This is a genomic window from Paraburkholderia phymatum (assembly GCF_038900715.1).
Taxonomy (GTDB): Bacteria; Pseudomonadota; Gammaproteobacteria; order Burkholderiales; family Burkholderiaceae; genus Paraburkholderia; species Paraburkholderia phymatum_A.
The window spans coordinates 230,687-288,357 of record NZ_JAYMRZ010000008.1 but is presented as its reverse complement, the minus strand read 5'-3'; the positions used below and the strand labels follow the sequence as shown (position 1 = coordinate 288,357).

52 protein-coding genes (2 of these 52 running past the window's edge) are annotated in these 57,671 nt (G+C 64.3%); 42 read left to right on the top strand and 10 right to left on the bottom strand.

Going from position 1 to position 57,671, the window contains the following annotated elements:
• The 3 genes from hscA to iscX all read left to right on the top strand — a co-directional run.
• Positions 1-1,475 carry the 3' portion of a Fe-S protein assembly chaperone HscA gene (gene hscA / locus VSR68_RS17540; protein WP_342941042.1) on the top strand. It extends 397 nt beyond the left edge of the window, so 1,475 of the gene's 1,872 nt are visible here — the last part of the coding sequence; its start codon lies off the left edge, out of view; the stop codon is at positions 1,473-1,475.
• 189 nt (positions 1,476-1,664) lie between these two features.
• Positions 1,665-2,006, top strand: a complete 342-nt coding sequence (gene fdx, locus VSR68_RS17535; protein ID WP_342941041.1) for an ISC system 2Fe-2S type ferredoxin — start codon at positions 1,665-1,667, stop codon at positions 2,004-2,006.
• A 15-nt stretch (positions 2,007-2,021) separates the two neighbouring features.
• Entirely contained in the window at positions 2,022-2,219 is a 198-nt protein-coding gene (gene iscX / locus VSR68_RS17530) for a Fe-S cluster assembly protein IscX (protein ID WP_342941040.1), read from the top strand.
• 152 nt (positions 2,220-2,371) lie between these two features.
• Here the strand turns inward: iscX and VSR68_RS17525 are convergent, their stop codons facing one another.
• The 3 genes from VSR68_RS17525 to prfB all read right to left on the bottom strand — a co-directional run bounded on the left by VSR68_RS17525 (position 2,372) and on the right by prfB (position 6,286).
• Positions 2,372-3,157, bottom strand: a complete 786-nt coding sequence (locus VSR68_RS17525; RefSeq protein ID WP_342941039.1) for a glycine zipper 2TM domain-containing protein — start codon at positions 3,155-3,157, stop codon at positions 2,372-2,374.
• Positions 3,158-3,537: 380 nt separating this feature from the next.
• Positions 3,538-5,079 (bottom strand): lysine--tRNA ligase, encoded by a 1,542-nt coding sequence (gene lysS / locus VSR68_RS17520; RefSeq protein WP_342941038.1) that lies wholly within the window; start codon positions 5,077-5,079, stop codon positions 3,538-3,540.
• A gap of 102 nt (positions 5,080-5,181) precedes the next feature.
• A protein-coding gene (prfB, locus tag VSR68_RS17515) for a peptide chain release factor 2 (protein ID WP_342941037.1) occupies positions 5,182-6,286 on the bottom strand; the annotation gives its coding sequence in 2 pieces (ribosomal slippage) (positions 5,182-6,204 and positions 6,206-6,286; 1,104 coding nt in all).
• 15 nt (positions 6,287-6,301) lie between these two features.
• On the opposite strand from prfB, the gene VSR68_RS17510 reads away from it, so the two are divergent.
• Complete coding sequence (locus VSR68_RS17510; RefSeq protein ID WP_342941036.1) at positions 6,302-6,478, top strand: hypothetical protein; 177 nt, start codon at positions 6,302-6,304, stop codon at positions 6,476-6,478.
• 681 nt (positions 6,479-7,159) lie between these two features.
• Here VSR68_RS17510 and recJ read toward each other — a convergent pair.
• Both recJ and VSR68_RS17500 read right to left on the bottom strand, forming a co-directional pair.
• Positions 7,160-8,866: a single-stranded-DNA-specific exonuclease RecJ gene (gene recJ / locus VSR68_RS17505; RefSeq protein WP_342941035.1), complete on the bottom strand. Its 1,707-nt coding sequence runs from the start codon at positions 8,864-8,866 to the stop codon at positions 7,160-7,162.
• Between the two features lie 46 nt (positions 8,867-8,912).
• Positions 8,913-10,013, bottom strand: coding sequence for a regulator (locus VSR68_RS17500; RefSeq protein WP_342941083.1), 1,101 nt, complete (start codon positions 10,011-10,013; stop codon positions 8,913-8,915).
• Positions 10,014-10,323: 310 nt separating this feature from the next.
• Here VSR68_RS17500 and VSR68_RS17495 point away from each other — a divergent pair, with 310 nt between their 5' ends.
• The 9 genes from VSR68_RS17495 (at position 10,324) to ftsB (ending at position 21,397) form a co-directional block, all read left to right on the top strand.
• Positions 10,324-11,577, top strand: a complete 1,254-nt coding sequence (locus VSR68_RS17495) for a lipoprotein-releasing ABC transporter permease subunit (protein WP_342941034.1) — start codon at positions 10,324-10,326, stop codon at positions 11,575-11,577.
• On the top strand, positions 11,570-12,313 hold the full coding sequence (gene lolD, locus VSR68_RS17490; RefSeq protein WP_342941033.1) for a lipoprotein-releasing ABC transporter ATP-binding protein LolD: 744 nt from the start codon (positions 11,570-11,572) through the stop codon (positions 12,311-12,313). The genes VSR68_RS17495 and lolD overlap by 8 nt, the downstream gene beginning before the upstream one ends.
• 56 nt (positions 12,314-12,369) lie before the next feature.
• Positions 12,370-13,158 (top strand): TatD family hydrolase, encoded by a 789-nt coding sequence (locus VSR68_RS17485; protein ID WP_342941032.1) that lies wholly within the window; start codon positions 12,370-12,372, stop codon positions 13,156-13,158.
• 89 nt (positions 13,159-13,247) lie between these two features.
• Entirely contained in the window at positions 13,248-15,782 is a 2,535-nt protein-coding gene (locus VSR68_RS17480) for a DNA internalization-related competence protein ComEC/Rec2 (protein ID WP_342941031.1), read from the top strand.
• A gap of 50 nt (positions 15,783-15,832) precedes the next feature.
• Positions 15,833-16,627, top strand: coding sequence for an alpha/beta hydrolase (locus VSR68_RS17475; protein WP_342941030.1), 795 nt, complete (start codon positions 15,833-15,835; stop codon positions 16,625-16,627).
• Positions 16,628-16,862: 235 nt separating this feature from the next.
• A complete protein-coding gene (locus VSR68_RS17470) occupies positions 16,863-18,524 on the top strand; it encodes a CTP synthase (RefSeq protein ID WP_342941029.1) in 1,662 nt (553 codons plus the stop codon).
• The gene (gene kdsA / locus VSR68_RS17465) at positions 18,521-19,375 is read left to right on the top strand and encodes a 3-deoxy-8-phosphooctulonate synthase (RefSeq protein WP_342941028.1); all 855 of its coding nucleotides are present in this window, start codon (positions 18,521-18,523) and stop codon (positions 19,373-19,375) included. Before VSR68_RS17470 ends, kdsA begins: the two co-directional genes overlap by 4 nt.
• 141 nt (positions 19,376-19,516) lie before the next feature.
• The gene (eno, locus tag VSR68_RS17460; protein WP_342936580.1) at positions 19,517-20,800 is read left to right on the top strand and encodes a phosphopyruvate hydratase; all 1,284 of its coding nucleotides are present in this window, start codon (positions 19,517-19,519) and stop codon (positions 20,798-20,800) included.
• Between the two features lie 168 nt (positions 20,801-20,968).
• The gene (gene ftsB, locus VSR68_RS17455) at positions 20,969-21,397 is read left to right on the top strand and encodes a cell division protein FtsB (RefSeq protein WP_342941027.1); all 429 of its coding nucleotides are present in this window, start codon (positions 20,969-20,971) and stop codon (positions 21,395-21,397) included.
• 148 nt (positions 21,398-21,545) lie between these two features.
• Here ftsB and VSR68_RS17450 read toward each other — a convergent pair whose 3' ends face one another.
• The 3 genes from VSR68_RS17450 to VSR68_RS17440 form a co-directional block, all read right to left on the bottom strand.
• Positions 21,546-21,935, bottom strand: a complete 390-nt coding sequence (locus tag VSR68_RS17450; protein ID WP_342941026.1) for a hypothetical protein — start codon at positions 21,933-21,935, stop codon at positions 21,546-21,548.
• A 133-nt stretch (positions 21,936-22,068) separates the two neighbouring features.
• A complete protein-coding gene (hslO, locus tag VSR68_RS17445) occupies positions 22,069-23,019 on the bottom strand; it encodes an Hsp33 family molecular chaperone HslO (RefSeq protein WP_342941025.1) in 951 nt (316 codons plus the stop codon).
• Between the two features lie 62 nt (positions 23,020-23,081).
• A complete protein-coding gene (locus tag VSR68_RS17440; protein ID WP_321574278.1) occupies positions 23,082-23,606 on the bottom strand; it encodes a gamma carbonic anhydrase family protein in 525 nt (174 codons plus the stop codon).
• A gap of 202 nt (positions 23,607-23,808) precedes the next feature.
• Between VSR68_RS17440 and VSR68_RS17435 the strand changes: the two genes are divergently transcribed.
• The 10 genes from VSR68_RS17435 to VSR68_RS17390 all read left to right on the top strand — a co-directional run bounded on the left by VSR68_RS17435 (position 23,809) and on the right by VSR68_RS17390 (position 32,831).
• Positions 23,809-24,663 (top strand): ferritin-like domain-containing protein, encoded by an 855-nt coding sequence (locus VSR68_RS17435; protein WP_342941024.1) that lies wholly within the window; start codon positions 23,809-23,811, stop codon positions 24,661-24,663.
• Between the two features lie 86 nt (positions 24,664-24,749).
• Positions 24,750-25,646 carry an alpha/beta fold hydrolase gene (locus VSR68_RS17430; RefSeq protein ID WP_342941023.1) on the top strand — a complete coding sequence of 299 codons (897 nt, stop codon included), beginning with the start codon at positions 24,750-24,752 and terminating at the stop codon, positions 25,644-25,646.
• Between the two features lie 86 nt (positions 25,647-25,732).
• Entirely contained in the window at positions 25,733-26,563 is an 831-nt protein-coding gene (locus tag VSR68_RS17425) for a 3',5'-nucleoside bisphosphate phosphatase (protein ID WP_342941022.1), read from the top strand.
• A gap of 79 nt (positions 26,564-26,642) precedes the next feature.
• A complete protein-coding gene (locus VSR68_RS17420; RefSeq protein ID WP_342941082.1) occupies positions 26,643-27,278 on the top strand; it encodes an L-threonylcarbamoyladenylate synthase in 636 nt (211 codons plus the stop codon).
• 58 nt (positions 27,279-27,336) lie between these two features.
• Positions 27,337-27,999, top strand: a complete 663-nt coding sequence (locus tag VSR68_RS17415; protein WP_090864892.1) for a site-2 protease family protein — start codon at positions 27,337-27,339, stop codon at positions 27,997-27,999.
• Positions 28,000-28,008: 9 nt separating this feature from the next.
• Complete coding sequence (locus VSR68_RS17410; protein WP_342936587.1) at positions 28,009-29,211, top strand: tryptophan--tRNA ligase; 1,203 nt, start codon at positions 28,009-28,011, stop codon at positions 29,209-29,211.
• Between the two features lie 19 nt (positions 29,212-29,230).
• A complete protein-coding gene (locus VSR68_RS17405) occupies positions 29,231-29,845 on the top strand; it encodes a class I SAM-dependent methyltransferase (RefSeq protein WP_342941021.1) in 615 nt (204 codons plus the stop codon).
• A gap of 42 nt (positions 29,846-29,887) precedes the next feature.
• Positions 29,888-30,796, top strand: a complete 909-nt coding sequence (gene dapA, locus VSR68_RS17400; protein ID WP_342941020.1) for a 4-hydroxy-tetrahydrodipicolinate synthase — start codon at positions 29,888-29,890, stop codon at positions 30,794-30,796.
• 104 nt (positions 30,797-30,900) lie between these two features.
• On the top strand, positions 30,901-32,049 hold the full coding sequence (bamC, locus tag VSR68_RS17395) for an outer membrane protein assembly factor BamC (protein ID WP_342941019.1): 1,149 nt from the start codon (positions 30,901-30,903) through the stop codon (positions 32,047-32,049).
• Between the two features lie 8 nt (positions 32,050-32,057).
• Positions 32,058-32,831, top strand: coding sequence for an MBL fold metallo-hydrolase (locus VSR68_RS17390; RefSeq protein ID WP_342941018.1), 774 nt, complete (start codon positions 32,058-32,060; stop codon positions 32,829-32,831).
• A 122-nt stretch (positions 32,832-32,953) separates the two neighbouring features.
• Here VSR68_RS17390 and VSR68_RS17385 read toward each other — a convergent pair whose 3' ends face one another.
• Entirely contained in the window at positions 32,954-33,652 is a 699-nt protein-coding gene (locus tag VSR68_RS17385; RefSeq protein WP_090864886.1) for a Bax inhibitor-1/YccA family protein, read from the bottom strand.
• 300 nt (positions 33,653-33,952) lie between these two features.
• On the opposite strand from VSR68_RS17385, the gene ndk reads away from it, so the two are divergent.
• The 17 genes from ndk to VSR68_RS17300 all read left to right on the top strand — a co-directional run bounded on the left by ndk (position 33,953) and on the right by VSR68_RS17300 (position 53,709).
• Complete coding sequence (ndk, locus tag VSR68_RS17380; protein ID WP_342941017.1) at positions 33,953-34,378, top strand: nucleoside-diphosphate kinase; 426 nt, start codon at positions 33,953-33,955, stop codon at positions 34,376-34,378.
• 115 nt (positions 34,379-34,493) lie between these two features.
• Positions 34,494-35,642, top strand: coding sequence for a 23S rRNA (adenine(2503)-C(2))-methyltransferase RlmN (rlmN, locus tag VSR68_RS17375; RefSeq protein ID WP_342941016.1), 1,149 nt, complete (start codon positions 34,494-34,496; stop codon positions 35,640-35,642).
• 209 nt (positions 35,643-35,851) lie between these two features.
• Positions 35,852-36,985 carry a helix-turn-helix domain-containing protein gene (locus VSR68_RS17370; RefSeq protein ID WP_342941015.1) on the top strand — a complete coding sequence of 378 codons (1,134 nt, stop codon included), beginning with the start codon at positions 35,852-35,854 and terminating at the stop codon, positions 36,983-36,985.
• Between the two features lie 124 nt (positions 36,986-37,109).
• Positions 37,110-38,423, top strand: a complete 1,314-nt coding sequence (gene ispG, locus VSR68_RS17365) for a flavodoxin-dependent (E)-4-hydroxy-3-methylbut-2-enyl-diphosphate synthase (protein ID WP_342941014.1) — start codon at positions 37,110-37,112, stop codon at positions 38,421-38,423.
• 32 nt (positions 38,424-38,455) lie between these two features.
• A complete protein-coding gene (gene hisS / locus VSR68_RS17360; RefSeq protein ID WP_342941013.1) occupies positions 38,456-39,796 on the top strand; it encodes a histidine--tRNA ligase in 1,341 nt (446 codons plus the stop codon).
• 88 nt (positions 39,797-39,884) lie between these two features.
• Positions 39,885-40,514 carry a tetratricopeptide repeat protein gene (locus VSR68_RS17355; RefSeq protein ID WP_342941012.1) on the top strand — a complete coding sequence of 210 codons (630 nt, stop codon included), beginning with the start codon at positions 39,885-39,887 and terminating at the stop codon, positions 40,512-40,514.
• Between the two features lie 68 nt (positions 40,515-40,582).
• Positions 40,583-41,728 (top strand): outer membrane protein assembly factor BamB, encoded by a 1,146-nt coding sequence (bamB, locus tag VSR68_RS17350; protein WP_152757563.1) that lies wholly within the window; start codon positions 40,583-40,585, stop codon positions 41,726-41,728.
• Positions 41,729-42,238: 510 nt separating this feature from the next.
• A complete protein-coding gene (gene der / locus VSR68_RS17345) occupies positions 42,239-43,576 on the top strand; it encodes a ribosome biogenesis GTPase Der (protein ID WP_342941011.1) in 1,338 nt (445 codons plus the stop codon).
• Between the two features lie 165 nt (positions 43,577-43,741).
• Positions 43,742-43,978, top strand: coding sequence for an RNA chaperone Hfq (hfq, locus tag VSR68_RS17340; RefSeq protein ID WP_007580427.1), 237 nt, complete (start codon positions 43,742-43,744; stop codon positions 43,976-43,978).
• A 73-nt stretch (positions 43,979-44,051) separates the two neighbouring features.
• Positions 44,052-45,281 carry a GTPase HflX gene (gene hflX, locus VSR68_RS17335; protein WP_428983528.1) on the top strand — a complete coding sequence of 410 codons (1,230 nt, stop codon included), beginning with the start codon at positions 44,052-44,054 and terminating at the stop codon, positions 45,279-45,281.
• Between the two features lie 30 nt (positions 45,282-45,311).
• A complete protein-coding gene (hflK, locus tag VSR68_RS17330; RefSeq protein WP_342941010.1) occupies positions 45,312-46,718 on the top strand; it encodes an FtsH protease activity modulator HflK in 1,407 nt (468 codons plus the stop codon).
• 11 nt (positions 46,719-46,729) lie between these two features.
• Positions 46,730-47,650, top strand: a complete 921-nt coding sequence (locus VSR68_RS17325; protein ID WP_342941009.1) for a protease modulator HflC — start codon at positions 46,730-46,732, stop codon at positions 47,648-47,650.
• A gap of 43 nt (positions 47,651-47,693) precedes the next feature.
• Positions 47,694-47,885 carry a DUF2065 domain-containing protein gene (locus VSR68_RS17320; protein WP_087735440.1) on the top strand — a complete coding sequence of 64 codons (192 nt, stop codon included), beginning with the start codon at positions 47,694-47,696 and terminating at the stop codon, positions 47,883-47,885.
• A gap of 280 nt (positions 47,886-48,165) precedes the next feature.
• The gene (locus VSR68_RS17315; RefSeq protein WP_342941008.1) at positions 48,166-49,317 is read left to right on the top strand and encodes an ATP phosphoribosyltransferase regulatory subunit; all 1,152 of its coding nucleotides are present in this window, start codon (positions 48,166-48,168) and stop codon (positions 49,315-49,317) included.
• A gap of 273 nt (positions 49,318-49,590) precedes the next feature.
• On the top strand, positions 49,591-50,937 hold the full coding sequence (locus VSR68_RS17310) for an adenylosuccinate synthase (protein WP_342941007.1): 1,347 nt from the start codon (positions 49,591-49,593) through the stop codon (positions 50,935-50,937).
• 3 nt (positions 50,938-50,940) lie between these two features.
• Positions 50,941-51,525, top strand: coding sequence for a phosphoribosyltransferase (locus VSR68_RS17305; protein ID WP_342941006.1), 585 nt, complete (start codon positions 50,941-50,943; stop codon positions 51,523-51,525).
• 297 nt (positions 51,526-51,822) lie between these two features.
• Positions 51,823-53,709 (top strand): potassium transporter Kup, encoded by a 1,887-nt coding sequence (locus VSR68_RS17300; protein WP_342941005.1) that lies wholly within the window; start codon positions 51,823-51,825, stop codon positions 53,707-53,709.
• 180 nt (positions 53,710-53,889) lie between these two features.
• Here the strand turns inward: VSR68_RS17300 and VSR68_RS17295 are convergent, their stop codons facing one another.
• Positions 53,890-56,229: a Tex family protein gene (locus tag VSR68_RS17295; RefSeq protein WP_342941004.1), complete on the bottom strand. Its 2,340-nt coding sequence runs from the start codon at positions 56,227-56,229 to the stop codon at positions 53,890-53,892.
• Positions 56,230-56,604: 375 nt separating this feature from the next.
• Here VSR68_RS17295 and VSR68_RS17290 point away from each other — a divergent pair, with 375 nt between their 5' ends.
• Positions 56,605-57,423, top strand: a complete 819-nt coding sequence (locus VSR68_RS17290; RefSeq protein WP_428983523.1) for a colicin transporter — start codon at positions 56,605-56,607, stop codon at positions 57,421-57,423.
• A 126-nt stretch (positions 57,424-57,549) separates the two neighbouring features.
• Positions 57,550-57,671 carry the 5' portion of a DUF465 domain-containing protein gene (locus VSR68_RS17285; protein WP_087735434.1) on the top strand. It continues 97 nt past the right edge of the window, so only the first 122 of its 219 coding nucleotides appear in the window; it begins with the start codon at positions 57,550-57,552; its stop codon lies beyond the right edge, outside the window.

Genomic DNA, 57,671 nt, shown 5'->3' with positions numbered 1-57,671 from the left:
TCGCGACGCTGCGCTATCGCGCGGAAGACACGCTCGGCGATGAACTCGTCGGTGCGGTGATCACGGTGCCTGCCTATTTCGACGAAGCGCAGCGCCAGGCGACCAAGGACGCCGCGCGTCTCGCCGGTCTCAACGTGCTGCGTCTGTTGAACGAGCCGACGGCGGCCGCGATCGCATACGGTCTGGATAACGGCGCCGAAGGGCTTTACGCGGTGTACGACCTCGGCGGCGGCACGTTCGATCTGTCGATCCTGAAGCTGACGAAGGGCGTCTTCGAAGTGCTCGCGGCGGGCGGCGATTCGGCGCTCGGCGGCGACGACTTCGATCACGCGCTGTATCGCCACGTGCTGGAAAAAGCGAATGTCGCGGCGCAGTCGCTGACGCCCGAAGACGTGCGTCAGTTGCTCGATACGGTGCGCGAGGCGAAAGAGGCGCTGTCGTCGGTGCCCAGCACGGCTGTCCAGGTCACGCTCACGAGCGGCGCGAAGATCGACGTCACCGTCGACGAGGCGACGTTCGAGACGATCACGCAGGCGCTCGTGCAGCGCACGCTCGGGCCCACGAAAAAGGCGCTGCGCGATGCGAAAGTGACGCCCGCCGATATCAACGGCATTGTGCTGGTCGGCGGCGCGACGCGCATGCCCGTCATTCGCCGCGCCGTCGAAAACCATTTCGGCCAGCCGCCGCTGACGAATCTCGACCCCGACAAGGTGGTCGCGCTCGGCGCCGCGATTCAGGCCGACCTGCTCGCGGGCAATCGTGGCGCCGACGGTGACGACTGGCTGCTGCTCGACGTGATTCCGCTGTCGCTGGGCGTCGAAACGATGGGCGGGCTCGCGGAGAAAATCATTCCGCGCAACTCGACGATTCCGACCGCGCGCGCGCAGGAATTCACGACCTTCAAGGACGGCCAGACGGCGATGGCGATTCACGTCGTCCAGGGCGAACGGGAACTCGTGTCCGACTGCCGTTCGCTCGCGCGCTTCGAGCTGCGCGGCATTCCGCCGATGGCGGCGGGCGCGGCGCGCATCCGGGTCACTTATCAGGTGGATGCCGACGGACTGCTGTCCGTGTTCGCGCGCGAGCAGCATTCGGGCGTGGAGGCATCGGTGGTCGTGAAGCCGTCGTACGGTCTTGCCGACGACGACGTCGCGCGCATGCTCGAAGACAGCTTCCAGACGGCCGAAGTCGATATGCGCGCCCGCGCGTTGCGCGAGGCGCAAGTCGAAGCGCAGCGTCTGATCGAAGCGACGGAAGCGGCGCTCGCCGCCGATGGCGAACTGCTCGACGCCGACGAGCGCGCGACGCTCATCGGCCTCATCGAGGCGCTGCGAGTGGTCGCGCCGGGCGAGGACGTCGACGTTATCGAAACGGCAACGAAGACGCTCGCCGAGGGCACCGACGAATTCGCCGCGCGTCGGATGGACAAGAGCATCCGGCGGGCGCTCGCGGGCCGCAAGCTGGACGAGATCTGACGCGGCCATTTGACGGCAAGGCGGGGCATCAGGACGCGCCTGGCGCAATGACGGCGATGCAGTGTGAAAACGCGATTCATGCGTCGCCGGAGAATCACGCAGCGCGTGCCAAAAACGGCCGCGCGATCAGTAAAATGGTACGGTGCCTGAAGGGCGGCGTCCGTGCCCCACAGACCAAACGGAATTTGTATGCCTCAAATCGTTGTGCTGCCTCACGTCGAACTGTGTCCGGACGGCGCGGTCATCGACGCCGTGCCGGGCAAGAGCGTCTGCGACAACCTGCTCGATAATGGCATCGAGATCGAGCATGCGTGCGAGAAGTCCTGCGCATGCACGACGTGTCACGTGATCGTGCGTGAGGGCTTCAACGCGCTGGAACCGTCGGAAGAAGACGAGGACGATCTGCTCGACAAGGCATGGGGTCTCGAGCGCGAATCGCGGTTGTCGTGCCAGGCGCTCATGCCCGAGGACGACGATCTCGTCGTCGAGATCCCGCGTTATTCGATCAACCACGCGAAGGAAAATCACTAACAGGAGCATGCAGCCATGAAGTGGACCGATACGCAAGACATCGCGATGGCCTTGACGGACAAGCATCCGGAAATCGACCCGCAACAGGTGCGCTTCACCGACCTTCACCGCTGGGTGATGGCGCTGGACGGCTTCGACGACGATCCGAACCGCTCGAGCGAAAAGATCCTCGAAGCGATTCAGGCGGCATGGATCGAGGACGCGGATTACTGAAAGCGTTCCGACTGTTGCTTGCCGTATCAGGCGCGGCGAAAGAAAAGGCGACTCACGTGTGAGTCGCCTTTTTCGTATGCGGCGCGCGAATGGTGCGAGCGAAGCGGGCGCGAGAATCGGGCGAGCGAATACAGCGCGCCGGATCGTCTCGCCTAGCCGGCGACCAGCGTGCCGTTCTGCACGCGCACGCGCTGGCCTTGCTGGAACGGCGGTGCCTCGTGATAGGTGAAGTAGCGCGTCTTGCCGTTCTCCATGCGCACGCGCACTGAATAACTGGTTGTGCTGCGCAGATGTTTTTCGACCGAATTGCCGGCAAGTCCGCCGCCGAGCGCGCCGAGCAGCGTCATCGCGGTACGGCCGCCGCCGCTGCCGAACTGGTTGCCGACGACACCGCCCGCCACCGCACCGCCGACAGCGCCAATGCCCGTGCCATGCCCTTCCTGACGCACGGCCGAGATCGCCTCAACGGTCCCGCAAGTCGAGCAGTGGGCCGGTTGCGCGGGCTGTTGCGGCGCATATTGCTGCTGCGGTTGCTGCGCGTATTGAGGCTGCTGCGCGTATTGAGGGCTCGTCGGCGCTGGCGCGCGGGGGACCTGCTCGGCCTGTTGCGCCTGCTGGGCTTGTTGCTGTGCGGCTTGTTGCGCAGCCTGCTGTTGCGCGGCTTGCTGCTCAGCCGCCTGCTGCTGAGCGGCGGCTTGTGGCTGTTGCTGCGCGGGCAGACGGGCCGGTTGCGCGGTATCGACGAGCGGTTGCTGCTGCTGCGTGACGGCAGCCGATTGCGTCTGATCGTTGACCGCGCCGTTGCTCGACGCCTTCGGGAACAGGCCCGTTATAGCGGCTGTGGCCGCGAGACTGGCGACGATGACGGCGCCCGCTGCCACCGCAATCAGCGGGTGAAGCCGGCGCGGCGAATTTTGCGGGTTGTTCGGATTGTTCATGGTGATCGGCCTCCGTCTGGACAGAGTTGCCCTTCGCGACTGGGTGAGGCATCAGGGTGTGCGATAAAGCTCAACCCTAAGTGTCGGACACGCCGTTCGCGCCGGGGTTTCAATTTGTAACGACAGGCGCGCGCAATATTTACGCGCACGAAACGCAAGAAGCGCGCCGTGCGGCTAGATTGGCATCGTCCGGGTGTTTCGGCGGGTTTGAAGAATCAGGCGTGCGCTGGCACTGCGCAGCTTTTACCGGTGGTTACAAAAACGACCCGTAACGTGGCAAGAAGTGGAAGGACAGTGAGGCGAAGGAAGCGCGCACGGTCCGAAAAAACGAGCCGTGCGCGAATGCCGCCATGCGGGCAGCAGATGAAGCAACGTCGCGGTCAGTCTTCGCGGCGCAGATGCGGGAACAGAATGACGTCGCGGATGCTCGGGCTGTCGGTGAGCAGCATCACCAGACGGTCGATGCCGATGCCGCAGCCACCCGCGGGCGGCATGCCGTATTCGAGCGCGCGGATATAGTCGGCGTCGTAGTACATCGCTTCCTCGTCGCCGGCGTCCTTCTGGTCGACCTGTTTCTTGAAGCGCGCAGCCTGGTCTTCCGGATCGTTCAGTTCCGAGAAGCCATTGGCGATTTCGCGGCCCGTGACGAACAGCTCGAACCGCTCGGTGATGCCTTCGACGCTATCCGATGCGCGCGCGAGCGGCGACACCTCGATGGGGTAATCGATGATGAACGTCGGCTCCCACAGCTGCGATTCCGCCGTTTCCTCGAAGAGCGCCAGTTGCAGCGAGCCCGTGCCGGCATTGAGGAATTGCGGCTGCGTCGTGTCGACGCCAAACTTCTTCAGTTCAGTGCGCAGGAACGCGCCGTCCGTCAGTTGCGCATCCGTGTACTGCGGCGCGTACTTCTGGATCGCCTGCGTGATCGTCAGCCGATGGAACGGCTTCGACAGGTCCAGCTCGCGGCCCTGATACGCGATCGTCGCGGTGCCGAGCGCATCGACGGCGGCCTGGCGGATCAGCTGCTCGGTGAAGTCCATCAGCCACTTGTAGTCCGTATAAGCGGCGTAGAACTCCATCATCGTGAATTCCGGATTGTGACGCGGCGACACGCCCTCGTTACGGAAATTCCGGTTGATCTCGAACACGCGCTCGAAGCCGCCGACCACCAGCCGCTTCAGATACAGCTCGGGCGCGATGCGCAGGAACATCTGCATGTCGAGCGCGTTGTGATGCGTGACGAACGGCTTCGCCGCCGCGCCGCCCGGAATCGGGTGCAGCATCGGCGTTTCGACTTCCATGAAGTTCGCGTCGGCCATGAACTTGCGGATCGACGACACCGCCTTCGTGCGGGCGACGAACGTCTTGCGCGCTTCCGGCGTGACGATCAGATCGACATAGCGCTGGCGATAGCGCATTTCCTGGTCGGCGAGACCGTGGAACTTGTCGGGCAGCGGACGCAGCGCCTTCGACAGCAGACGCAGTTCCGTGCAGCGCACGGACAGCTCGCCCTTGTTCGTGCGGAACAGCACGCCCTTCGCCGCGACGATGTCGCCCAGGTCCCACTTCTTGAACGCCTCGTATGTCGCCTCGCCGACGTCGGCGGGCGTGATGAAGAACTGGATCTGGCCCGAACCGTCCCGCACCGTCGCGAAGCTCGCCTTGCCCATCACGCGCTTGAGCATCATGCGGCCGGCCAGCGCGACTTGCAGCGCCTGCGCTTCGAGCGCGTCCTTGTCGGTGTCCGCGAATCTGGATTGCAGATCGGCGGCATGGTGGGTCGGACGGAAGTCGTTCGGATAGGCGACGCCTTGCTCGCGCAGCGCGCGCAGCTTTTCGCGGCGCTCGGCGATGATCTGGTTGTCGTCCAACTCGGCGACAGCGTTCAGCGGGGCCGCATTCGGCTGGGTCGGTTCGGTCATGGTGATGATGGTCGGTGTTCGGTGCCTCGCGCGCGCCTTCACGGCGTGGGCGCACAGGCGGTCAAAAATACGGCGCGGCGGAATGCGCCGCGCCCGTTGCGCTCAGATGCCCTGTTTCAGGCTCGCGCTGATGAACGCGTCGAGATCGCCGTCGAGCACGCTCTTCGTGTTGCTGATTTCGACGTTGGTGCGCAGATCCTTGATGCGGCTGTTGTCGAGCACGTACGAACGGATCTGGTGGCCCCAGCCCACGTCCGACTTGCCCGCTTCGAGCTTGTCCTGCTCCGACTGACGCTTGCGCATTTCGGCTTCGTACAGGCGCGACTTCAGCATCGCCATCGCTTCGGCGCGGTTGCGGTGCTGCGAGCGGTCGTTCTGGCACTGCACGACGATGCCCGACGGGATGTGCGTGATACGCACGGCGGAGTCGGTCTTGTTGATGTGCTGACCGCCTGCGCCCGAAGCGCGGTACGTGTCGATGCGCAGATCGGCCGGATTGACTTCGATCTCAAACGACTCGTCGATTTCCGGATACACGAACACCGACGAGAACGACGTGTGACGGCCGCCCGACGAGTCGAACGGCGATTTGCGCACGAGGCGGTGAATGCCTGTTTCGGTGCGCAGGAAGCCGTATGCGTATTCGCCTTCGACCTTGATCGTCGCGCTCTTGATGCCCGCGACGTCGCCTTCCGATTCTTCGAGCACTTCGGCCTTGAAGCCCTTGCGTTCGCAGTAGCGCAGATACTGGCGCAGCAGCATCGACGCCCAGTCGCACGCTTCCGTGCCGCCGGCGCCTGCCTGGATGTCGATGAACGCGTTGTTCGGGTCGGCCGGATTCGAGAACATCCGGCGGAACTCCATGTCTTCGATGCGCGCCGTCAGTTTCGTGGCGTCTTCTGCGCACGCGACGAGCGTGTCCTCGTCGTTTTCCTCGCGCGCCATGTCGAAGAGATCCTTCGTGTCGCGCAGGTCGTTATCGAGCGCGCCCAGCACCTCGACGACGCCTTCGAGCAGCTTCTTTTCCTTGCCGAGCGCCTGCGCGTGCTGCGAGTCGTTCCAGACGTTCGGGTCTTCGAGTTCCTTGTTGACTTCGATCAGCCGCACTGCCTTGGCATCGTAGTCAAAGATACCCCCGTAGCTCGCCTGCGCGCGTGCGCAGGTCGGCCAGAGAGGCTTCGATCGCGTTGAGACGTTCCGCTTCCATGTCGATCCACTAGTAATGAATAAGGGTTTTTTGTCTGCGACGCTGTTTGGTTTTTTTGCCTTTTCGCTGGCATCCGCGATGCGGTTGGCCTTGCTTTGCCCTTCGCCGGCATCCGCGATGCGCCTCGCGGCGCGGGCGTTGCCCCTGTGCGGGGCGGCACCTGCTTTTCTTTGCAGCGGCAAAGAAAAGTAGGCAAAAGAAAGCCGCTCACACCGCCAGCGCTTGACCACTACCCACGGGCTCTCAACGTCCCCACAATTCGCGCGGCAACTTGCTGGTTCGCCTTCGTTGCCAGCGAACTATCAAATGCCTCACCCCCATCACACACCCGCGTTGCGGCCCGCGACATCGAATGTTCCAGCGCCCCCTTGCGGCAAACTGTGTAGGCATTCGCGCCACACAGGAAACCTTCGCTATGCGATGCAGCTGCAGGCGAGAACGTTCCCCCGTACACCACAACAACGCATGTTCACTACCGACATGCGCCGCTGAAACATTCGATGCCCCTAGCCGTGTCACGCGTGTATGAAGCGGGTGAGGCGTTTAGCCGGCACGTTGGCAACTACATAAGCCAGCACACTGGTGTGCGAAGCGTGGGGACGTTGAGAGCCCGTGGGTAATCGTCAAGCGCGGGCGGTGTTAGCCCGCTTTCTTTTGCCTACTTTTCTTTGCGGCGGCAAAGAAAAGTAGGTGCCGCCCCGCACAGGGGCAACGCCTGCGCCGCGAGGCGCATCGCGGATGCCAGCGAAGGGCGAAGCAAACCAGTGCATCGCGGATGCCGGCCGCAGGCTAAAAAAACAGCACCAAACAGCGCCGCAACCAAAAACCAAAATTATAACGGATCAAGGCGCCGGGCGGCCGGGCGCCCCCGGCCTACAACACCGCGTGCTCGACGATCAACTGCACCCGCGATACCCGATTCCACGTATCCGCCGATAGCCGATAGGCGACCGTCGTCCTCGCAGGCAGCGGCTGCGTATGGTTGAACCAGATCGCGCTAAAGCGCTGGCGGCCGCGCATCAGTTGCAGCTTCAGGTGCTTGTCCTTCACCAGCGCCTGCGACATCACATCGAACTCGCCCGAGAAAACGGGCGCCGGAAAGCCCTGTCCCCAGACGGCTGCATCGAGCATCTCGACGAATTGCGGCGTGAAATACGCATCTTCGAGATCGCCGTCCGTCTCGACCGTGCGCGCGAGCACTTCTTCCGTCAGCCATTCGCGGCCGACCTGCTCGAAGGCCGCCGTGAAGCGCGGGACGTCCATTGCCGCGATCGTCAGGCCCGCCGCCATCGCGTGGCCGCCGAACTTGAGGATCAGCCCCGGCTCGCGCTTCGAGACGAGATCGAGCGCGTCGCGCAGATGGAAGCCCGGAATCGAGCGGCCCGAGCCTTTGACGGTCGCGCCACTGTCGTCGGCGGGCGCGAACGTGAACGACGGCCGGTGGAATCTTTCCTTCAGCCGCCCCGCGACGATGCCGATCACGCCCTGGTGCCAGGCCTGATTGAAGAGCGTGATCGTCGTCGAGCCGGCGGGATCGACCGTCGACAGATCGTCGAGCGCCTGCTGCTGCATGCCCGCTTCGATTTCGCGCCGTTCGCGGTTCATCGCGTCGAGCTGCTGCGCGAGTTCCCATGCGCGTCCGACGTCGTCCGTGGTCAGGCATTCGATGCCCAGCGACATGTCCGACAGCCGTCCCGCCGCATTCAGACGCGGCCCGAGCGCGAAACCGAGATCGAAGCCCGACGCGCTGCGCGCATCGCGGCCCGCCGCGCGAAAGAGGGCGGCGATGCCCGGCTGCATGCGTCCGTTGCGGATGCGCTGCAAGCCTTGCGCGACCAGCACGCGATTGTTGCCGTCGAGCTTGACGACGTCCGCGACCGTGCCGAGCGCGACGAGATCGAGTAGTCCGTCGAGGCGCGGCTCCGGGCGCGCGTCGCCGAACGCGCCACGCCGGCGCAGCTCCGCGCGCAGCGCGAGCAGCACATAGAACATCACGCCTACGCCCGCCATGCACTTGCTTGGAAACGTGCAGCCCGGCTGGTTCGGATTGACGATTGCGCGCGCGGGCGGCAGTTCATCGCCGGGCAGGTGGTGATCGGTGACGAGCACGTCGATGCCGAGCGCGTTCGCCGCTTCGACGCCGTCGACGCTCGCGATGCCGTTGTCGACGGTGATCAGCAGATCGGGTTTGCCGCCCGCGCGCTGCGCCGCCAGCGCGACGATTTCCGGCGTGAGGCCGTAGCCGTACTCGAAGCGGTTCGGCACGAGATAGTCGATCTGCGCGCCGAACATCCGCAAGCCGCGCACGGCGACGGCACAGGCCGTCGCGCCGTCGCAATCGTAGTCGGCGACGACGAGCATGCGGCGCTGGCCTTCGAGCGCATCGGCGAGCAGCGTTGCCGCCGTGTCGCAGCCTTTGAGCGACGCGGGCGGCGTGAGGCGCGCGAGGCCGGTTTCGAGTTCATCGGGCAGGCACACGCCGCGCGACGCGTACAGGCGCGCAAGGACGGGATGCAGGCCGTGGCGGATGAGGGCTTCGGCGTCGGCGGGAGAGCAGGCGCGCGTAACGATTCGAGTCATGCGGCAAGACCAGGAAGTGGTGCAGAAAAATACGCAGAAAAACGGTTCATTCGATAAAGAGCGACGCGAAAAGACGCCGCCGCCAGAATTTGCGCAGATCGCCGCGCGTGATGGTGAGCGTCACCGAGCCGGTATCGCCGCACAGCGTGAGACCGAGCTCGCCGAGTTGCCCCGCTTGAAGCGCGTTCAGCGCGGGCGCGAACCAGTCGCGCTCGAGTGTCGCGAACGCGTCGTTCCAGCGGCCCCAGTCCTGCTCGATGAACGGCGCCGAGAACGGATCGAGTTCGATCAGCGTGGCGGCCGCGCTGCCGTTGGCGCCATTTACGCGCCAGGCGTCGAAGGAAGCTGGCGGCGCGTCGATCGCCGCTTTCGCCGCGAGCGCGAGACCGCGCGTCGCCGCCGCATCCGACAGCACGCGCGTAAAGCCGCTCTTGACCGGCTGCGCCGCGCCCTGCGCGTGGAACCAGATCGAGTTGACGGCGGGCAGCCCGCGCGCCTCGCGCGCTTCGTTCACCGGGTGCTCGAACCAGGCCATCTGCACTTCGTTCTGCAGCTTCATCCATGCGCGCGAGCGCTCGCCCGTGTGCGCTTCGTGCGGCAGCCAGATTTCGATGTTGCGGCCGCTCGCGCGCAACGGCGACGCGCCCGCCAGCGTGCCGAACGCCTCGCTCGACAGATACCAGCGCGACGGCTGCGGCGCTTCGATGCGCACGCCCATCTCCTCGATCAGCGGACGCGCGACGCCGAGCAGCGTGCGCGCGTCATCCTCCGTCAGTTCCAGCGACGCGGGATCGATCAGCACCAGATGGTCGTGCGCGATCCGCACGTGCACGGGCTGCACGCAGGCCCACGTCGCGTCGCCCGGGTTGCCGCCATCGGCGAGCAGCATGTACGGCGCGAGCGGCGCCTCGTCGGCGGCGGCCGTTCCTGCGGGCACTGCGCCGAAGCTGCGCGCGACCCAGCGCTCGTGCGGCAGCGTACGCTGGAAGTCCTCGCCGATCACGCGCTCGGCGAGCGTCGCGCGGGCGACCAGTTTGTCGAGAGCCGGAATGTCGAGGGAATGCAGCGCGGTGGACGCATCGGCCGCGGCGGGGAGCGCGAAGGGCAGAAGGAGGTGCAGTCGGTTGGCGTTCATGATGCTGCGCATTGTATGGCAAACTTCGCCCCGTTGATCCGCGATGGCGGGGAACGGAAACGGCGACTTGTGCGTCGATGCGTACGATTCGCGCAATGATTGCGCGACGCGGCGCGCGGCGTTGCAATCGGGCACGACCCGGCACAACCCGGCACCGCGCATGCGTCGCTTCAGGAACCGGCCGCAAGCCGCGTTCTGGAACCATCGGCCGTCATTCGCGCCCAATCGACACGGCTTTCATGCTTGCCGAAGGGAATTCCCCGCGCGGCGCACGAAGGCCGTGCCCATGCAGAACAGCGCAAGCGCGCTGAAAAGGACTCGCTTGAAACTTCCATACGAATGGCAGATTGGCTGGCGCTACACGCGCGCCGGCAAACGCACCACGGGTAACGGCTTCATTTCGTTCATCGCGCTCGTGTCGATGTCGGGCATTGCGCTCGGCGTGGCCGCGCTGATCGTCGTGCTGTCGGTGATGAACGGCTTCCAGAAGGAGGTGCGCGACCGCATGCTGTCGGTGCTCGCGCACGTCGAAATCTTTTCGCCGACGGGTTCGATGCCGGACTGGCAACTGACCGCGAAGGAAGCGAAGCTGAACAAGGAGGTGATCGGCGCGGCGCCCTATGTCGAGGCACAGGCGCTGCTGACGCGCCAGGACGCCGTGAGCGGCGTCGCGCTGCGTGGCGTCGAGCCGTCGCTGGAACCGGAAGTGTCGGACATCGGCAAGGAGATGAAGGCGGGCAGTCTGAACGACCTGAAGCCCGGCGAATTCGGCATCGTGCTCGGCGCGGATCTCGCGGCGAATCTCGGCGTGATGGCGGGCGACAAGATCACGCTCGTCGCGCCCGAAGGCTCGATGACGCCGGCGGGCATGCTGCCGCGCCTGAAGCAGTTCAACGTGGTCGGCATCTTCGAGTCCGGTCACTACGAATACGACAGCACGCTTGCGCTGATCGACATCAAGGACGCGCAGGCGCTGTTCCGTCTGCCCGCGCCGACGGGCGTGCGGCTGCGGCTCAAGGACATGCAGCGCGCGCCGGAAGTCGCGCATCAGCTGGCGCGCACGCTGTCCGGCGATCTCTACATCCGCGACTGGACCCAGCAGAACAAGACGTGGTTCTCGGCGGTGCAGATCGAAAAGCGCATGATGTTCATCATCCTCACGCTGATCATCGCGGTGGCGGCGTTCAACCTCGTCTCGTCGCTGGTGATGACGGTGACGAACAAGCAGGCCGATATCGCGATTCTCCGCACGCTCGGCGCGCAGCCCGGCTCGATCATGAAGATCTTCGTCGTGCAGGGGATGACGATCGGTTTCGTCGGTACGGGCATCGGCGTTGCGCTCGGCTGTCTGATCGCGTGGAGCATTCCGTGGCTCGTGCCGATGATCGAGCACGTGCTCGGCGTGCAATTCCTGCCGCCGTCCGTGTACTTCATCAGCGAACTGCCGTCCGAACTCGTTCCCGGCGATGTCGTCAAGATCGGCGTGATCGCGTTCCTGCTGTCGTGTCTCGCGACGCTGTATCCGAGCTGGCGTGGCGCCAAGGTCCGTCCGGCGGAGGCGTTGCGTTATGAATGATCGTCCCAACAAGAATCTGATGGCTACTGACGAGACGGGTCTGCATCCTTATGTGCTCGAAGCGACGGGCATTTCGAAAGCGTTCGTCCAGGGCGGTCTGAACGTGCCCGTGTTGAACAACACGGAGCTATCGGTGCGACGCGGCGAGAAGCTCGCGATCGTCGGCGCGTCCGGTTCCGGCAAGAGCACGCTGCTGCACGTGCTCGGCGGACTCGACGACCCGAGCGCGGGCCACGTCGAAGTGATGGGCAAGCCGTTCACGAAGCTCTCCGAGCGCGAGCGCAACGATTTGCGCAACCGCGCGCTCGGCTTCGTCTATCAGTTCCATCACCTGCTGCCGGAGTTCAGCGCGCTCGACAACGTCGCGATGCCGTTGCGCATCCGCCGCATGACGACGGAGGACGCGCGTGCGCAGGCACTCGGCATGCTTGAGCGTGTGGGGCTCGCGCATCGGGCGAAGCATCGTCCGGGCGAACTGTCGGGCGGCGAGCGCCAGCGCGTCGCGATTGCGCGCGCGCTGGTGACGATGCCCGCCTGCGTGCTCGCCGACGAGCCGACGGGCAATCTCGACGGCGGCACGGCGGATACGGTGTTCAACCTGATGCTGGAACTGTCGAACACGCTGTCGACCAGCTTCGTGATCGTCACGCACGATCCCGATCTGGCCGCGCGCTGCGACCGGACCATGCGTCTGCGCGACGGCGTGCTGTACGAGGAGCCGACTGTTCCCGTCTGACGCCCGGCGGTTTTCCCTTCGACACTGGCCGACACGATCGGCACGAGGCTGCGCGCATGTGGATCGATACGCACTGTCATCTCGACGCTTCGGAATTCGACGCGGACCGCGACGCCGTCGCGGACGCGGCGCTCGAAGCGGGCGTCAGCCGGATCGTGATTCCAGGCATTGCGCGTGGCAATTTCTCGACGGTGCGCGAACTTGCGCATCGCGTGAAGGGCGGGGCATATGCGCTCGGCATCCATCCGCTCTTTACACCGCACGCGCAGCCGTCCGATCTCGACGCGCTGCGGATGGAAATCGAGGCGAGTCTCGACGATCCGCTGTTCGTCGGGCTGGGTGAAATCGGGCTCGACTACTTCGTGCCCGGACTCGACGACGAAACCCAGCAGTTCTACTACAACGAGCAGCTGAAGCTTGCGCGCGAGTTCGATTTGCCCGTGATCTGCCATGTGCGCAAGTCGCAGGATCAGGTGCTGAAGGGCTTGCGGCGCAACCAGGTGCATCGTGGCATCGCGCATGCGTTCAACGGCAGCTTCCAGCAGGCGCAGGCGTTCATCGATCACGGCATGCATCTCGGTTTCGGCGGCAACGTGACGTTCGAGCGTGCGTTGCAGATTCGCCGGCTCGCGGCGCAATTGCCGCTCGACGCGCTGGTCGTCGAAACCGACGCGCCCGATATCGCGCCCGCATGGCTCTACCGGCAGCGCAACACGCCGGACCAGATTCCGGCGATCGGCGCGATCCTCGCCGAGCAGCGCGGCATCGACAAAAGCGAGCTTGCCATAGGCACAACGGCTAATGCGCACGCCGCATTGCCTCGGCTCGCGCTTTACTCTGCATAATCACTGTTTGGCTCGCGTCGGGCGTTGTCGCCGAAGATAGTTCGGCTTCCTGATGAAAGAGTCGTGCGAGCATCAGGTGTGGAGGTGGCATGCGGGCAGTGTGGTGCGGATTTGCGTTGGGCGTCGTGTGGTTGCAGCAGCAGGCGTCGCTGCCGGAGTGGCTCGGGTTGCTGAGGCTTTGCCTTGTCGCCGTCGTGCTGATTGTTATCGCGTGCACTTGCTTTCGACGCGGCGGCGCGTGGACCATCCGTGCGGGCTGGTGCGCGGTGTTTTGCGCTGCCGGATGCATCGGCTTCGGCTACGCGTCGTGGCGCGCGCAGACGCGCCTCGCGTTCGAGCTGCCGCATGCTTGGGAAGGACGCGACATCCTCGTGAGCGGATCGATCAAAGGCTTGCCGACGCGCAGTGCGGACGGCGCGCGTTTTCTCTTCGCGGTCGAATCGGCGGATGTGCCCGTCGAACGCTTTCCCCGCACACTGCAACTGTCATGGATCGCCGACGACGCGCCGCCTCCCGCGCTCGAGCCCGGCTCGCGCTGGCGCCTGAACGTGCGGCTCAAGCGTCCGCATGGCAATGCGAACTGGGGCGTGCGCGATAGCGAGGCCGCCTTGCTGGCGCGCGACGTTCGGGCGACAGGTTATGTGAGCGCGCCTCTGCAGGCCGTGCGGCTGCGGGGCATGGCGAGCGGCGCGGGTGTCGTGATCGATCGCTGGCGATGGGCGATTCGCGAGCGCATCGCCGCCGTGTTGGGCGATGCGCCGCATTACGGCATCGTCGTTGCGCTTGCGATCGGCGCCCAGGATGCCGTCAGCGCCGCCGATTGGCTCTTGATGCGCCGCACGGGCACGAGCCACCTCGTCGCGATTTCGGGCTTGCATATCGGCTTTGTCGCGGGACTTGCGGGTTGGCTGATGGGTGCGTTATGGCGCCGCTCGTTTTTCATCGGGCGAAGCTGGCCTCTCATAGTGCCCGCGCAGAAAGTGGCCATTGCGAGCGGAGCCGTGTTCGCCGCATTTCACGCGGCGCTCGCGGGCTTCAATGTGCCGGCTCAGCGCTCGCTATGGATGGCGTGCATCGTTGCGCTCGCCTATGTCGGCGGAAGGCGCGCTGCGCCTTCCATGGTGCTCGCGTGGGCGCTCGGACTCGTGCTGCTCGTCGATCCGTGGGCAGCGGTATCGGTGGGATTCTGGCTGTCGTTCTGCGCGGTCGGCGCGATTCTGTTCGCGATCTCCTCACGGACGCGAGTCGTTCGAAACGATTCGCCTGATCCGCAGCAGGACGAAGCGCGCAAGCGTTCGATTGCTTTGCGTTGCGCGGACACGTTGCGCTCGTGGCTTACCGCAACAGTGGAACGGATACGCAGCGGCGCGCGCGTGCAATTCGCGGTGACGGTCGCGCTCGCACCATTGACGGTCGCGTTCTTCTCGCAGATTCCGTTGATCGGCCCCGTCGCGAATGCGTTTGCGATTCCCTGGGTCAGCGCCTTCGTGACGCCGGCTGTGATCGCGGGCGTTGCGTTGCCGGCGCCGCTCGATGCATTCGCGTTTCGCTTCGCGCATCGGTTGCTCGAATGGCTCGCGAGCGCGTTGCAGATGTTGTCGGGGCCCGCGTGGACGATCTGGCAATTGCCGCAGCCGGGCGCGTGGGCGATGGCGTCGGCGGCCGTCGGCGTCGCGTGGTGTCTCGCGCCTTCTGGTTGGCCGTTGCGCTGGGCCGCGCCGCTCGCGTGGCTGCCGCTGCTCGCGCCCGCGTCGTCCGCGCCCGCCGACGGAGCCTTCCGCCTGACGGCACTCGATATCGGCCAGGGCTCGTCGATCGTCGTCGAAACGGCGCGTCACACGCTGCTTTTCGACGCCGGCCCCGGTCCCGAATCGACGCATGCAGGTGAGCGCGTCGTCGTGCCGTATCTGCAGTCGGCGGGCATTTCGACGCTCGATGCGCTGATCGTCAGCCACGCGGACTCCGATCACTCGGGCGGCGCGCCTGCCGTACTCGACGCAATCAAAGTGCGGCAACTGCTTGCCGGTCTCGCGCCGGAGAGTCCGCTATGGATTCAGGCTCGCCAGACGGGGGCGCAAACCGTGCGCTGCGCGGCGGGCCAGAAGTGGCAATGGGACGGCGTCGACTTCGCGATACTGTGGCCCGATCCGGGACCTTTGCAGGGCAAGCCGAACGCGCATTGCTGCGTGCTGCGCGTGAGCGCACCCGGCGCGCTTCATGACGGCGCGCGCGTTCGAACGCCCGGCGCCGCAAGAATGCCGATGACAGCCTTGCTGGCCGCGGACATCGAAGCGCCCGTCGAACGCACGCTGCTCGCGCGCGACCGCGCGGCGTTGCGCGCGCAGATTCTGCTCGTGCCGCATCACGGCAGCAGGACTTCGTCTACCGAGCCGTTCCTCGACTCCGTCGAGCCGTCCATCGCGGTATTTCAGGTAGGCTATCGCAACCGGTTTCATCATCCTCAGCCAGGCGTCTACGAGCGGTATCGCGCGCGACGCATCGAGCTTTCGCGCAGCGACGACGACGGTGCCGCGCGCATCGAGGCGAACGGCGCGACGTTGTCGCTGGAGCGCTATCGGCAGACGCATCGCCGGTACTGGATGGATACGACGACCGACCCATGACAGCGCGATTGAGAACGAACTAGAACGAACTGAAGCGGAGGCGGCAGCGCTTGAAGAACATCATCCATTTCTCGCATGCAAACGGGTTTCCGGCGTCCACGTATAGGACGATCTTCGCGGAACTGGCAGACGACTACGACTTGCGTTTCATCGAGCGGATAGGACACGACGCGCGCTATCCGGTGACGCGCGACTGGCCGCATCTCGTCGAAGAGTTGCTGGATGACATCGAGCGTTCTTATGAGAATCCTGTGTGGCTGGTCGGACATTCTCTGGGCGGTTATCTGTCGTTGATGGCGGCGTTGAAAAAGCCGCAGTGGGTGCGCGGCGTGGTGATGCTCGATTCGCCCGTGATCGCGGGTTGGCAGGCCAGCATGCTGCGCGTGTCGCAGTGGACGGGGCTCGACGAAAGGCTGTCGCCGGCCGCAGCGACACGCACGCGGCGCACGCGCTGGGCGAGCCGCGACGAAGCGTGGCGCCACTTTCACGCGAAGCCCGCGTTCGCGCGGTGGGACGAGCGGGTGCTATCGGACTACATCGAGTTCGGCATTCCGCAGGTGTCCGTGGACGGCACGCGCGAGCTGGCCTTCGACCGGCAGACGGAATACCTGATCTATCGGACACTGCCGCACACCTGCGGAAGCCGCCTCGCGCGGGGCACGCCCGTGCCCTTCGGGTTCGTGGCCGGGACGCGCTCGGTGGAAGTGCGGCAGGCCGGTCTGCAGGCGACGCGGCGGCTGGCTGGCGAGCATTTCGAGTGGATCGAAGGGAGTCATCTCTTCCCGATGGAGCGGCCGCTGGAGACGGCGCGGGCCGTGCAGCGGCTGCTTCGCGAGCTGGACTGAGGGCGGCTGCACGTTGCTGACGGTTGTTGAGAGTGGCTGAAACACCGCGCGGCAAGCTCACGAAAAAGGCAAGAAAAACCATAAAGCGGGTGAAACGCAAAGTCCAAATCCGAATATCGAGAATGAGGCTACGGGTGCGTCAAAAAGCACGTTCGATCGGCGCGAGGGAGCCGCCTCAGACTGGGCTGAAACGGCACGTTCGGGTATAATCCGTTTTTCCCGCGAGCATCCAGCGATGACCAAATATGTTTTCGTCACCGGCGGCGTAGTTTCTTCCCTCGGCAAGGGTATTGCCGCCGCTTCCCTCGCCGCGATCCTCGAATCGCGCGGTCTGAAAGTCACCCTCCTCAAGCTAGATCCCTACATCAACGTCGACCCCGGCACGATGAGCCCGTTTCAGCACGGCGAAGTGTTCGTGACGGAAGACGGCGCTGAGACGGACCTCGACCTCGGCCACTACGAGCGCTTCATCAGCACGAAGATGCGCAAGGCCAATAACTTCACGACGGGCCAGATCTACGAATCGGTGATCCGCAAGGAACGCCGCGGTGACTATCTCGGCAAGACGGTTCAGGTCATCCCCCACATCACGAACGAAATCCAGGCTTTCGTCGAGCGCGGCGCGGCATCAGCGACGTGCGGCGAGCCGGATGTCGCGATCGTCGAAGTGGGCGGCACCGTCGGCGACATCGAATCGCTGCCGTTCCTCGAAGCCGCGCGTCAGATGAGCCTGCGCCTCGGCCGCAACAGCGCATGCTTCGTGCACCTCACACTGGTTCCGTTCATCGCCACCGCGGGCGAACTGAAAACCAAGCCCACGCAGCACAGCGTGCAAAAGCTGCGCGAAATCGGTATCTATCCGAACGTGCTGCTGTGCCGCGCCGACCGCCGCATTCCCGACGACGAGCGCGCGAAGATCTCGATGTTCTCGAACGTGCCGGAAGACGCCGTGATCTCGGTGTGGGACGTCGACAGCATCTACAAGATTCCGCAGATGCTGCACGACCAGGGCCTCGACGAGCTGATCTGCGAAGAGCTGAAGCTGACGGCCAAGCCGGCCGATCTTTCGATCTGGTCGGAAATGGTCGAGAAGCTCGAGCACCCGAAGAGCGAAGTGACGATCGGCATGGTCGGCAAGTATGTCGAACTGACGGAGTCGTACAAGTCGCTGATCGAAGCGCTGCGCCATGCGTCGATCCACACGTCGACGAAGGTCAACATCGAATACATCGACTCGGAAGAGCTGGAAGAAAACGGCGTCGACGGCCTCAGGCATCTGGATGCCGTGCTCGTGCCGGGCGGCTTCGGCCGTCGCGGCACCGAAGGCAAGATCAAGGCGATCCGCTATGCACGCGAAGCGAAGGTGCCGTACCTCGGCATCTGCCTCGGCATGCAACTGGCGGTGATCGAATTCGCGCGCGATGTTGTGAGCCTGAAGGATGCGAACAGCACGGAGTTCGACCCGGCTACGCCGCATCGCGTGGTCGCGCTGATCACCGAGTGGTACGACCGCGAAGGCAAGGTTGAGAAGCGTACGGAAGAATCCGATCTGGGCGGCACGATGCGCCTCGGTTCGCAACGCTGCCCGATCAAGCCCGGCACGATGGCCGAAGAGATCTACGGCAAGGACGTGAACGAGCGTCACCGTCACCGTTATGAAGTCAATAACCGCTACGTGCCTCAGCTCGAAGGCGGCGGCCTTATCATCAGCGCCCGTACCCCGAGCGAAGATCTGCCGGAAATGATGGAACTGCCGCGTTCGATGCACCCGTGGTTCGTCGGCGTCCAGTTCCACCCTGAATTCACGTCGACACCGCGCGACGGTCATCCGCTCTTCAAGGCATTCGTCGAAGCGGCGCGCGCGCATCGCGAAGCGGCCGTCGAGGAGAAAGTATGAAACTGGGTGATTTCGAAATCGGCCTCGACAAGCCGTTTTTCCTGATCGCGGGCACCTGTGTCGTCGAATCCGAACAGATGACGATCGACACGGCCGGCAAGCTGAAGGAAATCTGCGCGAAGCTGAAGATTCCATTCATCTACAAGTCCTCTTACGACAAGGCCAATCGCAGCAGCGGCAAGTCGTTTCGCGGTCTTGGGATGGATGAGGGCTTGCGCATTCTGTCCGAGGTGAAGCGTCAGCTGGGCGTGCCCGTTCTGACCGACGTTCACACGGAAGAAGAAATCGGAGCGGTCGCGTCGGTGGTCGATGTGCTGCAAACGCCCGCGTTCCTGTGCCGTCAGACTGATTTCATCCATGCGTGCGCGCGTTCGGGCAAGCCCGTCAATATCAAGAAGGGCCAGTTTCTCGCGCCGCACGACATGAAGAACGTGATCGACAAGGCGCGCGACGCGGCGCGTGAAGCCGGTCTGTCGGAAGACCGCTTCATGGCGTGCGAGCGCGGCGTGTCGTTCGGCTATAACAACCTCGTGTCGGACATGCGCTCGCTCGCGATCATGCGCGAAACGGGCGCGCCCGTCGTCTTCGACGCGACACACTCGGTGCAGCTGCCGGGCGGACAGGGCACGAGTTCGGGCGGCCAGCGCGAGTTCGTCCCCGTGCTGGCGCGCGCCGCCGTCGCGACGGGCATCGCGGGTCTGTTCATGGAAACCCATCCGAGGCCGGCCGAAGCGAAGTCGGACGGTCCCAATGCCGTGCCGCTGCATCGCATGGCCGACCTGCTCGAGACGCTGATGACGCTCGATCAGGCCGTGAAGCGCACGCCGTTCCTCGAGAGCGATTTCAACTGATGCGCGGACGCGCGAGCTACGCCATCAGCCGGCGTGGCCCGTGCGCACCAACCCGATGGTCGTCGAACGCGTCCGGACGCGAGCAGTCCAAATGAACCGGACGTCTCACCTTAAGAATTCATCGTCATTTCAGAGGAAACCATGAGTGCTATCGTAGATATCATCGGTCGCGAGATTCTCGATTCGCGAGGCAACCCCACCGTCGAATGCGACGTGCTGCTCGAATCGGGCACGATGGGCCGCGCGGCCGTTCCGTCGGGCGCATCGACGGGCTCGCGCGAAGCGATCGAACTGCGCGACGGCGAAGCCGGCCGCTACAGTGGCAAGGGCGTGCTGAAGGCCGTCGAGCACATCAACACTGAAATCTCCGAAGCGATCATGGGTCTCGACGCTTCCGAGCAGGCATTCCTCGACAAGACGCTGCTGGAACTGGACGGCACCGACAACAAGTCGCGTCTGGGCGCGAACGCAATGCTGGCCGTCTCGATGGCCGTCGCGAAGGCCGCCGCTGAAGAAGCTGGCCTGCCGCTGTACCGCTACTTCGGCGGCTCGGGCGCGATGCAGTTGCCCGTGCCGATGATGAACATCGTCAACGGCGGCGCGCACGCGAACAACAGCCTGGACATCCAGGAATTCATGATCGTCCCCGTCAGCCAGCCGACGTTCCGCGAAGCGCTGCGCTGCGGCGCCGAAGTGTTCCACGCGCTGAAGAAGATCCTGTCCGACCGCGGCATGAGCACGGCCGTCGGCGACGAAGGCGGCTTTGCGCCGAACTTCGGCAGCAACGACGAGTGCCTGTCGACCATCCTGCAGGCCATCGAGAAGGCTGGCTACCGCGCCGGTGAAGACGTGCTGCTTGCGCTCGACTGCGCGGCAAGCGAGTTCTACCACGACGGCAAGTACCAGCTGGCGGGCGAAGGGCTGCAACTGTCGTCGGCGGAATTCACGGACTACCTGGCTACGCTCGCCGACAAGTTCCCGATCGTCTCGATCGAAGACGGTATGCACGAAGGCGACTGGGAAGGCTGGAAGCTGCTCACCGACAAGCTCGGCAAGAAGATCCAGCTGGTCGGCGACGACCTGTTCGTGACGAACACGCGCATCCTGAAGGAAGGCATCGAGAAGGGCATCGCGAATTCGATCCTGATCAAGATCAACCAGATCGGCACGCTGACGGAAACCTTCGCGGCAATCGAAATGGCCAAGCGCGCAGGCTACACGGCCGTGATTTCGCACCGCTCGGGCGAAACGGAAGACTCGACGATCGCGGACATCGCAGTCGGCCTGAACGCCGGTCAGATCAAGACGGGCTCGCTGTCGCGCAGCGACCGGATCTCGAAGTACAACCAGCTGCTGCGCATCGAGGAAGATCTCGGCGATATCGCCAGCTACCCGGGCAAGTCGGCGTTCTACAACCTGCGTTGAACGACGCCCGACGGGCTCACTTCGAGACACGTCGACGTGCGAGAGTGACGCTTGCCGTCAACAATTTGTCTCAATAACCGTTAAAACGGTTATGCTTCGCTACTGACTCACCTTTGCCGCCCTGCGTACAGCGCAGGGCGACGCGTATTCCACCCTGCAATTCAATTCATGCGGCTCGTCACCGTCGTTCTGCTCGTCCTGCTGGTGCTGATCCAATATCCGCTGTGGTGGGGCCATGGCGGCTGGCTGCGCGTTCACGAGCTGCAACAGGAGCTCGCTCAGCAGCTCAAAAAGAACGCCGACGAGAAAACGCGCAACGAGCGTATCCAGGGCGAAGTGCAGGATTTGCAGAACGGCTCGGCCGCCGTTGAAGAGCGTGCTCGTTACGAGATGGGCATGGTCAAGGACAGCGAAGTGTTCGTGCAGTTCGTGTCGCCGAACGCGCCGCTGTCCGCTTCGGGCGCCGCGCAATCTAATACGTCGACGCGCGGACAGATCACGGGCGCGCCGTTGCGTGTGGTGCCGAATCCGGAATCGCGCGCGAAGCCGGACCGCAAGCACTCGAAAAAGGATGCGAAGGAGAAGAAGCCAGGTTGATGTCCGGCGCGGTGTGGCGAGAAGACAGTGCAGATGCAACGAAAAAGGCGTGGTTCATCATGAACCACGCCTTTTGTTTTTCATCGTGCGTGCCGATCGAACGAGCCGGGCTGCGCGTGTTCATGCGTGCAGCGATTCAACGGGCGAATTACCAGCCCCAACCCCAACCCGGCGCATATCCATAGCCGATGCCCGTGCCCCAGCCATGCCCCCAGCCGCCGCTGGAGTAGCTGCCGTAGACCGTGACGGGCGGCGTGGCGTAGCGCGACCAGGCCTGTGCGGCGGCATCGGCGGCCATCGCTTCGTTTTGCTCGGCCATCACCTGCTTGTCGATTGCGTCGTAACGCGCGCGTTCTTCGGGCGTGAGCGGATGCGCAGTCGACGCGATGCCCGACTGGTCGGCGGGCAAGCGGCTGTAGATCGGCGACGGACCGGGCGGGTCCATCATGCAGCCCGACAAGGCGGCAGCGCTCGCGACGAGCGCAAGCGCGGACACCCGGGATGGGCGAGCGATGCGTAACAGGGCAAGCGTATTCATTTCGACCTCCATCGATCGGATGCCTAAGCAATTCCGCTATCAGCGCTTGCGCAAATCAGGCAACCGCCAATGTCCGATGATACCGCGCCGCCCGCCGCCGGAAGCGGCTCGCGGCGACGCGGTCTGTTCCGGCTCAATGCCGCTGGTCTGCGGCCGGCGCCACACCCTGTGAGAGCCCGGCGGCGACGAAAAGTTGCGCTACGTCGACGGGGTCGAATTCATACCGCTGATTGCAGAACTCGCAGTGAATTTCGACGTGACCGCGCTCTTCGATCACGCTGTCCACTTCCTCGCGCCCCAGCATCTTCAGCATGCGGCCGACTTTTTCGCGCGAGCACGTGCATTCGAAGCGCGTTCTCGCCGGCTCGAAATGCTGGACGTTCTCCTGCCAGAACAGGCGCCGGAACAGCGTGGTCGGTTCTTCGCTCAGCAGTTCATCCGTCGACAGCGTGCCGCCGAGCGTACAGAGACGATTCCACGTATCGGCGTCGATTTCGCTCGGATGCGGGACGATGCCGCCGTCGCCAGGCAGCTTCTGCAGCAGCATGCCGACCGCGCGCTGGTCGTTCGCCGCGAGCCACAGACGCGTATCGAGCTGCTCCGAGTGGTGCATGTAGTGCTCGAGGACTTCCGCCATCGACTTCAACGGCCCATCCTCGCCCGACAGCGGCACGATGCCCTGATACGGCTGCTGGCCGGGCACCTTGCTCGTCGGGTCGAGCGTGATCACGCAGCGGCCATGGCCGCCCGCGTTGACGAGATCGACGAGCGCGAGATCGTCGGTGATCGTGTGTGCGGCGTCGCCGGCGAACTTCGCGGTCGCGCGCATCGACAGGTCCGAGTTGCATTGCACGACGAGCATCTTCACGGGACCGTCGCCGAAGATCTGCATGATCAGCGTGCCGTCGAATTTCAGATTCGCCGACAGCAGCGCGCACGCGGCCATCATCTCGCCGAGCATGTTCCGCACGGGCGCGGGATAGCTCCTGCGCGTCAGCACTTCCTGCCACGTATTGGCCAGCGAAACGATCTCGCCGCGAACGGGCGCCGCGCTGAACATGAATTTTTGCAACTGATCACTCACAACTTTTCCTCGATCGAACCGCGCGGCGGGAAGGCCGCGCTTGACGCGTCGTGCCGCCGGCCTTAGCCGATGCGGACGAGTTGCGCCTTGAAATAGTCCCTGCGCTCGACGTAATTATCGGCGACGCGCTGCAGGCCTTTGATATCTGCTTCAGTCAATTCTCGGACGACCTTTGCGGGCGCACCGAGAATCAGAGAGTTGTCGGGAAAAACCTTGCCCTCGGTAACGACGGCACCCGCTCCGACCAGACAATTGCGGCCGATGACCGCTCCATTCAAGACCACAGCCTGGATGCCGATCAACGCGCCTTCCTTGACGGTGCAACCGTGCAACATCGCCTGATGGCCGACTGTCACGTTCGCTTCGAGCGTCAGCGGAAAGCCTGGATCGGCGTGCAGCACGGCGCCTTCCTGAATGTTGGTGCCCGTGCCGACGGTGATCGGCTCGTTGTCGCCGCGGATCGAAGCGCCGAACCAGACGCTGGCGTTTTCTTCGACCGTCACTTTGCCGATGATGGTTGCCGTGTCCGCGACGAACACGCTCTCGTGAATGGTCGGGGCGGCGTCGCCCAGCTTGTAGATTGCCACAGTGTCTCCTCGGTGGTCGGACGCCTTGCCGCCGCTCATCGGCGGCCGGCGCGGCACGTTGCGCGGGATGGCGGCATCCCGCGCTGCATGGTCGGATCGCGTATTGTAAACGGTTGTGCAATAAGCCCGCCTCCAGCCCGTGTGCTCCGGGCCTTTGGCAGCATCGCGGGTTTCCCTTTCACGTATCGCCCAGTAACGCATCATGCATTCTCCCGAGTCCCCTCGTTCTGATGCCCCGATTTGTGCCCGCACCGAAGCGCTGGCCGTGCTGGGCGAGCGCGTGCCCGCGACGAAGGCCGCAGCGGCTCAGGCTCTCTATGCGCGCGTGCAGGACGGTACGGCATCGGTGTCGCCGGGACGGGTGCTGGATGAGCCTGCCGGGCTGCCTGGGCGCCCCGTGCGTCCCGAACTCGTCGAGCCGCGCAGGCTCGGCCGGCGCAGCATGCAGTCGCCGGAAGGGCGCGCGGTGTTGCTGCATGCGCTCGCGCATATCGAGTTCAACGCGATCAATCTGGCGCTCGACGCCGTGTGGCGCTTCAGTGGCATGCCGGAAGCGTTCTACATCGACTGGATGAAGGTCGCATCGGAGGAAGCGCATCACTTTTCGCTGCTGTCCGCGAGGCTTGCGGAGTTCGGCCACGCGTACGGCGACTTTCCGGCGCACGACGGCCTGTGGGACATGTGCGAGCGCACGCGCGGCGATGTGCTCGCCCGCATGGCGCTCGTGCCGCGCACGCTGGAGGCGCGCGGGCTCGATGCGTCGCCGCCGATCCGCGCGCGGCTGCTACAGGCCGGCGATCATGCGTCGGCGGCAATTCTGGACGTGATCCTGCGCGACGAAATCGGCCATGTGCTGATCGGCAACCGCTGGTTCCGACATCTTTGCGACGAGGCGGGCGTCGATGCGCATCGGACCTATCTGCATCTGTCCGATGCATATCGGGCGCCGAAGCTGCGCGGGCCTTTCAATTTCGAAGCGCGGCGCAGCGCGGGCTTTGAAGAGGAGGAGCTGGCGGCGCTGGCCGGCCTCGACGTGCAGCAGCGCGCCGACGACTGAGCGACTGAGGCGGACTTCCACTCGCTCATGCGCGGCGGCATAGCTATCTCGATATAATCGAACGATCATTCTTTTCAAGCCGTGCCATGGACCGTCCTTTGAATCCCTCCGTTTCCGAATTCGTCACAGTGCGCGGCGTGCGCCTGCACGTGCGCCGCTGGGGCAATCCCGACGCGCCGACGCTCTTCATGCTGCATGGCTGGATGGATGTCGCCGCATCGTTTCAGTTCGTCGTCGATGCGCTTGCCGGCGACTGGCAGGTGATCGCGCCCGACGCGCGCGGTTTCGGGCTGTCTGACTGGCCTGTCGCGGAGAAGGGCGGCGGCCATTACTGGTTTCAGGAGTATCTGGCCGACGTCGACGCGCTGCTCGATCACTACGCGCCGACGGGTGAAGTGAACCTCGTCGGGCACAGCATGGGCGCGAACGTCGTCTGTCTGTATGCGGGCGTGCGGCCGGAGCGGGTGCGGCGCGTGGTCGATCTGGAAGGGTTCGGGCTCGCGCCGTCGAAGCCGTCGCAACTGCCGCGCCGTCTCGCGTCGTGGCTTGACGAATTGCGCGAGCCGCCGTCGCTGCGCCCGTACGCGACGCTCGACGATGTCGCCGCGCGTCTCATCAAGACCAACGCGCGGCTGGAACCGCGGCGCGCGCGCTTTCTCGCGCAGCACTGGTCGAAGCCGGATGGCAAGGGCGGCTACGTGCTGCTCGCCGATCCCGCGCACAAGATCCGTGGGCCGATGCTGTACCGGCTCGACGAAGTGATGGCCGTCTGGGCGAACGTGAGCGCCAAGGTGCTGCACGTCGAAGCGACGGCATCGCCGACGCTCGCGATGCTGGCGGGCAACATTCCGCTCGATGAATTCAAGGCGCGTTTCAGCGCGTTTGCCGACTGGCGCGAAGCGTTCATCGACGAAGCGGGCCACATGGTGCATCACGACCAGCCCGAGCAGGTCGCCGCGCTGATCGAAGGCTTCTGCGCATAGCGCGTGTCGCGGATCGGGCCGCTGATTCCTCTGCGTTTGCTTACTGCGTTGCAGTAGAATGAGATGTTCAGCTTATCCAGACGACGATGAACGCCGACTTGCATTGCCATTCCACTGTGTCCGACGGCGCGTTTGCGCCCGCCGAAGTTGCGCGCCGCGCGCATGCGGGCGGCGTGACGCTGTGGGCGCTGACCGATCACGACGAAGTGGGCGGCCAGGCGGAGGCGCGGGAGGCGGCCGAGGCGCTCGGCATGCGGTATCTGGACGGCGTCGAGATTTCAGTCACCTGGGCGTCGCGCACGATTCACATCGTGGGCCTGCATGTCGACCCCGCCTGCAAGGAATTGCTCGACGGGCTCTATCGCACGCGCAATGGCCGCGCGGCGCGCGCCGAAGCGATCGGCGAGCAACTGGCCACGCTCGGCATTCCCGATGCGTATGAAGGGGCGCTGAAATACGTGTCGAATCCCGACATGATCTCGCGCACGCATTTCGCGCGCTTCATGGTCGAGCAGGGCTACGCGAAGGATACGCAGGACGTGTTCTCGCGTTTTCTCGGCGAAGGCAAGCCGGGGTATGTGGCGCATCGCTGGTCGAAGCTCGCCGACGCCATCAAGTGGATCAAGGCTGCGGGCGGCGAAGCGGTGATCGCGCATCCGGGCCGCTACGCGTACACGCCGACCGAATTCGACGCGTTGTACGGCGAGTTCATCGATCTGGGCGGCAAGGCGATCGAAGTCGTCACGGGCAGCCACACGCCCGATCAATACCGCGAATACGCGGACGTCGCGCGTCGCTTTGGCTTCGAAGCGTCGCGCGGGTCCGATTTCCATGCGGCGGGTGAAGGCCGCGTCGAACTGGGCAGCCTGCCGCCGCTGCCCTCCGATCTGAAGCCAGTCTGGGAACGTTGGCTGTAAGCTCTGAGTTCTCGTGGCGCGCGGGCACGCGCGCTGCGTGGATACGCTGTCGCTGTTCCCCGACCTCCTGACCGACATCATGTCCCAATACTTTCGGCTTCATCCGGACAATCCGCAGCCGCGTCTGATCAAGCAGGCGGCCCAGATCATCGAAGGCGGCGGCGTGGTCGCGCTGCCGACCGATTCGAGCTACGCGCTCGCGTGCCAGCTCGACAACAAGAACGCCGTCGACCGCGTGCGACGCATCCGCGGCATCGACGAGCGGCAGCTGCTGTCGTTGCTCGTGCGCGATCTGTCCGAGCTGGCGAACTTTGCGCTCGTCGACAACCGCCAATACCGTCTGATCAAATCGGTGACGCCCGGCCCCTATGTGTTCGTGCTGCAGGCGACCAAGGAAGTGCCGCGCCGCCTGTCGCATCCGTCGCGCAAGACGATCGGCCTGCGCGTGCCGGATCACGCGATCACGCTTGCGATACTCGAAGAGCTCGGCCAGCCGCTGCTCGGCTCGACGCTGATCATGCCCGGCGACACGCAGCCGCTGAACGATCCGGAGGAAATCCGCGAAAGGCTCGAAAAGCAGCTCGATCTGGTGATCGACGGCGGCGCGTGTCCGTGCGAGCCGTCGACGGTGATCGACCTGACGGGCGAGGAGCCCGTGCTGGTGAGAGCGGGGCGCGGCTCGCTCGCGCCGTTCGGTCTCGAAGAGACGGCCTGATCGCGACATGAGCGAAAGCCGACAGGGCCGCAAGGCGGCGTTGTTACAATAGAGCAATATGGATTCCTCCCTGATACAGACCATCGTCGTCTACGCGCTGCCGGTGATCTTCGCGATCACGCTGCATGAGGCCGCTCACGGCTACGTCGCGCGCATGCTCGGCGACAACACCGCTTACGTGCTCGGACGCGTGTCGTTCAACCCGATGCGGCACATCGACCCGCTCGGCACGATCTTCATTCCGCTGCTGCTTTATTTCGCCACGAGCGGCGCGTTCATGTTCGGCTACGCGAAGCCCGTGCCCGTCGCGTTCGGCAATCTGCGCAATCCGCGCTGGGGCTCGCTGTGGGTCGCGCTCGCGGGCCCAATGTGCAACTTCATTCAGGCGCTCGTGTGGGGCGTGTTCGGCGTGTCGCTTGCCCTCATGCACGTCGACGAGCCGTTCTTCACGCGCATGGCGGCCGCGGGCGTCGGCGTGAATCTCGTGCTCGGCGTGCTCAATCTCTTTCCGCTGCCGCCGCTCGACGGCGGACGCGTGCTGACGGCGCTGCTGCCCGTGCGTCCGGCAATGATGCTGGCGCGCCTCGAGCCGTATGGCTTTTTCATCGTGATGGCGCTCGTGATGACGGGCACGTTGACGCGCTTCTGGCTGCGTCCGCTCGTGAATATTGGCTACGAAGCCGTCACGGCTATCCTGACTCCTCTCGTTTCGCTTTTCTAATCCAAAACCATGTACCCCGACCGTATCTTCTCCGGCATGCGGCCCACCGGCTCGCTGCACCTCGGCCACTATCACGGCGTGCTGAAAAACTGGGTGCGTCTGCAGTCCGAGTATCCGTGCTTTTTCTGCGTGGTCGACTGGCATGCGCTGACGACCCACTACGAAACGCCCGACGTGATCGAAAAGAACGTGTGGGAAGTGCTGATCGACTGGCTCGCGTCGGGCATCGACCCGGCGCAGGCAACGCTGTTCATCCAGAGCCGCGTGCCCGAGCATGCGGAGCTGTCGCTGCTGCTCGGCATGAGCGCGCCGCTCGGCTGGCTCGAACGCGTGCCGACTTACAAGGAGCAGATCGAGAAGCTGAAGGACAAGGATCTGTCGACCTATGGCTTCCTCGGCTACCCCGTGCTGATGGCGGCCGACATTCTGCTGTACCGCGCATCGCTCGTGCCCGTCGGCGAAGACCAGGTGCCGCACGTCGAAATGACGCGCGAACTGGCGCGCCGCTTCAACCATCTGTACGGCCGTGAGCCGGGCTTCGAAGAGAAGGCGATGGAAGCGGCGAAGAAGCTCGGCGGCAAGCGCTCGAAGCTGTATCACGAGCTGCGCAACGCGTATCAGCAGGAAGGTGACGACGAAGCGCTCGAACAGGCGCGCGCGATGTTGCAGGAGTCGCAGAGCCTGTCGATGAGCGATCGGGAGCGTCTGTTCGGCTATCTCGAAGGCTCGCGCAAGATCATCCTCGTCGAGCCGCAGGTGCTGCTGACGGAAGCGTCGCGGATGCCCGGCCTCGACGGTCAGAAGATGTCGAAGTCGTATGGCAACACGATCGGTTTGCGCGAGGACGCGGAGACGATCACGAAGAAAGTCCGCACGATGCCGACCGACCCGGCGCGTGTGCGCCGCACCGATCCGGGCGATCCCGACAAGTGCCCGGTGTGGCAGCTGCATCAGGTCTACACCGACAAGGACACGCACGACTGGGTGCAGAAGGGCTGCCGCTCGGCGGGCATCGGCTGCCTGGAATGCAAGCAGCCGGTGATCGAGGGCATCCTGCGCGAGCAGCAGCCGATGCTCGAACGCGCGCAGAAGTACATGGACGATCCGTCCCTGCTGCGCGCGATCGTCGCCGACGGTTGCGACAAGGCGCGCCGCTTCGCATCGGAGACGATGCGCGACGTGCGCGAGGCAATGGGCCTCGCGTACACCTGATGTCAGGCGCGGGCGTACGATGAGCGGCGAGCTTCCCGGCGTGGATTGCGCGAGCCATGGGGCCATCGGGGAGCCGTCGCGCTGGGTGAAGCGCTGGGCGCATCTGGTGGAGCGTGGCGGCGCGGTGCTCGACGTTGCGTCGGGCGCGGGGCGCCACGCGCGGTTTTTCGCGTCGCGCGGCCATCCCGTGACGGCCATCGACCGCGATGCGGCCACGCTGGCGTCGATGGACGGCGTTTGCGGCATGACGACGCTCGCAGCCGACATCGAAAGCGACACATGGCCGCTTGCCGCCGACGTGCGCTTCGCGGCTGTCGTCGTGACCAACTATCTGCATCGTCCGCTCTTTCCCCAATTGCTGGACGCGCTGGCGCCCTCCGGCGTGCTGATCTACGAAACCTTCGCGCGGGGCAACGAAACCGTCGGCAAGCCGTCGAACCCTGCGTTTCTGCTTGCGCCAGGCGAGCTGCTCGACACGGTGCGCGGAAAGTTACGTGTCGTTGCATTTCAGGACGGTTTCCTCGCGGAACCGCGCCCCGCCTACATCCAGCGGATCTGCGCGATTCGCGAGCCGGACGGATCGGTCAAAACGGATAATACGGGTCTTCCCCCGCGTTACGATTTGGCCGGTTAATCCGCTACAATCGCAGTTTATTGAACAAATTCATGGCGTTTCATGGCTAACGGCACTCAGCAAGACGGCGTCGCGATTCGCGGCAGCATTCCCGCCATCATCACCCCGATGCTCGAAGACGGCAGTCTCGATCTGCCGGCCTTCCGCAAACTGATCGACTGGCATATCGAAGAGGGCACGAACGGGCTCGTCGTGGTCGGCACGAGCGGCGAATCGGCGACGCTGTCGGTCGAAGAGCACGTGCTGATGGTCAAGACGGCCGTCGAACAGGCAGCGGGCCGCATTCCCGTGATCGCGGGCGCGGGCGCCAATTCGACGACGGAAGCGATCGAGCTGACCGAGCAGTCGAAGAAAGTGGGTGCCGATGCGACGCTGCAGGTCGTGCCGTACTACAACAAGCCGACGCAGGAAGGCATCTACCGCCATTTCGCGAAGATCGCCGAAACCGTCGACCTGCCCGTGATTCTGTACAACGTGCCGGGCCGCACGGTCGCGGACATGTCGAACGAAACGATCCTGCGCCTCGCGAATGTGCCGGGCATCGTCGGCGTGAAGGAAGCGACGGGCAACATCGACCGCGCCGCGCACCTGATCAAGTCGGCGCCGGCGCACTTCGGCATCTACAGCGGCGACGATCCGACGGCGATCGCGCTGATGCTGCTGGGCGGCCACGGCAACATCTCGGTGACGGCGAACGTCGCGCCGCGTCTGATGAGCGAGCTGTGCAAGGCCGCGATCGCGGCCGATGCGAAGACGGCGCGTGAGATCCATCTGAAACTTCTCTCGCTGCACAAGAACCTCTTCATCGAATCGAACCCGATTCCGGCGAAGTGGGCCTTGCAGCAACTGGGCCGCGTCAAGGGCGGCATTCGTCTGCCCCTCACGCCGCTCGACGCGCGCTACCACGACGTAGTCCGCGCCGCGCTGCGCGAGGCGGGGCTGCTCGGCTGAGCGCCTGAGGTTCAGGCGCCTCCCGGCATTTTTTCAACTGACGTCGATATCGCCCCCGGTCCCGCACCGAACCAGGCAGCGCGTTTAGCTTCACGAAGGACCCCATGAAACGTTCCGCACTTTCCCTCCACGCAACGCGCCTGGCGGCGTTGACGCTTGCGGCTGGCACGATTGTGTCGCTTTCTGGCTGCGAGTCGCTGAACGACGTGCTCGCGTCGGACCGCGTGAACTACAAGGACACGGCAAGCGCGCCGCCGCTCGCCGTGCCGAGCGATCTGACGGCTGCGCAGATCGACCAGCGCTACGTGGCGCCGCCCGTGGGCACGGCGCTCGGCGGCGCGCCGCAGCGGGCGAAGACGCAGGCGGGCAACCTGACGGAAGGCGTGCCGAGCGCGCAGGACCCGCTCGGGATGCACGTCGAGCGTGACGGCGACCGCCGCTGGCTGGTCGTCGACGGCCGGTCGCCGGAACAGCTGTGGCCGCAACTGAAGGAATTCTGGGCGGAGAACGGCTTCTCGCTGAAGACCGACGCGCCGACGACGGGCATCATGGCCACCGACTGGGCCGAGAACCGCGCGAACATTCCTGACGACTGGTTCCGCCGCACGGTCGGCAAGGTGATCGATTTCGCGTACTCGTCGGGTACGCGCGACAGCTTCCGCACGCTCGTCTCGCGCGATGCGACGGGCGCAACCGACATTTCGATCACGCACGCCGCGATGGAAGAGGTGCTGACGGGGCAGGACAAGACGTCGTCGCGTTGGGTCGAGCGTCCGCGCGATCCCGCGCTGGAAGCCGAGTTCCTCGCCAAGCTGATGCAAAAGTTCGGCCTCAGCGACGCGCAATCGAAGCAACTGCTGACCGACGCGCGTCCGTCGACGGCGCGGGCGCAGCTCGACAGCAGTGCGGGCGGCGCGACGCTGGATCTGCCGGAATCGTTCGACCGCGCATGGCTGCGCGTCGGCCTCGCGCTGGATCGCACGAACTTCACCGTCGACAACCGCGATCGCGAAAAAGGCATCTACTACGTGCGTTACGCGGATTCGATGCAGGAACTCAAGCGCGACGGCATTTTCGGCAAGCTGTTCTACAGCGACAAGAGCACGAAGAAAGATGCCCACGAGTTTCTCGTGAACGTGCGCTCGAAGAGCGACACGTTGACGCAGGTTGCCGTCGTCGATGCAAACGGCCAGGTGGATACCTCGTCCGACGCGCAGCGCATCGTGTCGCTGCTGCACGCGCAACTGAACTAAGGCGGGTCGTGCGATTCGCCAGTCTGGGAAGCGGCAGTGAAGGCAATGCATTGCTGGTCGAGGCCCAAAACGGAGCGACCACCACGCGGGTTCTGCTGGACTGCGGCTTCTCGGCGAAGGAAATAGCCCGGCGGCTGGAGCGGCTGGGCGCGGGCGTCGATCAACTCGACGCCATTCTCATCACCCACGAACACAGCGACCACATCGGCGGCGCACTGACGCTCGCCCGCAAGCTGTCGATTCCGCTCTACATGAGTTGGGGCACCGCGCGCGCCGTCGGCGCGGACGACGCCGATGTCGATCTGCACGTGATGTGGAGCGACGAAGGCGTCGCGATCGGCGATCTGAGTGTGTTGCCGTACACCGTTCCGCACGATGCGCGCGAGCCGTTGCAATACGTGTTTTCGGATGGGGCGTCGCGCCTGGGCGTGCTGACGGACGTCGGTACGTCGACGCCGCATATCAGCGCCGTGCTGAGCGGCTGCGACGCGCTCGTGCTCGAATGCAATCACGATGTGCAGATGCTGGCGGCTTCGCGTTACCCGCCGTCGCTGAAGGCGCGGATCGGCGGCAATCATGGGCATCTGAACAATGACGCGGCGGCGGAAATACTGGCGTCGCTGGATCGCTCGAAGCTGCGGCATCTGGTCGCCGCGCACCTGAGTCAGCAGAACAATCTGCCGGAACTGGCACAAGCGGCGATGGCGGCCGTGCTCGGCGCGGCCGCGACGGAAGTGGTGGTCGCCACGCAAAGCGAAGGGTTCGGCTGGCTGAGTCTCTGAAAGTCCTGGTCGCTGCTATAGCGCGCGCAGTCTTGTAAGTGGAAATCGGAAGTGCAAACAGCAAAACGCCCGTGACGACTGCTCGTCACGGGCGTTTCGTTTTGGCTCAAGCGTGGAGGCGATCAGTTACGGTTGCCGCCGAAGATGCCGAGGATCGACAGCAGGTTCACGAACACGTTGTACAGGTCGAGGTAGATCGCCAGCGTGGCCGTGATGTAGTTCGTCTCGCCGCCGTTCACGACACGCTGCACGTCGAACAGCATGTACGCCGAGAAGATCACGATCGCGAGCACCGATACCGTCAGCATCAACGCGGGCAGTTGCAGAAACAGGTTCGCGACCATCGCCAGCAGCAGCACGATCACGCCGACGAACAGCCACTTGCCGAGGCCCGAGAAGTCGCGCTTGCTGACCGTGGCGACCGTCGCCATTGCGGCGAAGATCACACCAGTGCCACCGAACGCGAGCATGATCAGCGACGGCCCGTTCGAAAAGCCGAGAATGAAGCTGAGCAGCCGCGACAGCATCAGGCCCATGAAGAACGTGAAGCCGAGCAGCACGAATACGCCGGCGGCGCTGTCTTTCGTCTTCTGGATCGCGAACATGAAGCCGAAGGCGATCGCGAAGAACGCAAGCATGCTCATGGCCGGGCTGGTCGCGGCGAACAGCGAGAAGCCGGTCGCGACGCCCACCCACGCGCCGATTACCGTCGGCACCATCGACAGCGCGAGCAGCCAATAGGTGTTGCGCAGTACGCGGTTGCGGGTTTCGGCCGTGGTGACGGAACCGCCCCGGCCGAAGTTATAGGGATATTCGTTCATGGTCTCTCCTTGCGTCGGACGCAGTGTTGCCTGGTGGCTTGCAACGGTTTTCGTACGCTGCCGGCAGGCGGGTTGCCGCCGGCACGCGAATCCACACCCCTAAGATTAACGCCAGCACGAGGAGTTTCAACGCTGGGGAATTCACCCGCTATTACGTTTTGTTACCCGTCGGCCCGCATCTTCGGTGCTGAAACTTCGAGCCTTACAGAGGCGTAAGGGTTCAATCGCAATCATACACGGGAACATGCTACAATAGCGGATTCATTTAAATCTGTAACCTCTTAATTTTCTGGAGTTTTTATGGCGATCGAACGCACCCTGTCGATTATCAAGCCGGACGCAGTGGCCAAGAACGTGATCGGCCAGATCTACAGCCGTTTCGAAAACGCTGGCCTGAAGGTCGTGGCATCGCGCATGGTTGCGCTGTCGCGCGCCGACGCCGAGAAGTTCTACGCTGTGCACGCAGAGCGTCCGTTCTTCAAGGATCTGGTCGAATTCATGATCTCCGGCCCGGTGCAGGTTCAGGTTCTGGAAGGCGAAAACGCTATCCTGAAGAACCGTGATCTGATGGGTGCGACGGATCCGAAGAAAGCCGACAAGGGCACGATCCGTGCTGACTTCGCCGACAGCATCGACGCGAACGCAGTCCACGGTTCGGACGCAGCAGAAACGGCTCGCGTCGAAATCGCGTTCTTCTTCCCGGAAGTCAACGTCTACTCGCGCTAAGCAGATAGTCTCCAGTAGGACAGCAGTAACAGCAGCAGGAGCGGGCGCGAACGGTATCCGCGTTCATGCAGCTTGTTGCATGAACGCAGTCTCGCACTGAATGGCAGGATTCGATATGACGAGCAGTCCAACCGTCAACCTTCTCGATCTGGACGCCGCGGGCCTTGTCGCGTATTGCGACAGCCTCGGCGAGAAGCCGTTTCGCGCCAAGCAATTGCAGCGCTGGATTCACCAGTACAACGCTGCCGACTTCGACGGGATGACCGATCTCGCGAAGTCGCTGCGCGAAAAGCTGAAGGGCCGTGCATCGATCACGATGCCCGGCATCGTCAGCGACCATATTTCCGCCGACGGCACACGCAAGTGGCTCGTCGACGTCGGCAACGGCAATGCTGTCGAAACCGTCTTCATCCCGGAAGAAACGCGGGGCACGCTGTGCGTGTCGTCGCAGGCGGGATGCGCGGTCAACTGCCGGTTCTGTTCGACCGGCAAGCAAGGGTTCTCACGCAATCTCACCACGGGCGAAATCATCGGCCAGCTTCGGATGGCCGAATTTGCGCTGCGTGCGTCGCTCGGCGAGGCCGGCGGCCGCGCGACGGGCGGTGAGGGCAAGGGCGAGCGCGTCGTCACGAATGTCGTGATGATGGGCATGGGCGAGCCGCTGCTCAATTACGACGCCGTCGTGCCGGCGATGCGCCTGATGCTCGACGACAACGCGTACGGCCTGTCGCGCCGGCGCGTCACGTTGTCCACGTCGGGCGTGGTGCCGATGATGGACCGGCTCGGCGCCGATCTGCCCGTGGCGCTCGCCGTCTCGCTGCACGCGCCGAATGACCCGTTGCGCGACATGCTCGTGCCGCTCAACAAGAAACATCCGCTGCGCGAACTGATGGCCGCGTGCCAGCGGTATCTGAAAGTCGCGCCGCGCGACTTCATCACATTCGAGTACTGCATGCTCGACGGGGTGAACGACAGCGAGGCGCACGCACGCGAGTTGCTGGCCGTCACGCGTGACGTGCCGTGCAAGTTCAACCTGATTCCGTTCAATCCGTTCCCGGAATCGGGTCTGTTGCGCTCGAAGAACGAGCAGATCAAACGGTTCGCGCAGGTGTTGATCGACGCAGGGGTCGTCACGACGGTGCGCAAGACTCGCGGCGATGACATCGACGCCGCCTGCGGTCAGCTGGCCGGCGCGGTCAAGGACCGCACGCGCCTTGCAGAGCGCACGGGGAAGGCGAAAGTCATCGAAGTCCGCGCGGTGTAAGGCTCGTGACAGGAAAATGAGCCGGGATGTCAGCCAGTCCGCATATCGGGATCGGCCTCGTCGCGCGAAGTGAAAAGAAAGTTTGCAAAAGCGATCGGAAGCGGCACGCACAGCCGCGCATTTTGTTATAAACGGTCTGCGAAACCGGACGAAGCCATGTGCCGCCGGTTCGCACGAGTGAAAAAAGAATCGACGCGAAAGGATTTGGGATGAGTGAGCCGCAGCACCCGCAACCGCACGACGAGGATACGCATTCGGGTCGCCCGCTGTCGGCGGCCGCACCGGCAGCAGCGCAGCCGGCCGTGCCGGGCGGGTTTGATTCGCTGGCTGCCGTCGGGGCTCGGCTTGCGCAGTTGCGCGAATCGAAGGGCATGTCGGTGGAGGACGTGTCGGCGCGTCTGAAGGTTGCGCCGGGCAAACTGCGGGGACTCGAAGCCGGCGATCTCAGCCAGTTTCCGGATACCACGTTCGCGCTCGGCGTCGTGCGGAGCTACGCGAAGATCGTCGGCGCCGATCCGGCCCCGATGACCCAGGCGCTGCGCCGCGAAAAAGGCGTGCCGGAGCCTGCGCTGACGATGCCGGCTTCCGCTGGCACGGATTTGCCGCGCGGGAAGGTATCGCTGTCGCTGGGCGGTAGCGCGCCGCGCCGCCGTTCGTGGATCTGGGGCGTGGCGCTCGCCATCGTCGTGCTGATCGCGCTTGCCATGTGGCATACGAACAATGGCGATTCGACGGCGTGGCTCGCGCGGCTGAAAGGAATCGCGGGCGTCCCTGCTGCGACGACTGACAAGGCGTCGGCGGTCGTGGGCGAGTCCTCCAGCGGCGCAGCCGCGACGGGCGAGATGGCGGCATCGCAGGCGCAGACAGATACGCAGGCGGCCGCAGCCGACGGCGCTTCGGCCACGCCGATGCCCGCACCGCTGCCGATGGCAGGCGCCGCACCGGCTTCGACGGCTGCATCGGCCTCGGTCGCATCGGCCGGGTCGGCATCCACGCCGGCCGCCGCTGCCGTGCCGAAAGCGGCGAGCGCCGCGCCGGCAGTCGCAGTTGCCACGTCGGGTTCGGCTGCGAGCGAGCCGTCCGCCGCGCCGGCGGGTTCGTCGACGATCGCGCTGAATGTCAAGCAGGACAGCTGGTTTAGCGTGCGTCAGAAGGACGGCAAGGAAATGTTCTCGGGCCTCGTGCATGCGGGCGAGACGAAAGAGGTAAGCGGGTTGCCGCCGCTCAAGGTGACGGTCGGCAACAAGGCGGGTCTGGAGTCGATCACGCTGGACGGCCAGCCGGTCGACCCGGCCAAATATGCGTCGGCGAAGGGCAATGTGGCACGCTTCGCGTTGCCCTGACGCAGTTCAATCGTGTGCGTCGCGGCTTTTGAGGCTGCGACGCTTTGTCAATTCACGCGTCGTATTCAGCGACCGGCCGGGACGCTTTCCGGGCCACGAGCGGGCGGCGTAAGCGGGTTTATCGATGCACTCCGATCAAGTGAAATCCAGCAGCCAGATTGTTTCGAATGTGCCGGTGTCGGGCGGTCACGCACCGCGTCGCCGCTCGCATGCCGTCGACGTCCGTTGGGGCGGCCAGCTCGTGACGATCGGCGGCGACGCGCCCGTGCGCGTGCAGTCGATGACGAATACGGATACGGCTGACGCGATCGGCACCGCGATTCAGGTGAAGGAGCTGGCGCAGGCGGGTTCGGAGCTCGTGCGTATCACCGTGAACACGCCGGAAGCGGCGGCGGCCGTGCCTGCGATTCGCGAGCAGCTCGACCGCATGGGCGTGACGGTGCCGCTCGTCGGCGATTTTCACTACAACGGCCATCTGCTGCTGCGCGACTATCCGGGCTGCGCGGAATCGCTGTCGAAGTACCGGATCAATCCGGGCAACGTCGGCCAGGGCGCGAAGCGCGACACGCAGTTCGCGCAGATGATCGAAGCGGCCGCGAAGTACGACAAGCCGGTGCGCATCGGCGTGAACTGGGGCAGCCTGGATCAGGACCTGCTCGCGAAGATGATGGACGAGAACGCCACGCGCGCCGAGCCCTGGGAAGCGCAAAGCGTGATGTACGAAGCGCTGATCCAGTCGGCGATCGGCTCGGCGGAACGTGCCGTCGAACTCGGCCTCGGCCGCGACAACATCATCCTGTCGTGCAAGGTGAGCGGCGTGCAGGACCTGATCGCCGTGTACCAGGAACTCGCGCGCCGTTGCGATTTCGCGCTGCACCTGGGCCTGACGGAAGCAGGCATGGGCTCGAAGGGCATCGTCGCGTCGACGGCGGCGCTGTCGGTGCTGCTGCAACAGGGCATCGGCGACACGATCCGCATTTCGCTGACGCCGGAGCCGGGCGCGTCGCGTACGGGCGAAGTGATCGTCGGCCAGGAAATCCTGCAGACGATGGGCCTGCGCTCGTTCACGCCGATGGTCATCGCGTGCCCGGGCTGCGGCCGCACGACGAGCACGCTGTTCCAGGAGCTGGCGTCACAGATCCAGACGTATCTGCGCACGCAGATGCCCGTGTGGCGCGGCACATATCCGGGTGTCGAGAAGATGCACGTCGCCGTGATGGGTTGCATCGTCAACGGTCCGGGCGAATCGAAGCACGCAAACATCGGCATCAGCCTGCCGGGCTCGGGTGAGAATCCGGCCGCGCCTGTCTTTATCGACGGCGTGAAGGTCAAGACGCTGCGCGGCGAAAACATCGCGCAAGAATTCCAGCAGATCGTGAGCGATTACGTCGAGCGCAGTTATGGTCCCAATGCGGTCCGCGCCGAAGCGGCGAACTGATTCGCTCCACCCAATTCGTCAACCGAAGACAGATGACTGAACAGAAGAAACGGCTTGAAAAGTTGTCCGGCGTGAAGGGCATGAACGACATCCTTCCGCAGGACGCCGGCTTGTGGGAATTTTTCGAAACGACCGTCAAGTCGATGCTGCGTTCGTACGGATACCAGAATATCCGCACGCCGATCGTCGAGCATACGCAGCTCTTCACGCGCGGCATCGGCGAAGTGACCGACATCGTCGAGAAGGAGATGTACAGCTTCACTGATGCGCTGAACGGCGAGAACCTGACGATGCGTCCGGAGAACACGGCCGCCGTCGTGCGCGCGTCGATCGAGCACAACATGCTGTACGACGGCCCGAAGCGCCTGTGGTACATCGGGCCGATGTTCCGCCACGAGCGTCCGCAGCGCGGCCGTTATCGCCAGTTCCATCAGGTGGGCGTCGAGGCGCTCGGCTTCGCCGGTCCCGATGCGGACGCGGAAATCATCCTGATGTGCCAGCGTCTGTGGGACGACCTCGGCCTGACGGGCATCAAGCTCGAAATCAACTCGCTGGGTCTCGCCGAAGAGCGCGCGAAGCATCGCGTGGAGCTGATCGCGTATCTCGAGAAGCACGTCGATGTGCTCGACGACGACGCACAGCGCCGTCTGTACACGAACCCGCTGCGCGTGCTGGACACGAAGAATCCGGCCATGCAGGAAGTCGTGCAAAACGCGCCGAAGCTGATCGATTTTCTCGGTGACGAATCGCGCGCGCACTTCGAAGGACTGCAGCGCCTTCTCAAGGCGAACAACATTCCGTTCACGATCAACCCGCGTCTGGTGCGCGGTCTCGATTACTACAATCTGACCGTGTTCGAATGGGTCACGGACAAGCTCGGCGCGCAGGGCACGGTCGCGGCGGGCGGCCGTTACGATCCACTGATCGAACAGCTGGGCGGCAAGCCGACGGCCGCGTGCGGCTGGGCGATGGGGATCGAGCGCATTCTCGAGCTGCTGAAGGAAGAAGACCTGGTGCCGGAAGCGGAAGGCTGCGACGTGTACGTCGCACACCAGGGCGAGGCGGCTCGCGAGCAGGCGTTCATCGTCGCCGAGCGTTTGCGCGACACGGGGCTCGACGTGATTCTGCATTGCAGTCCTGACGGTCAGGCAGCGAGCTTCAAGTCGCAGATGAAGCGTGCCGACGCGAGCGGCGCCGCGTTCGCGGTGATCCTCGGCGAAGACGAGATCGCGAACGGCACGGCAGGCGTCAAGGCGCTGCGCGACACGGCGCAAAGCGGCGCGAAGAGCGAGCAGCAAACGGTGCCGCTAGAAAACTTGACCGAACATCTAATCAATGCGATGGTTGCGTCCACCGAAGACGGCGACGACTGATCGCGGCGTCGCGCATCGTCGTTAAACGGGCCGCACACGCTGCGGCCCTATTCAGACAAGGCACCAGGAAAGAGGAAATCGCGTCGCGATGAGTTACCACGACGAACAAGAATCAATTGAGAGCCTGAAGGCATGGTGGGCGCAGTGGGGTAACGCGACCACGTGGATCGTGCTGGTGGCGCTCGTGGCCGCAGCGGGCTGGAACGGCTGGAACTACTGGCAGCGTCATCAGGCAGCGGAAGCGGCCGTGCTGTACGACCAGGTCCAGCAAGCGGCAGCGGGCACCGACAAGGCGATCATTACGCGCGTCGCCACTGACATGGAAGACAAGTTCGGCGGCACCGCGTATGCGCAGATGACGGCGCTCACGGCCGCGAAGGCGCTCTACGCAGCGGGCGACGAGCCGGGCGCGAAGGCGCAACTCCAATGGGCCGTCGACCACGCGAAGGACGACGAATTCAAGCAGATCGCGAAGCTGCGTCTTGCGTCGCTGCTGCTCGACGAGAAGGCTTATGACGCCGGTCTTGCGTTGCTCAACGAGCCGCAATCGGCTGCATTCAAGGGCGTGGTCGCCGACCGCCGCGGCGACTTGCTCGCCGCCGAAGGCAAACGCGACGACGCGCGCGCCGCGTACAAGCTCGCGCTCGACTCGCTGTCGAAGAATGATGCGTCCGCCCGTCAGCTGATCCAGTTCAAGCTCGACGCGCTGGGCGGCTGAGCGTTGCAGGCTGTTGCAGCGCTTGCCGTTTCCTTTTGATCAATAGAACCTACATGCTTCGCTCACCGATGAATCTGCTGAAACGTTACGCCGTGCCCGTTGCCTGTGCGATGACCGTGCTCGCTCTGACGGCCTGCTCATCGTCGAAAGACGAGCGCCGCGTGCCCACGCCGCTCACCGAGTTCAAGCCCGTGCTCGATGTCCAGCAGACGTGGACGGCTAGCGTCGGCAAGGCCGGGCGCTATATGTTCTCGCCCGTTGCCGTCGGCGATGCCGTGTATGCGGCTGGCGCGAACGGCTCCGTCGCGAAGATCGACGCGAAGACGGGCAAGGACGTCTGGCGCACGAAGCTCGACGGCGACCTGTCGGCGGGTGTCGGCACGGACGGTACGCTCACGGCTGTCGGCGGCCTGAAGGGCGAAGTGTTCGTGCTCGACCAGAACGGCAAGCTGTCGTGGAAGGGCACCGCGCCGGGCGAAATCCTGTCGCCGCCGCTCGTCGGCAACGGCCTCGTGGTCGTGCGCACCGTCGACGGCCAGATCACCGCGTTCAATGCGCAAACGGGCGAGCAGAAGTGGAACTATCGCAATCGCGCGGTGCCGCTCAATCTGCGCGTGTCGTCGGGCATGACGTTCGCGGGCGACGCGGCCGTGCTGGCCGGTTTCCCGGGCGGCCAGTTCGCGGCGATCAACCTGCAGACGGGCGATGCTTACTGGACGACGCCCGTGTCGTATCCGAAGGGCGTGACGGAAGTCGAGCGCATCAACGACGTAACGGGCCCGCCGACGCTGGTCGGCGCCGAAACCTGCGCGGTGACGTTCCAGGGGCAACTCGGCTGCTTCGACGCGAACTCGGGCCGCGCGCTGTGGGAAAAGGCGTTCTCGAGCACGAGCGGCCTCGCACAGGATGACCGCGTCGTGGTGGCGGGCGATGACTGGGCGATCGTCTCGGCGTTCGACGCCACGACGGGCCAGCAGTTGTGGCGCAACGACCAGTTGAAGAGCCGCGACGTCAGCGTGCCGCTGCTGCTCGGTCATGCCGCCGTGGTGGGCGATTACAAGGGTTTCGTGCACTTCCTGTCGCGTGACGACGGCACGTTCGTCGCCCGCGCGAAGACGGATGGCAGCGCGATCACGGCCGCGCCCGTTCTGGCCGGCGATACGCTGGTCGTGCAGACGCATGACGGCGACCTGTACGGTTTCCGTCCGCGTTAAAGGCTGTTGGGCTGTGCGGCGCGTCTGATTTCCCGCGCGCCGTGCGGTGACATGCGGGCCGGCTTTGCCGGCCGCATGCATTTTGTTGGCGCCGATGGGTCGTCGATGGCACCCGATGATTCGGCGCGTGGTTGCTGCCTGAGCCCTGTCGGACGGGACCAGGCGGACCGTCTGCAAAGCCGTCAAAAATTCGAGATCGTCAGTCGGGCTGCGCGGGCGATCGTTCAATGCGCGGTGTGCTGCTGTCGTTGGTGAACGATTGCGACGAGGCGGCAGCGCAATCGCTGCGTTGTGCATTCGATGCAATGCGTTCCGAGCCTTGTGCTCAACGCTCGACGCAGCCACCCAGGCAGCCAACCTGAAATCCGTTCGTATGCGCAGGCTCCGCGTGTCCGAAACGGGTCAAATTCGTGATAATTTTCGTCAAACGCAGCCGTGCAACGGCCGCATGGCGTTGCCAGTGCGGAAGGTCGGGTTTTCGACGCCGCGCTTCACTGTGAACAACATCTGATGAAACCCGTTATTGCCCTCGTCGGGCGCCCCAATGTGGGGAAATCCACGCTGTTCAACCGGCTCACGCGTTCGCGCGATGCGCTCGTCGCCGATTTGCCGGGCCTCACGCGCGATCGTCACTATGGCGAAGGGCGCCTCGGCGACCGGCCGTATCTCGTCGTCGATACGGGCGGCTTCGAGCCCGTCGCGAAGGACGGCATCCTGCACGAAATGGCGCGCCAGACGCGCCAGGCTGTCGAAGAGTCGGACATCGTCGTCTTCATCGTCGACGGCCGCAACGGTCTCGCTCCGCAGGACAAGTCGATCGCCGACTATCTGCGCAAGACGGGCCGGCCGATTTTCCTCGTCGTCAACAAGGCCGAGGGGATGCGCTATTCGGCCGTGGCCGCTGACTTCTACGAGCTCGGCCTCGGCGATCCGCGCGCGATTTCCGCTGCGCACGGCGACGGCGTCGCGGAGATGATCAACGAGGCGCTCGACGCTGCGTACGCCGGCCAGCCGGAAGAGAGCGACGAAGAGAAGCAGGCGCACGGCATCAAGATCGCGATCGTCGGGCGGCCGAACGTCGGCAAATCGACGCTCGTGAACACGCTGATCGGCGAAGACCGCGTGATCGCGTTCGACATGCCCGGCACGACGCGCGATTCGATCTACGTCGACTTCGAGCGGCAAGGCAAAAAATACACGCTGATCGACACGGCCGGCCTGCGCAAGCGCGGCAAGGTGTTCGAGGCGATCGAAAAGTTCTCGGTCGTGAAGACGCTGCAATCGATCTCCGACGCCAACGTGGTGATCCTGCTGCTCGACGCGCGCCAGGACATTTCGGAACAGGACGCGCATATCGCGGGCTTCGTCGTCGAGCAGGGGCGGGCGCTCGTGGTCGGCGTGAACAAGTGGGACGGGCTCGATCCGCATGTGCGCGAGCGCACGAAAAACGATCTTCAGCGCAAGCTAAAATTCCTCGAGTTCGCGAAGTTCCATTTCATTTCCGCCGCCGAAAAGACGGGAATCGGCCCGCTGATGCGCTCCGTCGACGATGCGTACAAGGCCGCGATGTCCAAGCTGCCGACGCCGAAGCTCACACGTGCGCTGATCGAAGCCGTCGAGTTCCAGCAGCCGCGCCGCCGTGGTCCCGTGCGTCCGAAACTGCGCTACGCGCACCAGGGGGGACAGAATCCGCCGATCATCGTGATTCACGGCAACGCGCTCGATGCCGTCACCGACACGTATAAGCGCTACCTCGAAAACCGCTTCCGGGAAACTTTTGCGCTGACGGGCACTCCATTGCGGATAGAGTTCCGGTCGTCGACGAACCCCTACGCGGACAAGGGCTGAACGCGCTGGCGAGCGGGCCCGAAACCCGCATGTAGACTGGCTCCTGGCCGAATGGCCAGGCGAAGCGCTGGTCAATAAAAATCGGCTATAGTGTAGCGATTGACGGCGGATTTCTTTTTCTTCGCCGGCAATTAAGTCAACCTGCAAAAAAATACGGAGTTTGCTATGAGCAACAAAGGGCAATTGTTACAAGACCCGTTTTTGAACGCACTGCGTAAAGAGCACGTGCCGGTCTCGATCTATCTCGTCAACGGCATCAAGCTTCAAGGGAACATTGAATCGTTCGACCAGTACGTCGTGTTGCTCCGGAATACGGTGACCCAGATGGTGTACAAGCACGCGATCTCGACCGTCGTGCCTGCCCGTCCGGTAAATTTCCACCCTGATTCCGAATCGTCCTAACCTCTCGTCGCGGCCGGTCGAGCGTCGTCGGCTGGCGACACTGACCGGCCGCTTCATTTTGACATCCACCAATTTGATCAACGCAGCGCTTGTCGGCATCGACTTCGGCAAAATCGATTTCGAAGCCAGTCTCGAAGAACTCAGCCTGCTCGCGCAAAGTGCGGGCGCCCATCCTGCCGTCACCCTCACCGGACGCCGTTCGAGCCCCGATGCCGCCATGTTCGTCGGCAGCGGCAAGGCTGAGGAATTGCGCATCGCGTGCGAGGCGAACGACATCGACATCGTCATCTTCAATCACGCGCTCGCGCCGGCGCAGCAACGTAATCTGGAGCGCGCGCTTAACAGACGTGTCGTCGACCGCACGAGCCTCATTCTCGACATCTTCGCGCAGCGCGCACGCAGCCACGAAGGCAAGCTGCAGGTCGAGCTCGCGCAGCTGCAATATCTCGCGACGCGGCTGATCCGCGCGTGGACTCACCTGGAACGGCAAAAGGGCGGTATCGGCCTGCGCGGCCCCGGTGAAACGCAGCTTGAAACCGACCGCCGGCTGATCGGCGAGCGCATCAAGATGCTCAAGGGGCGGCTCGAAAAGCTGCGCCGCCAGCACGGCACGCAGCGCCGCGCGCGCGCCCGCAACCAGACGATGTCGGTGTCGCTCGTCGGCTATACGAACGCGGGCAAGTCCACGCTGTTCAATGCGCTGACGAAAGCGCAGGCGTATGCCGCCGACCAGCTGTTCGCGACGCTCGATACGACCTCGCGTCGCGTCTATCTCGGCGAAGAAGTGGGGCAGATCGTCGTATCGGACACCGTAGGATTTATCCGCGAGCTGCCTCACCAACTGGTGGCCGCATTTCGTGCAACGCTCGAAGAAACCATTCACGCCGATCTGCTGCTGCACGTTGTGGATGCATCGAGTGCGGTACGGCTCGACCAGATCGATCAGGTCAATGACGTCTTGCGGGAGATCGGCGCGGACACGATCCGGCAGGTGCTCGTGTTCAACAAAATCGACGCGGTGCCAGAACTGGCGGCCCGAGGCGACGCGGTCGAGCGGGACGAGTATGGTAATATTTCGCGCGTCTTTTTGAGCGCGCGCACGGGGCAAGGGCTGGACACACTGCGCGCTGCCATCGCCGAAATCGCAACAGCCGAACATCTTTCGGAATCTGACGGTCTACTGTCGGAGGGAGACCCGAGAGCCGCGGCATTTCAACAAGATCAGCGCGATGATGCGGGCGAAGACCACCGCGAAGACCGCAAGATCCCAGACACGGGCATCGACCCGTTCCAATTGCATTGACCCGCTGTCTACTCTGGTGAACGAACACAGGTGAACGATTACAACGAGCGGAGTATCTGGCTGCGTCTGCGCGCCATCATGTCGCTGAACGACCCGCGGTGGGGCCGGGGCGATAGCAATGGCGACCGCCAGCGTCTGAACGATTCGAAGCGTCCGCCCAACGGCAAGGAAAACGAAGGCCCGCCCGATCTCGACGAAATGTGGCGCGACTTCAACCGGCGCCTGTCACGCATGTTCGGCCGCAAGGGCGGAGGCGGCGACCGTCGTCCCGACAACGGGCGCGGCGCGCGCATCGGCGTCGGCATCATCATCGGCGTGTTGATCGCGATCTACCTCGGCAGCGGCGTATTCGTCGTGCAAGACGGCCAGGAGGCCGTGGTGCTGCGCTTCGGCCAGTTGCGCGGCACGGCTGCGCAGGGCGTTCATTGGCGCCTGCCGTATCCGTTCGAATCACATGAAGTCGTCAACGTCGGCCAGGTGCGTTCCGTCGAAATCGGCCGCAACAACGTCGTGCGTCTCGCGAACGTGAAGGACGCGTCGATGCTCACGCACGACACCGATATCGTCGACGTGCGCTTTGCCGTTCAGTACCAGATCCGCAAGCCGACCGACTATCTGTTCCGCAGCGCCGACCCCGACCTCAGCGTGATGCAGGCGGCGCAGGCGGCCGTGCGCCGGATCGTCGGTTCGCGCAGCACAAACGACATCCTCTATCAGGACCGCGAAGCCATCCGCGCTCAACTGACGGAAGCGATCCAGCATTCCCTGGATGAATATCACACGGGTCTCGCCGTCACGGGCGTGACGATCCAGAGCGTGCAGGCACCCGACCAGGTCCAGCCTGCATTCGACGACGCCACGAAGGCGCGTCAAGACCGCGCGCGGGCGAAACGCGACGCGCAGGCCTACGCGAGCGATCTGCTGCCGCGTGCGCAGGCGGAAGCCGCGCGCATGATCGACGACGCAAAGACCTACAGCGACCGCGTGGTCGCGCAGGCGGAAGGCGACGCCGAGCGCTTCAAGGAAGTGTACGCACAATACTCGAAGGCGCCCGCCGTGATCCGCGAGCGCATGTACCTCGAAACCATGCAGCAGATCTATTCGAATACGACGAAGGTGTTCGTCGACAGCAAGTCGGGCAGCAACGTGCTCTATCTGCCGCTCGACAAGCTGGTCGAACAGACGCGTCAGCGCTCGGCCGAAGCGGCTGCGGCTGGCTCGGCACCGGGCGCCCAGGCCGCGCCGTCCACGCCCAATGCACAGAGCGCGCCGAACCTGTCCAACACGCAGCCGGCCACCCAGGGTGGCAACCCGCCGACCATCGTCGCTCCGCCCGCCGCGCCCGTGAGCAGCGCAAGCCAGGCCGCCGCCGCGAGCGACGCATTCCGTTCGCGCGATTCGCTCCGCAGCCGCGGACGCGAAGACGATCTGCAATAAGGAGCGCGAACATGAACAAGATCGTTGCGCTCGTCGTAGCCATTGTGATCGTGCTGTTCGCGGCATCGTCGATGGTGTTCGTCGTCGATCAGCGGCATATGGCCGTCGTCTCCGCGCACGGCGATGCCGCGCCGACGCTTGCCGGTCCCGGCTTGCACGTGAAGCTGCCGCCGCCGTTGCAGACGGTGACGTCGGTGGATACGCGCATCCAGTCGCTCGATTCACCCGACGAGGACCACTACGCGACGTCCGACAAGACGGAAGTGCTCGTGAATCCCATCGTGAAGTTCCGTGTGTCCGATCCCGTGAAGCTGATCGCGGAAACGAAGGGCGATGTGCAGAGCCTGCCCGATCGTCTCGCGCTGCTCACGCGCGGCGCGCTCGGCGACGCGTTCGCGAAGTACTCGCTGCCCGACGCGCTCGCGAAGCAGGATGCGATCGCAACCGAGGCGCGCGACGGCATGCAGAAGGGCGCGGCGTCGCTGGGCGTCGATGTCGTCGACGTGCAGCTCACGCGCATCGATTTCCCCGCAGCGATGGCCGACACGGTCTACAAGCGCATGATCGCCGCGCGGGAAGAGGTGGCCAGCCAGGAGCGCGCGCAAGGCGCGGCGGAAGCGGATCAGATCAAGGCGGATGCGGGCCATCAGCAGCAGGCGATCCTCGCCGATGCGTATAAGCAGGCGCAGTCGATCAAGGGCGACGGCGACGGCAAGGCCGCATCGATCGCCGCCGACGCGTTTGGCCGCGACCCGCAGTTCTATCAGTTCTACCAAAGCATGCAGGCCTACAAGAACAGCTTCAAGCCGGGTGACGTGATGGTCGTCGACTCGAGCAGCGAGTTCTACCGCTTCATGCGCAGCCCGGACGGCGCAGCAGCGGCTGCTCAACCGACTTCCGGCGCGTCGACGGGCGCGCACAACAAACACTGATTACGGGAGCGCCGCGGCAAACGCATCGCGGCGGCCGCATCGCATGGACATAGCCGGCTCGTTTTTGCTCGCGATCGCACTGATGCTGATCATCGAGGGGATGTTCCCGTTCGTATTTCCGAGCGCCTGGCGCGACACGTTTCGTAAAATAGCGGAGCGCCCGCCGCACCATATCCGGATCGGCGGACTGATCGTCATGGTGCTCGGGCTGTTGCTGCTGATGGTCGCGACCTGACGAAGGGCCCATGCGGCTTCGAGCGGCGCTCATGAGGCGCGCTTCGTACACGGGCTTCATGCATTGAGTTTGCGGCATCACGCGCCGGTGCAGGTTTCGATCGCGAGCCGAACGCTGCGGCGCCTCCGGGCAGCATCGATCGGCCAGTAGTTCGCCGCCGCTGGCCGAACGCAACACGCAACGCCGGCACGAATGCATCGTGTCCACCTGCACCGCGCGTCATTCATTTTTCCAACGGCGTTTGCCATGACGCCGGATTCACCGTCGTAGGACTGTATCGATGTCGACCTGGTTACTTCCCGAGAACATTGCCGACGTGCTGCCGTCGGAGGCACGCAAGATCGAAGAACTGCGCCGCCGGCTGCTCGACCGTTTTCGCGCATACGGCTACGAGATGGTCATGCCGCCGCTGCTCGAATACCTGGAGTCGCTGCTGACGGGCGGCGGCAGCGATCTGAACCTGCGCACCTTCAAGCTCGTCGATCAACTGTCCGGCCGCACGTTGGGCTTGCGCGCCGACATCACGCCGCAGGTCGCGCGCATCGATGCGCACCTGCTGAACCGTCAGGGCGTGACGCGGCTGTGCTATGCGGGCAACGTGCTGCACACGCGTCCGCGCGGACTGCACGCGACGCGCGAGCAGATCCAGATCGGCGCTGAAATTTACGGCCATGCGGGCCTCGAAGCTGATCTGGAAATCCAGCAACTGATGCTCGATGCGCTGCATCTGGCGGGCCTCGGCAGGGTGCGTCTCGATTTGTGCCACGCGGCCGTGCTCGCTGCGCTGATCGACAACGAGCCGGCTGCCGCGTCGCTCGGCGAAGCGCTGTTCGAAGCGCTCGCGGGCAAGGACGTGCCGCTGCTGAACGAATTGACGGCGCATCTCACGTCCGTCACGCGCGACGCGCTGCGCGCGCTGCCCACGCTCTACGGCGACGCATCGGTGCTCGAGGAGGCACGCGCGCGACTGCCGAACGCGCCGGAAATCTCGCGCGCGCTCGACGATCTCGCGTTCCTCGCGCAGCAGGTCGGCGGCGCGGAAGTGATGATCGATCTCGCCGATCTCCGTGGCTATGCGTATCACAGTGGCGTGATGTTCTCGGCGTATGTCGACGGCGTGCCGAACGCCGTCGCGCGCGGCGGCCGTTACGACAAGGTCGGTCAGGCATATGGCCGCGCCCGCGCGGCAACGGGCTTTTCGCTGGACCTGCGCGAAGTCGCGCGCATTTCGCCGATCGAGGCGCGCAGCAGCGCGATTCTCGCGCCGTGGCAGCACGACGACACGTTGCGCACGAGCGTCGCCGCGCTGCGCGATGCGGGCGAGGTCGTGATCCAGGCGCTTCCGGGCCACGATCATGCGCTCGACGAATTCGCGTGCGATCGCGTGCTGGTCGAGCGCGACGGCCAGTGGGTCGTCGAAGCGAAGCCTTGAGCGTGGTGATCGAGTGCTGTCCTCAGTGTCGTGTCCAGTATGGTGCGCAGTGTCGTGCTCAGTGTCGTGATTACGTACTGCGTCATATGAAACGTGACGCCGCAACCATCGGGATGCGTGCCGCCGCGAGCCACGCGTGAGAGTGCCAAAGCGCGTCGCCGCATCCCATGCCTTTGAGCCGAAACGGAAAAATCCCGCGATCAGTCGGTGAAAAAATCGGGAACCGTCGTCGAACATAGGTAAAATACGTTTTTAACCAGCTTAAGAATCAACATGTCTGCCAGCGCAGTGAATGTGAACCCTGGGCGCAATGTCGTCGTCGTGGGTACCCAGTGGGGTGATGAGGGCAAGGGCAAGATCGTTGACTGGCTGACGGACCACGCGCAAGGCGTCGTTCGTTTCCAGGGCGGTCACAACGCCGGACATACGCTCATCATCGGCGGCAAGAAAACCATCTTGCGTCTGATTCCGTCGGGCATCATGCGCCCGGGCGTCGCCTGCTACATCGGCAATGGCGTCGTGTTGTCGCCGGAGGCGCTCTTCAAGGAAATCGAAGAGCTGGAATCCGCCGGCATCGACGTCCAGAAGCGTCTCTTCATTTCCGAAGCCACCACGCTGATCCTCCCGTATCACGTCGCCATCGATCAGGCCCGCGAAGCACGCAGCGGCGCCGGCAAGATCGGCACGACGGGTCGCGGCATCGGCCCGGCGTATGAGGACAAGGTCGCGCGCCGCGGTCTGCGCGTGCAGGACCTGTTCGAGCCGAAGGCATTTGCGGAACGTCTGCGCGCGAATCTCGACTTCCACAATTTCGTGCTCACGCAATACCTCGGCGCGCCTGCTGTCGATTATCAGCAGACGCTCGACATGATGCTCGGCTACGCCGACCGTCTGAGGCCGATGGTCACGGACGTCTCCCGCCGTCTGTACGACGAGAACCACACCGGCCACAACCTGCTGTTCGAAGGCGCGCAAGGCACGCTGCTCGATATCGACCACGGCACGTATCCGTTCGTCACGTCGAGCAACTGCGTCGCGGGCGCGGCCACGTCGGGCGCGGGCATCGGTCCGCAGAAGCTGAACTACATCCTCGGCATCACGAAGGCGTACTGCACGCGCGTCGGTTCGGGCCCGTTCCCGAGCGAGCTGTACGACGCGGACAACGCAAGCCGTCAGGAAGAAGTCGGCCTGACGCTCGCGAAGGTCGGCAAGGAATTCGGCTCGGTCACGGGCCGTCCGCGCCGCACGGGCTGGCTCGACGCCGCCGCGCTGCGCCGCTCGATCCAGATCAACGGCGTGTCGGGCTTGTGCATCACGAAGCTGGACGTGCTCGATGGCCTCGATGAAGTGAAGCTGTGCGTCGGCTACACGGTCGACGGAAAGAATGCCGACATCCTGCCGCGCGGCGCGTACGAAGTGTCGCGCTGCGAGCCCGTCTACGAGACGTTCGGCGGCTGGAAGGAAAGCACCGTCGGTATCAAGGAATGGGACAAGCTGCCCGCAAATGCCCAGGCTTATCTGGCGCGCGTGCAGGAAGTGGCGGGCGTGCCGATCGACATGGTGTCGACGGGCCCGGACCGCGACGAAACCATTCTTCTCCGTCACCCGTTCAAGGCTTGATACATGACGCAGGGTGTACCGATGATTGCGATGAAAGACCCACGCAACGATGACCGCAATCTGTGGGTCGGCTGGGACGAATACCACCGGCTGATCGAAATGCTCGCGCTGAACGTGCACGAATCAGGCTGGAAGTTCGACAAGATCCTGTGCCTCGCGCGCGGCGGCCTGCGTGTCGGCGACCAGCTGTCGCGCATCTACGATCTGCCGCTGGCCATTCTCGCGACCAGTTCGTATCGCGAAGCGGCGGGCACGGAGCAGGGCGAGCTCGATATCGCGCAATACATCACGATGACGCGCGGCGAACTGTCGGGCAACGTGCTGCTCGTCGACGATCTGGTCGACTCGGGCGTGACGCTCGCGCGCGTGCAGCAGCATCTGAAGGAACGTTATCCCGCCATTACGTCGGTGCGTTCGGCCGTGCTGTGGTGGAAGGCATGCTCGAAGGTGAAGCCGGACTATCACGTTCAGTATCTCGCGACCAACCCGTGGATCCATCAGCCGTTCGAGGAGTGGGACACGGTGCGTCCGCACAATCTCGGCGCGTGGATCAAGCGCGGCCAGGAGCGTTCGGCGGACGCAGGCTAGTCGGCCTTGTCAATGCCGTCGCGCATCGTTGCGGCGATCGGCAGCGAATCGAGCGGAGCCCTTCGGGGCTCCGTTTTTTTCGTCTGAAACCTCGCGAACGCGAGCGGGAAAGAATTTAACAATCACGCGATTGACATTCGCGAATGACCGGCCGGAGCGGGTGCGCGATGCTACACTGCTGTCACGAAGCGTTGCTACGTGGCGTTTGCACAACGGGTCGAATGGTGGGCTTTAATGCCCATATTCTTTAGAATAGCGTTCGTTTTTGCCGCTCAGGAACGGATTCTTTTCGCGTTTATGACAAACAATCATCACGCCCCGAAGCAGCCGTTGCCATCGCTTGCAGTCGCTGCGATCGGCGTGGTTTTCGGGGACATCGGCACTAGCCCACTGTACTCGCTGAAAGAAGCCTTCAGCCCCTCTCACGGCATTCCCCTTACCGACGGTTCCATTCTCGGCGTCATTTCGCTGCTCTTCTGGGCGATCGTCGTGGTCGTGAGCATCAAGTACGTGATGTTCGTGATGCGCGCCGACAACAACGGCGAGGGCGGCGTGCTCGCGCTGATGGCGCTGTCGCTGCGCTCGTTCGACGCGAAGAGCAAGGCGGCCGGCCTGCTGATGATGCTCGGTATCTTCGGCGCGTGCATGTTCTACGGCGATGCCGTGATCACGCCGGCCATTTCGGTGATGTCGGCCGTCGAAGGTCTCGAGATCGCCGCGCCCAAGCTCACGCACCTGGTGCTGCCGCTCACGATGGTGATCCTGATGCTGCTGTTCTGGATCCAGCGTCATGGCACGGCGATGGTCGGCCGCCTGTTCGGCCCCATCATGGTGATCTGGTTTCTCACGCTGGCCGTGCTCGGGTTGTCGCATATCGTGCAGTCGCCCGAGGTCATCAAGGCGCTCAATCCGTATTACGCGGTTTCGTTCATGGCGGCGCACGTGCTGCAGGCGTACGTGGTGCTCGGCTCGGTCGTGCTGGTGCTGACGGGCGCCGAAGCGCTGTACGCCGATATGGGCCACTTCGGCGCGAAGCCGATTCGCTGCGCGTGGTACGCGCTCGTGATGCCGTCGCTGGTGCTGAACTACTTCGGCCAGGGCGCGCTCCTGATGCACGATCCGAAGGCCATCGAAAACCCGTTCTTTCTGCTCGCGCCGGAGTGGGCGCTGCTGCCGCTCGTCGTTCTGTCGACGGTCGCGACCGTGATCGCGTCGCAAGCGGTGATATCGGGCGCGTATTCGCTGACGAGCCAGGCGATCCAGCTCGGCTACGTGCCGCGCATGAAGATCCTGCATACGTCGGAGCTTGCGATCGGCCAGATCTATGTGCCCGTCGTCAACTGGATGCTGCTCTTCATCATTCTGTGCATCGTCATCGCGTTCAAGAGTTCGGATAACCTGGCCGCCGCGTACGGTATCGCCGTGACGGCGACGATGGTGATCACGACGGTTCTCGCGAGCGTCGTGATGGTGAAGGTATGGAACTGGAACAAGGGCATCGTGGCGCTGATCATCGCGGCGCTGATGACCGTCGATCTGGGCTTCTTCGGCGCGAACCTGCTCAAGGTCGCGGAGGGCGGTTGGCTGCCGCTTTGCATCGGCGCGCTGCTGTTCTTCCTGCTGATGACGTGGTTCAAGGGCCGCATGATCGTGAAGGAGCGCACGGCCGCCGACGGCATTCCGCTGATGCCGTTCGTGCAGGGTCTGCTTGCGCATCCGCCGCATCGCGTGTCGGGTACGGCGATCTATCTGACGGGCAGCGCAACGCTCGTTCCCGTGAGCCTGCTGCATAACCTCAAGCACAACAAGGTGCTGCACGAGCGCACGATCTTCCTGACGTTCATCACGCGCGATATTCCCTATGTCGACGACAACGACCGGCTGACCGTCAAGGACGTGAGCGGCGGACTGTTCCTCGTGAAGGCCGCGTATGGCTTCAACGAAACGCCCGATGTGAAGGCAGTGCTGGAGCAGATCAGCGTGACGCACGACATGTCGTTCGAACTGATGGACACGTCGTTCTTCCTCGCGCGCGAAACGGTGGTGCCGACGCAGTTGCCGGGCATGTCGGTGTGGCGCGAGCGCGTGTTCGCATGGATGCATCAGAACGCCGCGAAGCCGACGGATTTCTTTAGCATTCCCGCTAATCGCGTCGTGGAACTGGGGACGAAGATCGAGATTTGACCGAGAGAGCGCGCCCCGCGACAGTCGGGGTGCCTCGATCGGCAAAGACAAAAGGCCCACGCATTTTCATGCGTGGGCCTTTTGCTTTTCTTGTTCCGTGCGGTAGCTTCGATACGATCGGCAGCAGCGAGAGAGCTACGATGCCGCCGACCGTCGAACGAGCGCTTCGAAACTGCGCGGTTAACGCTTCAGCTTCGCAAACGCCGCCGCCATAGCGTTGACCGGCTCGGGATCGCGCGAGCGCTGTTGCGGACGTCCGCCGCCGCCCGAACGGCCGCCCATGCCGCCGCGCTCCTGCTGGGCACCCGTGCGCGGGGTCGAAGCGGGCGAGAAGTCGTCGTCGAGACGCATCGTCAGCGAAATGCGCTGGCGCTTCACATCGACTTCGAGCACCTTCACCTTGACGATTTGCCCCGCCTTCACGACTTCGTGCGGGTCCTTGATGAACTTCGTCGACATCGCCGACACGTGCACGAGACCGTCCTGATGCACGCCGACATCGATGAACGCGCCGAACGCGGCCACGTTGGTCACGACGCCTTCGAGCACCATGCCGGGCGACAGGTCCGAAATCTTCTCGACGCCTTCGCGGAACGTCGCCGTCTTGAACTCGGGGCGCGGATCGCGGCCGGGCTTTTCGAGCTCGGAGAGAATGTCGCGCACGGTCGGCAGACCGAAGCGATCGTCGACGAACTCGGTGGGCGTCAGCTTGCCGAGCGCGTCGCGATTGCCGAGCACTTCGCCGATGCTCTTGCTGATCTTCGCGAGCATCCGCTCGACGACGGGATACGCTTCCGGGTGTACCGACGAGCGGTCGAGCGGATTCTCGCCGCCGTTGATGCGCAGAAAGCCCGCAGCCTGCTCGAAGGTCTTGTCGCCGAGACGCGGCACCTTGCGCAGATGATCGCGCGTCGGGAAGGGGCCATTCGCGTCGCGGTAATCGACGATGTTGCGCGCGAGCGTCGCGTTCAGGCCGGACACGCGCGCGAGCAGCGCGACGGATGCCGTGTTCGCATCCACGCCCACCGCGTTCACGCAGTCCTCGACGACGGCATCGAGCGAGCGCGCGAGCTCGCGCTGGTTCACGTCGTGCTGATACTGGCCGACACCGATCGCCTTCGGCTCGATCTTCACGAGTTCGGCGAGCGGGTCCTGCAGACGGCGCGCGATCGACACGGCGCCGCGCAGCGACACGTCGAGTTCCGGGAACTCCTTCGCCGCCAGTTCCGACGCCGAGTAGACGGAAGCGCCCGCTTCCGACACAACGATCTTCTGCAGCTTCAACTCAGGATGGCGCGAGATCAGTTCGCTTGCGAGCTTGTCCGTCTCGCGCGATGCCGTGCCGTTGCCGATGCTGATCAGCTCCGCCTGCGTCTGCGCGGCGATGCGCGCGAGCTTCGCGAGCGAGCCGTCCCAGTCGCGGCGCGGCTCGTGCGGGTAGATCGTATCGGTGGCGAGCAGCTTGCCCGTGCGATCGACGACGGCCACCTTCACGCCCGTTCGCAGACCCGGATCGAGGCCGATCACGGCCTTCGGACCCGCCGGCGCGGCAAGCAGCAGATCCTTCAGATTGCGCGCGAACACGCGGATCGCTTCGCTTTCGGCTTCCTCGCGCAGATTCGTCAGCAGTTCGTTTTCGATGTGCGGCTGCACCTTCACGCGCCAGCACCAGCGGCACACGTCCGAGAGCCACTTGTCGGCGGGACGGCCCTGATTCGCAATGCCGAAGTGGCGCGCGATCATCGCTTCGCCCGGGTGCGGCACCTGCGCGTCGAGTTCTTCGCCCAAGCCGAGCTTGATCATCAGGACGCCTGCATTGCGGCCGCGGAAAAGCGCGAGCGCGCGGTGCGACGGCACGGTGCGGATCGTTTCCGAATAGTCGTAGTAGTCGCGGAATTTCTCGCCTTCCTCGCTTTCCTTGCCTTCGACCACCGTCGACACCAGCACGCCCTGATTGAACAGATAGTCGCGCAGCTTGCCGAGCACGTCGGCCGTTTCGCCGAACTGCTCCGAGAGGATGTCGCGTGCGCCGTCGAGCGCAGCCTTGACATCGGCGACGCCTTTCTCGGCATCGACGTATTGCGCGGCTTCCGTCTGCGGATCGAGCAGCGGGTTCGCGAGCAGCGCGTCGGCGAGCGGCTGCAGGCCGGCCTCGCGGGCGATCTGCGCGCGCGTGCGGCGCTTCGGCTTGTACGGCAGATAGAGGTCTTCGAGCACCTGCTTGCTGTCGGCGCCTTCGATCGCGGTGCGCAGTTCGTCCGTCAGCTTGCCCTGTTCGTCGATGCTCGCGATGATCGCGGCGCGGCGGTCTTCGAGTTCGCGCAGATACAGCAGGCGTTCTTCGAGCGTGCGCAGTTGCGTGTCGTCGAGATTGCCGGTGACTTCCTTCCGGTATCGGGCGATGAACGGAACGGTCGCTCCTTCATCGAGTAGTCCCACGGCTGCCGCGACCTGGCGCGGCTGGACGGTCAGTTCTTCGGCAATGCGCTGTACGATCTTGAGTGCTACGGTGTCCGTCATAGGGTCTTGATGTTCCTGCCGGATTCGACTGGTCGCCCACCTGCGCGCAGGCAAGGCGGCCGGATTGCTGAAAGGTCGCTAAAGCTCGTGAAAGCTTGCTGGAGCGGGGCATTTTGCCATAAATGGCCGAGCGCTCAAGCGCGGGGTGATAGAATTTCAGGCATGTTCCGTTGCCCATCTACGACGTTGCCGACCTTCCGCATTTCGCCCGGATCTCCACGCCGATCTCCGCTCGCATCGCCCGTCTTCGGGCCGCAGATTGCTCCGATTGCCTTCGGGTTTGCCGCTATCGCCCGTCGCGCCGCGGTTGCGGCGTCGCTTGCATTTGCCGCCGCTGCGCCGGCGTTCGCGCAGCAGACTTCCGCGGCGGCACCGATGCTCGTTGCCGCATCGGATGCGGGTGCAGCTGCCGCATCGCCCGGTGGTGCGTCGGGCGTGCCGGCGAAGGGTATGGATGCAGGCTCGCAAGCTCCCGCGGCGAACGACTTCGATGCGCGGCAAAAAGCGCTTGATGGCCGCACGACAGCGAACAACTACCGTTACGCCGTTGCGCAGCACAACTGCTATAGCAAGTTTTTCGTCAATCACTGCCTGAACTCGGCGCGTGACGACATGCGCGTCGTGGCTGCCGATATCCGCAAGGAACAGCTCGCGCTCGACGACGAAAAACGTGTCGACCACGCGCGTCAACGCGACGAGCAGGCGGCGATCAAGCGCGCGCAAAACGAAGCCGACGCGCCAGCGCGTGCCGCGCAGGACGCGCGCAACGCGCAGGCTTACGAAGAGAAGCAGCGCCAGCATCAGTTGAGCCAGGCGCAGCGCGAAGCGGAAGCGCCGCAGCGCGCGGCGAACGAGAAGGCTTATCAGCAGAAGCAGCAACAGCACGCGATCGATCAGGCGCAGCGGGGCATCTCGCCGTCGCAGGCGGCGGCGAACCAGAAGGCCTATGACGCGAAGCAGGCCGACTTCCAGCGAAAGCTCGACGAGGCGCATCAGCAGGCCGCGCAGAAGGCGCAGGAGCGCGCCGAGAAGCAGCAGCGCTTCGAGCAGAAGCAGAGCGAAGCCGTGCAGCACAAGGCCGACGTCGAGGCGCGCCAGAAGCAGGCCGCCGAGAAGGCCAAACAGAAGCAGGAAGAGCAGGCGAAGCAGCAACAGCAACTCGACCAGCAACAGAAGCAGCAACCGCAGCAGTAACCGCGGCAGCAACCGCAGCAGTAAGCAGCGAGCATCATCAGCCGTAACGCGTTTCAGGCCGGACAGCAACCTCGAGCGGAGCGACTGCACGACGCGGCCTTCGCCATTTCGAAAGAGGAGGCGAGCATGCGCGACCATCATCGCGTCATCAACTCGGACACACTGCGCGACCGCATTCTGCAACTCGAATCGGAGCACAGCGGACTTGATCGGTTGATCGACAGGATGTCCGAGGAACCCGGCATCGA

Bases quoted from the DNA above. Each gene is read 5' to 3' on its own strand.
- fdx (WP_342941041.1), top strand. From the start codon at position 1,665: ATGCCTCAAATCGTTGTGCTGCCTCACGTCGAACTGTGTCCGGACGGC.
- iscX (WP_342941040.1), top strand. From the start codon at position 2,022: ATGAAGTGGACCGATACGCAAGACATCGCGATGGCCTTGACGGACAAG.
- VSR68_RS17525 (WP_342941039.1), bottom strand. From the start codon at position 3,157: ATGAACAATCCGAACAACCCGCAAAATTCGCCGCGCCGGCTTCACCCG.
- lysS (WP_342941038.1), bottom strand. From the start codon at position 5,079: ATGACCGAACCGACCCAGCCGAATGCGGCCCCGCTGAACGCTGTCGCC.
- VSR68_RS17510 (WP_342941036.1), top strand. From the start codon at position 6,302: ATGAATAAGGGTTTTTTGTCTGCGACGCTGTTTGGTTTTTTTGCCTTT.
- recJ (WP_342941035.1), bottom strand. From the start codon at position 8,866: ATGACTCGAATCGTTACGCGCGCCTGCTCTCCCGCCGACGCCGAAGCC.
- VSR68_RS17500 (WP_342941083.1), bottom strand. From the start codon at position 10,013: ATGCGCAGCATCATGAACGCCAACCGACTGCACCTCCTTCTGCCCTTC.
- lolD (WP_342941033.1), top strand. From the start codon at position 11,570: ATGAATGATCGTCCCAACAAGAATCTGATGGCTACTGACGAGACGGGT.
- VSR68_RS17485 (WP_342941032.1), top strand. From the start codon at position 12,370: ATGTGGATCGATACGCACTGTCATCTCGACGCTTCGGAATTCGACGCG.
- VSR68_RS17480 (WP_342941031.1), top strand. From the start codon at position 13,248: ATGCGGGCAGTGTGGTGCGGATTTGCGTTGGGCGTCGTGTGGTTGCAG.
- VSR68_RS17470 (WP_342941029.1), top strand. From the start codon at position 16,863: ATGACCAAATATGTTTTCGTCACCGGCGGCGTAGTTTCTTCCCTCGGC.
- kdsA (WP_342941028.1), top strand. From the start codon at position 18,521: ATGAAACTGGGTGATTTCGAAATCGGCCTCGACAAGCCGTTTTTCCTG.
- eno (WP_342936580.1), top strand. From the start codon at position 19,517: ATGAGTGCTATCGTAGATATCATCGGTCGCGAGATTCTCGATTCGCGA.
- ftsB (WP_342941027.1), top strand. From the start codon at position 20,969: ATGCGGCTCGTCACCGTCGTTCTGCTCGTCCTGCTGGTGCTGATCCAA.
- VSR68_RS17450 (WP_342941026.1), bottom strand. From the start codon at position 21,935: ATGAATACGCTTGCCCTGTTACGCATCGCTCGCCCATCCCGGGTGTCC.
- VSR68_RS17435 (WP_342941024.1), top strand. From the start codon at position 23,809: ATGCATTCTCCCGAGTCCCCTCGTTCTGATGCCCCGATTTGTGCCCGC.
- VSR68_RS17430 (WP_342941023.1), top strand. From the start codon at position 24,750: ATGGACCGTCCTTTGAATCCCTCCGTTTCCGAATTCGTCACAGTGCGC.
- VSR68_RS17425 (WP_342941022.1), top strand. From the start codon at position 25,733: ATGAACGCCGACTTGCATTGCCATTCCACTGTGTCCGACGGCGCGTTT.
- VSR68_RS17420 (WP_342941082.1), top strand. From the start codon at position 26,643: ATGTCCCAATACTTTCGGCTTCATCCGGACAATCCGCAGCCGCGTCTG.
- VSR68_RS17415 (WP_090864892.1), top strand. From the start codon at position 27,337: ATGGATTCCTCCCTGATACAGACCATCGTCGTCTACGCGCTGCCGGTG.
- VSR68_RS17410 (WP_342936587.1), top strand. From the start codon at position 28,009: ATGTACCCCGACCGTATCTTCTCCGGCATGCGGCCCACCGGCTCGCTG.
- VSR68_RS17405 (WP_342941021.1), top strand. From the start codon at position 29,231: ATGAGCGGCGAGCTTCCCGGCGTGGATTGCGCGAGCCATGGGGCCATC.
- dapA (WP_342941020.1), top strand. From the start codon at position 29,888: ATGGCTAACGGCACTCAGCAAGACGGCGTCGCGATTCGCGGCAGCATT.
- bamC (WP_342941019.1), top strand. From the start codon at position 30,901: ATGAAACGTTCCGCACTTTCCCTCCACGCAACGCGCCTGGCGGCGTTG.
- VSR68_RS17385 (WP_090864886.1), bottom strand. From the start codon at position 33,652: ATGAACGAATATCCCTATAACTTCGGCCGGGGCGGTTCCGTCACCACG.
- ndk (WP_342941017.1), top strand. From the start codon at position 33,953: ATGGCGATCGAACGCACCCTGTCGATTATCAAGCCGGACGCAGTGGCC.
- rlmN (WP_342941016.1), top strand. From the start codon at position 34,494: ATGACGAGCAGTCCAACCGTCAACCTTCTCGATCTGGACGCCGCGGGC.
- VSR68_RS17370 (WP_342941015.1), top strand. From the start codon at position 35,852: ATGAGTGAGCCGCAGCACCCGCAACCGCACGACGAGGATACGCATTCG.
- ispG (WP_342941014.1), top strand. From the start codon at position 37,110: ATGCACTCCGATCAAGTGAAATCCAGCAGCCAGATTGTTTCGAATGTG.
- hisS (WP_342941013.1), top strand. From the start codon at position 38,456: ATGACTGAACAGAAGAAACGGCTTGAAAAGTTGTCCGGCGTGAAGGGC.
- VSR68_RS17355 (WP_342941012.1), top strand. From the start codon at position 39,885: ATGAGTTACCACGACGAACAAGAATCAATTGAGAGCCTGAAGGCATGG.
- bamB (WP_152757563.1), top strand. From the start codon at position 40,583: ATGAATCTGCTGAAACGTTACGCCGTGCCCGTTGCCTGTGCGATGACC.
- der (WP_342941011.1), top strand. From the start codon at position 42,239: ATGAAACCCGTTATTGCCCTCGTCGGGCGCCCCAATGTGGGGAAATCC.
- hfq (WP_007580427.1), top strand. From the start codon at position 43,742: ATGAGCAACAAAGGGCAATTGTTACAAGACCCGTTTTTGAACGCACTG.
- VSR68_RS17325 (WP_342941009.1), top strand. From the start codon at position 46,730: ATGAACAAGATCGTTGCGCTCGTCGTAGCCATTGTGATCGTGCTGTTC.
- VSR68_RS17320 (WP_087735440.1), top strand. From the start codon at position 47,694: ATGGACATAGCCGGCTCGTTTTTGCTCGCGATCGCACTGATGCTGATC.
- VSR68_RS17315 (WP_342941008.1), top strand. From the start codon at position 48,166: ATGTCGACCTGGTTACTTCCCGAGAACATTGCCGACGTGCTGCCGTCG.
- VSR68_RS17310 (WP_342941007.1), top strand. From the start codon at position 49,591: ATGTCTGCCAGCGCAGTGAATGTGAACCCTGGGCGCAATGTCGTCGTC.
- VSR68_RS17305 (WP_342941006.1), top strand. From the start codon at position 50,941: ATGACGCAGGGTGTACCGATGATTGCGATGAAAGACCCACGCAACGAT.
- VSR68_RS17300 (WP_342941005.1), top strand. From the start codon at position 51,823: ATGACAAACAATCATCACGCCCCGAAGCAGCCGTTGCCATCGCTTGCA.
- VSR68_RS17295 (WP_342941004.1), bottom strand. From the start codon at position 56,229: ATGACGGACACCGTAGCACTCAAGATCGTACAGCGCATTGCCGAAGAA.
- VSR68_RS17290 (WP_428983523.1), top strand. From the start codon at position 56,605: ATGCTCGTTGCCGCATCGGATGCGGGTGCAGCTGCCGCATCGCCCGGT.